Annotated in this window: 41 protein-coding genes and 3 pseudogenes; 21 read left to right on the plus strand and 23 right to left on the minus strand. The window is 71.8% G+C overall.

What is annotated here, in order from left to right:
- Positions 1–111 precede the first annotated feature (111 nt).
- Both ACGF8B_RS14950 and ACGF8B_RS14955 read left to right on the plus strand, forming a co-directional pair.
- Positions 112–627 carry a hypothetical protein gene (locus tag ACGF8B_RS14950; protein WP_392738137.1) on the plus strand — a complete coding sequence of 172 codons (516 nt, stop codon included), beginning with the start codon at positions 112–114 and terminating at the stop codon, positions 625–627.
- Between the two features lie 1896 nt (positions 628–2523).
- Complete coding sequence (locus tag ACGF8B_RS14955; protein WP_392738140.1) at positions 2524–3516, plus strand: helix-turn-helix transcriptional regulator; 993 nt, start codon at positions 2524–2526, stop codon at positions 3514–3516.
- 6 nt (positions 3517–3522) lie between these two features.
- On the opposite strand, the gene ACGF8B_RS14960 is transcribed toward ACGF8B_RS14955, so the two are convergent.
- The gene (locus ACGF8B_RS14960) at positions 3523–4008 is read right to left on the minus strand and encodes a hypothetical protein (protein WP_392738143.1); all 486 of its coding nucleotides are present in this window, start codon (positions 4006–4008) and stop codon (positions 3523–3525) included.
- 187 nt (positions 4009–4195) lie between these two features.
- Here ACGF8B_RS14960 and ACGF8B_RS14965 point away from each other — a divergent pair, with 187 nt between their 5' ends.
- Positions 4196–4633, plus strand: a complete 438-nt coding sequence (locus ACGF8B_RS14965; RefSeq protein ID WP_392738146.1) for a hypothetical protein — start codon at positions 4196–4198, stop codon at positions 4631–4633.
- An 84-nt stretch (positions 4634–4717) separates the two neighbouring features.
- Here the strand turns inward: ACGF8B_RS14965 and ACGF8B_RS14970 are convergent, their stop codons facing one another.
- Positions 4718–4987 carry a hypothetical protein gene (locus ACGF8B_RS14970; RefSeq protein ID WP_392738149.1) on the minus strand — a complete coding sequence of 90 codons (270 nt, stop codon included), beginning with the start codon at positions 4985–4987 and terminating at the stop codon, positions 4718–4720.
- Between the two features lie 119 nt (positions 4988–5106).
- Here ACGF8B_RS14970 and ACGF8B_RS14975 point away from each other — a divergent pair, with 119 nt between their 5' ends.
- The gene (locus ACGF8B_RS14975; protein ID WP_329592879.1) at positions 5107–5466 is read left to right on the plus strand and encodes an arsenate reductase family protein; all 360 of its coding nucleotides are present in this window, start codon (positions 5107–5109) and stop codon (positions 5464–5466) included.
- 93 nt (positions 5467–5559) lie between these two features.
- On the opposite strand, the gene ACGF8B_RS14980 is transcribed toward ACGF8B_RS14975, so the two are convergent.
- Positions 5560–6405, minus strand: coding sequence for an alpha/beta fold hydrolase (locus tag ACGF8B_RS14980; protein ID WP_392738153.1), 846 nt, complete (start codon positions 6403–6405; stop codon positions 5560–5562).
- A 92-nt stretch (positions 6406–6497) separates the two neighbouring features.
- On the opposite strand from ACGF8B_RS14980, the gene ACGF8B_RS14985 reads away from it, so the two are divergent.
- A complete protein-coding gene (locus tag ACGF8B_RS14985) occupies positions 6498–6950 on the plus strand; it encodes a MarR family transcriptional regulator (RefSeq protein ID WP_392738156.1) in 453 nt (150 codons plus the stop codon).
- Between the two features lie 104 nt (positions 6951–7054).
- Here ACGF8B_RS14985 and ACGF8B_RS14990 read toward each other — a convergent pair whose 3' ends face one another.
- The gene (locus tag ACGF8B_RS14990) at positions 7055–7966 is read right to left on the minus strand and encodes a Gfo/Idh/MocA family protein (RefSeq protein ID WP_392738159.1); all 912 of its coding nucleotides are present in this window, start codon (positions 7964–7966) and stop codon (positions 7055–7057) included.
- 218 nt (positions 7967–8184) lie between these two features.
- On the opposite strand from ACGF8B_RS14990, the gene ACGF8B_RS14995 reads away from it, so the two are divergent.
- From ACGF8B_RS14995 to ACGF8B_RS15015, 5 genes are all read left to right on the plus strand, one after another.
- Entirely contained in the window at positions 8185–9669 is a 1485-nt protein-coding gene (locus tag ACGF8B_RS14995; RefSeq protein WP_392738162.1) for a hypothetical protein, read from the plus strand.
- On the plus strand, positions 9666–10808 hold the full coding sequence (locus ACGF8B_RS15000; protein ID WP_392738164.1) for a hypothetical protein: 1143 nt from the start codon (positions 9666–9668) through the stop codon (positions 10806–10808). The genes ACGF8B_RS14995 and ACGF8B_RS15000 overlap by 4 nt, the downstream gene beginning before the upstream one ends.
- 120 nt (positions 10809–10928) lie before the next feature.
- Positions 10929–11963, plus strand: a complete 1035-nt coding sequence (gene glnII / locus ACGF8B_RS15005; protein WP_392738167.1) for a glutamine synthetase — start codon at positions 10929–10931, stop codon at positions 11961–11963.
- A gap of 70 nt (positions 11964–12033) precedes the next feature.
- Entirely contained in the window at positions 12034–12945 is a 912-nt protein-coding gene (locus tag ACGF8B_RS15010; RefSeq protein WP_392738170.1) for a DUF6891 domain-containing protein, read from the plus strand.
- 338 nt (positions 12946–13283) lie between these two features.
- On the plus strand, positions 13284–13904 hold the full coding sequence (locus ACGF8B_RS15015) for a winged helix-turn-helix domain-containing protein (RefSeq protein ID WP_392738173.1): 621 nt from the start codon (positions 13284–13286) through the stop codon (positions 13902–13904).
- A gap of 82 nt (positions 13905–13986) precedes the next feature.
- Here the strand turns inward: ACGF8B_RS15015 and ACGF8B_RS15020 are convergent, their stop codons facing one another.
- A complete protein-coding gene (locus tag ACGF8B_RS15020) occupies positions 13987–16074 on the minus strand; it encodes an MMPL family transporter (protein WP_392738365.1) in 2088 nt (695 codons plus the stop codon).
- Positions 16075–16374: 300 nt separating this feature from the next.
- On the opposite strand from ACGF8B_RS15020, the gene ACGF8B_RS15025 reads away from it, so the two are divergent.
- Together ACGF8B_RS15025 and ACGF8B_RS15030 are read left to right on the plus strand one after the other, a co-directional pair.
- Complete coding sequence (locus ACGF8B_RS15025) at positions 16375–17643, plus strand: sensor histidine kinase (RefSeq protein WP_392738176.1); 1269 nt, start codon at positions 16375–16377, stop codon at positions 17641–17643.
- Positions 17628–18275, plus strand: a complete 648-nt coding sequence (locus ACGF8B_RS15030) for a LuxR C-terminal-related transcriptional regulator (RefSeq protein ID WP_392738179.1) — start codon at positions 17628–17630, stop codon at positions 18273–18275. The genes ACGF8B_RS15025 and ACGF8B_RS15030 overlap by 16 nt, the downstream gene beginning before the upstream one ends.
- Before the next feature lie 49 nt (positions 18276–18324).
- On the opposite strand, the gene ACGF8B_RS15035 is transcribed toward ACGF8B_RS15030, so the two are convergent.
- Positions 18325–19977: an alpha-L-fucosidase gene (locus ACGF8B_RS15035; RefSeq protein WP_392738182.1), complete on the minus strand. Its 1653-nt coding sequence runs from the start codon at positions 19975–19977 to the stop codon at positions 18325–18327.
- A 147-nt stretch (positions 19978–20124) separates the two neighbouring features.
- Positions 20125–20616, minus strand: coding sequence for a MarR family winged helix-turn-helix transcriptional regulator (locus tag ACGF8B_RS15040; protein ID WP_392738184.1), 492 nt, complete (start codon positions 20614–20616; stop codon positions 20125–20127).
- Positions 20617–20698: 82 nt separating this feature from the next.
- Between ACGF8B_RS15040 and ACGF8B_RS15045 the strand changes: the two genes are divergently transcribed.
- From ACGF8B_RS15045 to ACGF8B_RS15070, 6 genes are all read left to right on the plus strand, one after another.
- Complete coding sequence (locus ACGF8B_RS15045) at positions 20699–21244, plus strand: carboxymuconolactone decarboxylase family protein (protein ID WP_392738187.1); 546 nt, start codon at positions 20699–20701, stop codon at positions 21242–21244.
- A 194-nt stretch (positions 21245–21438) separates the two neighbouring features.
- On the plus strand, positions 21439–24570 hold the full coding sequence (locus ACGF8B_RS15050; protein ID WP_392738190.1) for an alpha-N-acetylglucosaminidase: 3132 nt from the start codon (positions 21439–21441) through the stop codon (positions 24568–24570).
- 91 nt (positions 24571–24661) lie between these two features.
- Positions 24662–26590 carry a hypothetical protein gene (locus tag ACGF8B_RS15055; protein WP_392738193.1) on the plus strand — a complete coding sequence of 643 codons (1929 nt, stop codon included), beginning with the start codon at positions 24662–24664 and terminating at the stop codon, positions 26588–26590.
- Between the two features lie 76 nt (positions 26591–26666).
- Positions 26667–27572: a metal-dependent hydrolase gene (locus ACGF8B_RS15060; protein WP_342287357.1), complete on the plus strand. Its 906-nt coding sequence runs from the start codon at positions 26667–26669 to the stop codon at positions 27570–27572.
- 2 nt (positions 27573–27574) lie between these two features.
- Complete coding sequence (locus tag ACGF8B_RS15065) at positions 27575–28657, plus strand: PDR/VanB family oxidoreductase (protein WP_392738196.1); 1083 nt, start codon at positions 27575–27577, stop codon at positions 28655–28657.
- A gap of 72 nt (positions 28658–28729) precedes the next feature.
- Entirely contained in the window at positions 28730–29452 is a 723-nt protein-coding gene (locus tag ACGF8B_RS15070) for a TetR/AcrR family transcriptional regulator (RefSeq protein WP_392738199.1), read from the plus strand.
- A gap of 12 nt (positions 29453–29464) precedes the next feature.
- On the opposite strand, the gene ACGF8B_RS15075 is transcribed toward ACGF8B_RS15070, so the two are convergent.
- The 9 genes and pseudogenes from ACGF8B_RS15075 to ACGF8B_RS15115 form a co-directional block, all read right to left on the minus strand.
- The gene (locus ACGF8B_RS15075; RefSeq protein ID WP_392738368.1) at positions 29465–29815 is read right to left on the minus strand and encodes a 5-carboxymethyl-2-hydroxymuconate Delta-isomerase; all 351 of its coding nucleotides are present in this window, start codon (positions 29813–29815) and stop codon (positions 29465–29467) included.
- Between the two features lie 97 nt (positions 29816–29912).
- Positions 29913–31949 (minus strand): ATP-binding protein, encoded by a 2037-nt coding sequence (locus ACGF8B_RS15080; RefSeq protein ID WP_392738202.1) that lies wholly within the window; start codon positions 31947–31949, stop codon positions 29913–29915.
- 188 nt (positions 31950–32137) lie between these two features.
- Positions 32138–37456, minus strand: a complete 5319-nt coding sequence (gene pulA, locus ACGF8B_RS15085; protein WP_392738205.1) for a pullulanase-type alpha-1,6-glucosidase — start codon at positions 37454–37456, stop codon at positions 32138–32140.
- A 200-nt stretch (positions 37457–37656) separates the two neighbouring features.
- Positions 37657–39048: pseudogene (locus ACGF8B_RS15090) on the minus strand (alpha-amylase family protein); the annotation flags it as partial.
- Positions 39049–39455: 407 nt separating this feature from the next.
- Positions 39456–40520, minus strand: a complete 1065-nt coding sequence (locus ACGF8B_RS15095; protein WP_392738208.1) for a LacI family DNA-binding transcriptional regulator — start codon at positions 40518–40520, stop codon at positions 39456–39458.
- Positions 40505–42232, minus strand: coding sequence for a glycoside hydrolase family 13 protein (locus tag ACGF8B_RS15100; RefSeq protein WP_392738211.1), 1728 nt, complete (start codon positions 42230–42232; stop codon positions 40505–40507). The genes ACGF8B_RS15095 and ACGF8B_RS15100 overlap by 16 nt, the downstream gene beginning before the upstream one ends.
- A 109-nt stretch (positions 42233–42341) precedes the next feature.
- Positions 42342–43223: a sugar ABC transporter permease gene (locus ACGF8B_RS15105; RefSeq protein ID WP_392738213.1), complete on the minus strand. Its 882-nt coding sequence runs from the start codon at positions 43221–43223 to the stop codon at positions 42342–42344.
- Positions 43220–44239, minus strand: coding sequence for a sugar ABC transporter permease (locus ACGF8B_RS15110; RefSeq protein ID WP_342282925.1), 1020 nt, complete (start codon positions 44237–44239; stop codon positions 43220–43222). The genes ACGF8B_RS15105 and ACGF8B_RS15110 overlap by 4 nt, the downstream gene beginning before the upstream one ends.
- Before the next feature lie 19 nt (positions 44240–44258).
- Positions 44259–45533, minus strand: coding sequence for an extracellular solute-binding protein (locus ACGF8B_RS15115; RefSeq protein ID WP_392738216.1), 1275 nt, complete (start codon positions 45531–45533; stop codon positions 44259–44261).
- 358 nt (positions 45534–45891) lie between these two features.
- Between ACGF8B_RS15115 and ACGF8B_RS15120 the strand changes: the two genes are divergently transcribed.
- On the plus strand, positions 45892–46923 hold the full coding sequence (locus ACGF8B_RS15120) for a LacI family DNA-binding transcriptional regulator (protein WP_392738218.1): 1032 nt from the start codon (positions 45892–45894) through the stop codon (positions 46921–46923).
- Positions 46924–47101: 178 nt separating this feature from the next.
- On the plus strand, positions 47102–48019 hold the full coding sequence (locus ACGF8B_RS15125) for a phosphatase PAP2 family protein (RefSeq protein ID WP_392738371.1): 918 nt from the start codon (positions 47102–47104) through the stop codon (positions 48017–48019).
- Positions 48020–48044: 25 nt separating this feature from the next.
- Here the strand turns inward: ACGF8B_RS15125 and ACGF8B_RS15130 are convergent.
- Both ACGF8B_RS15130 and ACGF8B_RS15135 read right to left on the minus strand, forming a co-directional pair.
- Positions 48045–48708 (minus strand): annotated as a pseudogene (locus ACGF8B_RS15130) (amidohydrolase family protein); the annotation flags it as partial.
- A 4-nt stretch (positions 48709–48712) separates the two neighbouring features.
- Positions 48713–51703 carry a bifunctional [glutamine synthetase] adenylyltransferase/[glutamine synthetase]-adenylyl-L-tyrosine phosphorylase gene (locus tag ACGF8B_RS15135; protein WP_392738220.1) on the minus strand — a complete coding sequence of 997 codons (2991 nt, stop codon included), beginning with the start codon at positions 51701–51703 and terminating at the stop codon, positions 48713–48715.
- Positions 51704–51926: 223 nt separating this feature from the next.
- Between ACGF8B_RS15135 and ACGF8B_RS15140 the strand changes: the two genes are divergently transcribed.
- A complete protein-coding gene (locus tag ACGF8B_RS15140; protein ID WP_392738223.1) occupies positions 51927–52445 on the plus strand; it encodes a pyridoxamine 5'-phosphate oxidase family protein in 519 nt (172 codons plus the stop codon).
- Here the strand turns inward: ACGF8B_RS15140 and ACGF8B_RS15145 are convergent.
- The 5 genes and pseudogenes from ACGF8B_RS15145 to ACGF8B_RS15165 form a co-directional block, all read right to left on the minus strand.
- Positions 52438–53280: a putative protein N(5)-glutamine methyltransferase gene (locus tag ACGF8B_RS15145; RefSeq protein WP_392738226.1), complete on the minus strand. Its 843-nt coding sequence runs from the start codon at positions 53278–53280 to the stop codon at positions 52438–52440. The genes ACGF8B_RS15140 and ACGF8B_RS15145 overlap by 8 nt on opposite strands.
- Positions 53281–53451: 171 nt before the next feature.
- Positions 53452–54477: a TolB family protein gene (locus tag ACGF8B_RS15150; RefSeq protein WP_392738229.1), complete on the minus strand. Its 1026-nt coding sequence runs from the start codon at positions 54475–54477 to the stop codon at positions 53452–53454.
- Positions 54474–55772, minus strand: coding sequence for an MFS transporter (locus ACGF8B_RS15155; RefSeq protein ID WP_392738232.1), 1299 nt, complete (start codon positions 55770–55772; stop codon positions 54474–54476). The genes ACGF8B_RS15150 and ACGF8B_RS15155 overlap by 4 nt, the downstream gene beginning before the upstream one ends.
- Positions 55772–57118: a discoidin domain-containing protein gene (locus ACGF8B_RS15160; RefSeq protein ID WP_392738234.1), complete on the minus strand. Its 1347-nt coding sequence runs from the start codon at positions 57116–57118 to the stop codon at positions 55772–55774. Before ACGF8B_RS15160 ends, ACGF8B_RS15155 begins: the two co-directional genes overlap by 1 nt.
- A gap of 300 nt (positions 57119–57418) precedes the next feature.
- A pseudogene (locus tag ACGF8B_RS15165) lies at positions 57419–57505 on the minus strand (glutamine synthetase); the annotation flags it as partial.
- Between the last annotated feature and the right edge of the window lie 166 nt (positions 57506–57671).

Genomic DNA, 57671 nt, shown 5'->3' on the forward strand with positions numbered 1-57671 from the left:
TCTCTACACAAACCTAACCACCACCCCCCCCCCCCCCCCCCCCCCCCCGCCGCCCCCCCCCCCCCCCCCCCCCCCCCCCCCCCCCCCCCCCTCTCCGCTGTGCCTATGGGGTTGGGCCTACAGCTGCTGCTGCTGCTGTTGCTGCTGCTGACCCTGCTGCTGCTGCTGCTGCTGTTGCTGCTGTTGCTGCTGCTGCTGCTGTTGCTGCTGCTGTTGCTGCTGCTGCTGAGGCTGACCCTGCTGCTGTTGCTGTTGCTGTTGCTGTTGCTGTTGCTGCTGTTGCTGCTGTTGCTGCTGCTGCTGTTGCTGCTGTTGCTGTTGCTGCTGCTGTTGCTGCTGCTGTTGCTGCTGTTGCTGTTGCTGCTGCTGTTGTTGCTGCTGCTGTTGCTGACCCTGCTGCTGTTGCTGTTGCTGCTGCTGTTGCTGTTGCTGCTGCTGTTGCTGTTGCTGCTGCTGTTGCTGTTGCTGCTGCTGCTGCTGTACCAGTCGCTGCTGCGGCACCAGGAACGAGGTGGTCCTACACGGGCACGCCCGCAGCCCGGCGTTGAAGCCTGCCGTGAACGACGGGTCGCCATTCGCCTGAGGCGCCTTCGCTGGTGCCGATGCCACCACGGCAGTTGGGGGTGAGGCACTGAATGCTTCCCCGGCGAAACCCGCAGGGAACGCCAGAGCAGCAATGAGCACCGGGCTGAGCCGGACAAAGAATCGCTTTCCACGCATGATTTCGCCCTTCGACTGCCGGAGCCAAAATAGGTCGCTCGTTGGTGAACGGCCGTCTCCAGCAGGATCACACGCGGCGCATCACGCATCAAGGAACCATCTATCCTAGGAGTGACACTCCTCGATGGTGGCCACCTCAACAATCGCACTCCAGAGTCCGCGACAGGTGGGTAATTTCAACGGCGTGCAATGCATGTGGACTTCAGAGAAAATGAATACCTGAAACTTCGACAGAATTCACTTCTAGCCTTTGGGCTGATGAACATGAAGAAGACAAACTTGCGGAACATCAGTGTCACGACGGCGGTCGGCTGCTGCTTGACTGTGGGCCTGTTGGGCACGTCAGCAGGTGAGTCCGTTGCCTCGCCGCAGACTCCTCGGGCCACACCGTCGGAACTCAAGTGCTATACGACCACCGGGAATCCCGACGCGGTCGTGTGCTATCGGGTTTCGAAGCGGATCCTGAACACGGGGGACGGCCGGCTCACGTTCGTGCCCTTCCTCATTCAGGTGCCCACGCCCTCGAACCCCCCGACCCCGTCCGTCGTGAACGTTCTGCCGTCGTGAGCGCTCGCTCTCGCCGTCCATGAACGGTCCGTCCGTTCCAACGCGGTCCGTGATGAGCGCGTAACCCGCATTGTCCAGCGGGTTACGCGCTCAAGGGCGGCATGTTGACCGCCGAACAGACCCGTCAGCCGTCAGCCAGTGGCAGCACCGCCGATGCCTGCGCCACCGGTCACATCACCGGCGCCCGCGCCACCAGTGGCAGCACCGCCGATGCCCGCGCCACCGGTCACATCACCGGCACCCGCACCACCAGTGGCCTCACCACCAGTGCCCGCGCCACCGGTCACATCACCGGCACCCGCACCACCAGTCGCGGCACCACCAGTGCCCGCGCCACCGGTCACATCACCGGCACCCGCACCACCAGTCGCGGCACCACCAGTACCCGCACCACCGGTCACACCACCAGGCGCAGGGGTACCTGGCGTGCCAGGAGTACCAGGCATGCCAGGCGTACCCGGAGTGCCCGGCGTACCCGGAGTACCAGGCGTGCCCGGAGTGCCCGGAGTACCAGGCGTACCAGGCGTACCCGGAGTACCCGGAGTACCCGGAGTACCCGGAGTATTCGTAGCCGTACCGCCTGTGGCAGTACCGCCGGTGGCGTTGATGTTAAGCAGCAGGTTCTGAATCTGCTGCTGCTGTTGCTGCTGCTGCTGTTGGCGCTGTTGCTGCTGCTGCTGTTGCAGCCGCTGGACCTGCCCCTGCTGAACGAATCCAGGCCTGCATTCCGACCTGAATCCGACGCTGTAGCCCGCTATGAACGCCGACTGCTGGCTCAGCGGGAACTGCGACAGATAGTTTCCGACCCTGTTCACGCACAGTCGGCCATCGATCTGTCCTCGCGCCACACCGTTACCGAATCCGGGATCCCCAGGCCCTACCGCGGGTGCTTTCGAGGGCGCCGTCGACGCCGCTGTCGTCGCGGCAGCCGGGGCCGGGGCGCCGAACGCTTCCCCGGCGAAACCCGCTGGGAACGCCAGAGAAGCGATGAGTACTGGGCTGAGTCGGACGAGGTATCGCTTTCCACGCATGGCCTTTTTCTCCCTTCGACCTTCGGACCGAAAGACGTGCGCCAAGCGCTCACCGGTGCACTTTCTCGGCACCGCGCAGGGCCGGACGCCGCTTCCAGGAGCAGCTTCACACGTGACTCAGCACACATCCAGAAACCGACTATCCTAGGAGCAGAAGTCCCCGTAGTAGCCATCCGTAATAGTTGCCCAGCAGAAGGAACGGCGGATGAATTACGACCAACGTCGAGCAGAGCTCGCGGACTTCCTCAGGACACGACGGGTGGCTCTTCAACCGGAAGAAGTCGGCCTCCCGACACGTACGTCACGACGTACCCCCGGCCTCCGGCGGGAAGACGTCGCCGACCTGGCCGGCATCAGCGCCTGCTGGTACACACGGCTGGAACAGGCCCGGGACATCCGGGTGTCCGACCACGTGCTCAATTCCCTCGCCGAGGCCCTCCGCCTCAATGCGGAAGAGCGCGAACATCTCCTGGCGCTGGCGAGCGAGGATACGCGTTGCAGTGCACGCGTCCCCACGGACGGTGTTCCTCCGGCTCTCCAGCGCATTCTGGACAGCCAGCATCCGCATCCGGCATTCGCCCTCGGTCCTCGTTTCAACATTCTCGCCTGGAATCAGGCCCGGACCGATGTCTACGGCGATCTGACCGAGATCCCCACCGAGCACCGCCACATGCTGTGGCTTTTCTTCGGCGGCTACATGCGTGAGCTGATCCAGAACTGGGAGGAGTGTGCCCGATCCGTTCTGGCCGAGTTCCGGGCGGCCACCGGACTGTACGTCCACGAGCCGTGGTTCACCTCGCTGGTCCGCGAACTGAGCAGGAACAGCACGGAGTTTCGCAGCTGGTGGCGTCAGCATGAGGTCGAGGGACGTCACGCGGCCGCCCGGCAGCTGAGACATCCGTCCGTCGGCCGCATGGTGTTGGAGGAGTGCGCGCTCATCGTCGACGACTGCTCGGACCGCCGCATCGTCCTGGAGATGCCGCAGCCCGGCACCGGCACCGAGAACAAGCTGGCGGAGCTTTCCTGCCGGTCCCGGCCCCGCTCCCCTTCTCAGAGCCAGCCCCAGCCCCAGTACCAGTCCCAGTCCCAGTCCCAATCCCAGTGCCAGTCCCAGTGGGCACGGAACGCGCCGATGAGGGCCAAGACGCACGCACCGCAGCGGACGGTCTCATGGGAGCAGCAGAACCACCGCTTCTGACGGCGGTCAGTGGCGCAGTGCCGTGCCCACGTCGGCCTTGACGTCGCCGGACAGCTTGCGGTTGCTGCGGGCGGTGGCGTCCTTGGTCGCCCCGGCGCCGACGCCGTCGACCGTCACCACCGCCGTGTCGAGCAGATTGCCGCTCCCGTCACGGAAGTTGACCTGTACCGCGTACGACTTCTTCGAGTCGGCGCTGTTGGTCACGGTGACCTTCGCGGTGGCGCGGCCGTTGTCGTCGGTGCCGGTGCCGGTCAGCGCCACATCGCCCTTGGCGTTCACACCGTTCTTGAAGTTCTTCATCTTCTCGCCCGCGGCGGCCGTCGCCGAGGCCACCACGTCGGCACCCCTGGATGCCGCCGATGCCGCGGCGGACGCGGCCTTGGAGGCCGTGCTGGAGGCGCTGCCCCCGTCGTCGGAACAGGCCGCGGCGGTCGACATCACGGCCGTCGTCAGCAGTACGGCCCACAGGACTCGCACGGTTTTCCTCGTCATCGTGCCTCCCAGCACTCGTCCCTCGCCAGTCAAAGGGGCCGCGGCCCGGACCGCATGCCGTCTGCGCCGGACGGGTGGGGCCGAACGGCCCGGTGGCCCGGGTCGCCGGAAGGGGCCGGGTCCCGGTCGCGGCCTTTCCGGCCGGACCCGGTCGCGGAGTGGCGGAGGGCGGGCGAGGCTGAGGGGCATGAGCGATCAGGACCCGGGCGGCTTCCCCGAGGTGGTGCGACCGCACCGGCGGCTGTGGCCCTGGGTGCTGCTCCTGGCCGTGCTCGTGCCGGCCGGTGCTGCTGCCGTGGCCGTCGAGGTGGTCGCCGGTGAGCTGTCCGGGGAGGGCGCACGGCCGCTGCGGATCACGTACGAGGTCACCGGCACCGCCGAGGACGTCACCATCACCTATCCGACCTGGCGGAACGGCTACCTGTCGACCGCGCGGCTGTCTCCGCGGACCCTGCCGTGGGCCGGGGAGACGCGAACCAGGGGCTTCATGAACGGCGGCTCGCTCGCCGTCACCGTCGGCGCGTCGGGCGGCGCGGTCGCCTGTGCCGTGACGGTGGACGACGGGACCGTGCGGACGGCCACGGCCTCCGGCGCCTTCGCCACGGCCACCTGTGACGGGTTCTGATCCGGCCCGGGCCGGACCGGCGGGTACGTGGCCGTGCCCCCGGCCCCGGAGGGCTCGGGGGCACAGCCACCGGTGCGTCGGCCGTCAGCGGCCGTAGCGGATCAGGGCTCGGACCATCCGGCAGGTGGTGTCGGACGGCGGGTGGGTCCCGATGCGCTCCGCGGTCGTGCGTATCTTGTCGTTGGTCGCGGTCGACGGGTAGTAGACGCCCGTGTCGAGCAGGGCGATCGCCAGGCGCATGGCCTTCAGGCGGCGGTTGTGGGAGACGTACCACTCGCGGGGCCGGCCCGCGGGGAGCGGCTTCTTCTTCAGGGGCATGTGGAGCGGCTTGGTCGTGACTGCGGCAACGGCCATGGGCAACCTCCTGGCACGATCGTGGAACCCTCACGAACTGCCTCCATTTTACTGCCCGGCACTGACAATCACCCCTGGCCAGAAGGGCTTTCGGGGATCCCTCGCGTACCTTTGACCCCATGGAGATCTGGATCAATCCCGCCTGTTCCAAGTGCCGCAGCGCGGTACAGCTGCTCGACGCGGAGGGTGCCGAGTACACCGTCCGCCGCTACCTGGAGGACGTGCCCTCGCCGGACGAGATCCGGGCCGTGCTCGACCGGCTCGGACTGGAGCCGTGGGACATCACCCGGACCCAGGAGGCCGACGCGAAGGAGCTCGGGCTCAAGGAATGGCCGCGCGAGGCCGGCTCGCGTGAGCGGTGGATCTCGGCCCTCGCCGAACACCCCAGGCTCATCCAGCGGCCGATCATCACCGCGGACGACGGGACCGCCGTCGTGGGGCGCACGGACGAGGCGGTACGCGACGCGCTCGGGCGCTGAGCGGCCAACCCCGGGCGTGCCCGTACAACAGCCCGCGCGAGGCGCGGGCCGCGGCCGGTGCGAGGCACGTACGGCGGCCGGCGCGACGGCCCGTCACCCGATGAAGTCCGCGATCCCGCGGTTCAGTTCGGCGGCCGTCGGCCCGTGCAACGGCAGTGTGTGGTGCGTCGCCGCGGGGATCGTCGCCGTCGTCACCCGCGGGAGCAGCCGGGCCGCAGCGGCGGCGACGCGGGCCGGGTCATGGGCCCGGCCGCGTCCGGCGAGCAGGACCAGGGTCGGTACGTCGAGTCCGCGCAGGGCCTCGGGCGCGGGGCGGGGGCCGGTGACCGGGCGGCCGGACGGGAGGCCGGCGGCCGCGTCGCGCAGCCGCAGCCAGGCCGGGCCGAGCGCGGCGCCTCCCGTCTCCCATTCCAGGAAGGCCCGGGTCCGCTTCGCGTTCGGCCGGAGCAGCATCGGCAGGGCGTGCAGCAGGTAGCCGGGCCGGAGGCCGGCGAAGCACTGGGTCGGGTCCACCAGGACCAGCTTCCGGACTCGGTGGGGCGCGTGCAGGGCGTAGTGCAGAGCGATCCAGGCCCCGTAGGAATGCCCGCCCAGCGCGGTGCGGTCGGCGCCCAGTCCGTCCAGTACCCCGTCGAGCCATGCCGTCAGGTCCGCCACCGTGCGGATCGGGCGCTCCCCCACGACGCTGCGGCCCGGCTCCCCGATCAGGTCGACGGCGTGGACGCGGTGTGCCCGGCCCAGGTGGGCCGCCTGGGCGTACCAGACGGTGGAGGTGGCGCCGCCGCCGGCCAGCAGCACCAGGGGCGGGGCGTCCCCGGGGCCGCAGCTGTTGACGCGAGTGGTGCCGTACGGGGTGGGGATCCTGGAGTACGTCGTTCCGGTCGGCCAGTCGTTCGCCAGGACCTCGTCGTACGCCTCGTCGAACGACGTGGACGTCATGGATGCCTCCTCGGTGGTGACCGCTTCTGCCGGCCCCCGGATATTATCTCGCTCAGCGAGACAATGGGCTTGCCGAAGAGGAAGGGGCGTCGATGGACGCGCAGGAGGGTCCGGGGCTGGAGATCGTTCATCTGCTGCGCAGGGTGACGGTCGAATTCGGGCTGCGCCAGGCCGAGTTCGCGTCCCTTCACGACATGCACAGCACCGATGTGCGCGCTCTGATCTGTCTGCTGGACGCCGAGCGGGCGGGCACGGAAGCCACCGCCGGGTGGCTCGGCGCACAGCTCGGGCTCAACTCCGCGGGCACCACCGCCGTCATCGACCGGCTGGAACGGCTCGGCCATCTCACCCGCACCCGGGACCCGCGCGACCGGCGACGGGTGCTGCTGGCGGTCGACGAGCGGGCGGTGGAGCTGGGGTGGGCGTTCTTCGGGCCCCTGATCGAGTCCACGGTGGCGGCGCTGCGCGACTTCGACGAGAAGGAGACGGCCGCCGTGCGGCGCTTCCTGTACGCCGCGCACGAGGCGGTCACCTCGATCCCCTGAACACCCCGGGGCCGTCCAGCCGCTCCCGGCAGGCCGGGGCCCGCCCGGCGCCGGCTGCCGACCGGGCGGCCCCGGCACCCGGCGCCGCCCCGGCCTTCGTGCCGCTACGCCCCCGCCTGCTTCTCCGCCTCGGCCAGCAGCTCCGTCAGGCGCAGCCCGAACCGTACGTCGCACGGATGCGGATCCCCCGTGCGCGCCGAATGGATCAGGGCGTCGACCGCCGCCCGGAACGCGCCGACCGCGCCGTCCCACCGCGGCATGGTGACCGTCCCCTCCTCGCCCCTGAGCTCGATCTCCGTACCGACCGCGCCCACGGGTGCTCCCAGCGCGAGCGTCACCGTGCTGGACGCGCCGGAGCTGTGGCGCAGGACGAGGTGGGTGGTGTCGGACGGGCCGCGGGCCGCGGTCAGCGCGGTCACATCGCCCAGCACCGGGATCAGGACCGACAGGGCGTGCGGGCCGACGTCCCACAGGCCGCCCTTGTCGCGGCGCCACGGCGAGGCGGCGTACTCACTGGTCGCGCCGGGGGCGAACAGTGCGCCGATCCACTCGGCGCGGGCGGTGAACCAGCCGTCCAGAGCGGCCTGTTCGGCGATCCAGGCGGAAGTCTCGGCCGCGAACCGCAAGGTGCAGAAGACGATTGAGGCGACCCCGGTCTGTTCGACGGCCCGGACGACCTCGCGGGCCCCCGCGACGGTGGTGGCAACCGGTTTGTCCAGCAGCAGATGACGGCCGGTGGCCGCGGCACGGGCGGCGAGCGGGGCCTGGACGTCCGGCGGCAGGGCGAACGCGACGGCGTCACTGGCGGCGAAGAGCTCGTCGATGCCCGCCTCGCCGGTGTACGCCCCGGTGCCGTGCGCGTCGGCCAGCTCCTGCGCGGCCTCGGGACGGCGGCCCCACACACCGCTCAGTACGACGCCGGGATGGGCGGCGAGGGCGGGGGCCTGGGTGTTCCGGGCCCAGGGGCCGGTACCGACCAGGCCGATGCGCAGGGGGGTCGCGGGAAGTGTCGTCATGGGGCCAGTCTGCCGGTTCCGCCCGGGCGATCCGGTATTGAGTTGGCGGAGAGTGACCTCCATGGATACGTTTGCGGGGCCGGCCGCGGGACTCCGGCGCGACTTCCGGGACTTGCCTATGAAGCAAAAATTTCGCTGTTCGCGCCCCCATTCCCCGGCCGGCGCTCCGCCCCCCGCGTGCGGCGGGGCGTGACACCACGGGGGAATCCATGACCGCCATGACCACCAGCACCGGGACCGACGCCGGCCTCGTCGCCGCCGAGGACGTACTCCTCTTCGTCAACGCGGCGATCACCGCGACCGGGCAGCGCGAATTCCGCTCGTCCGCGTACCGGCAGCAGCTCTCGCTGGACTTCCTCCATGAGTACGTACGGGTCAACTACCGCCGGGTGTACGCCGCCTCGCTCGCCCTCGACATCAACGACCACAATGCCGCGCGCATCGTCCGGGGCCTGCTGGAGAACGCGGCCGACGCGAGCGCCGAGGAGAAGCGCACCGAGGGCCGGCTGATCGCCGCCCGGCTGGCGAAGCTGCCGCCGCAGCGCGTGTACCGGCTGTTCCGGGAACTGCGCGCGGCCAAGGTGAACAACCGGCGTACCCGCGCGATCATGCGGGACTGGCTGGCCGCCCGGCCCGATCCGGCGCACGACGCGGTGAAGTACCGCTCCGGCCTGAAGACCGCCGCCCGCCATGCCCACCTCCGGCTCGACGGCTCCGTCGGGCCCGAGGCCTCCGGTGAGCTCGGGGACTTCCTGTTCCGGCCCCGGCGCCGGGCGGGGTACCGGAATCAGCTGCTCGACGCCTGGCGGCGCGCCCACTACGCGCAGGGAGCCGTCGAGGATCTGCCGTTCACGGTCGCCGAGGGCTTCGCCGCCCGGCGCGGGGTGAAGCGCGAGGCGTTCCTGGAGCGGATGGCGCCGCGGATGACCCGACTGGAGCGGCTGCGGACGCTGACGCAGCGCACCGGCGCCGCCGACGCGCCACTGCCCGCCGACGTGGATCTGACCGTGATGCCGCTGACCCGGCTCGCCCTGTACGTCCTGTCGCTGGGCTTCGAGGCACGGAGTACGCACCGCGAGGAGCTGACCCGTGCGCTGCGCACGGCGGCCCGTCGCGCGGCGGGCCCGCACGCCGGGAGCTGGGGCCGGGTCGCCGCCGTGCTCGACGACAGCTACTCCTCGTCCGGGTCGGGAGAGAAGCGGCGCCGCCCGCTCGCCGTGGCGCTGGCCTGCCACTTCCTGCTGGAGACGCTGGCCGCGCCGGGCGCGTACACCCCGCTGTGGACGTCGGACCGTACCGATCCGCTGCTGGTCAGGCCGTGGGGCCCGACCCCGCTCGGTTTCCGTGTGCTGGACGCCCTGGAGCACGGCCCCGAGCGGCTGGTCATCGTCTCGGACGGCTGGGACAACGCACCGCCCGGACTCGCGGGCGAGGTGCTCCGGATCTGGCGGACCCGGCTCGACCCGGACCGGCACACGGCGGTGGTCCATGTGAACCCCGTATACGACGCGGACGCCTTCGATGTGCGGCGGCTCTCGCCGAGCGTGCCCACGACGGGCGTCCGGGACGCGGAGGACCTGCCGGCGCTGGTGGAGCTCGCCGGGTTCGCCGAGGGGCGTACCGGAGCGGCGGCGCTGTATGCCTACCTGGACCGGCAGGTGGCGCGGTTCGTGGGTGACGACGGAGCGGGAGCGGCATCGTGAACAGGCTGGAACTGACCGGGCTCACCACCCGCCCCGCCCAGGTGTGGGGCGGTATCCGGCTGGTGCCGCTGGTGCGCGAGCGGCCCGTCGAGGGGCTCCGGCTGCACGAGGAGCTCTACACGGACCACGGGTACGGCACCGTGGACATCGGTCCGCGCGCCCGCTACGCCTCGGTCATCCCGCACGGCTTCGTCGCCGACTGGTCCGGCGAGGGCGAGCAGTCCGCCGCGTACGGTACGCAGCTCGGCGCCGCGCCGGGCCCGCAGGCGGGGAACCGGCCCGCGCCCCGTACCGCGCGGCTCCAGCGCCACCGCCACCACCGGATGGCGAAGCGCCGGGCGGGCGACCGGCTGCGCTTCCTGCCGCTGCACCTCGCGCTGGAGGGCTACCTCTCGCTGCACTTCGGCGGTCCGGCCGTCGCCTGGGAGGAGTGGTCGCGGCAGGCGCTGCGCGACGGGCTGTCGCCGCGCGCCGAGGACGCGTACATGGGGTGGTCGGTGCGCGGGCTCGGCGCGGCGCTGCGGGTCTTCGAGATCCATCCGGACCAGTGCGGAGTGATGGTGTACGCGGCCGACGCGCTGGCCGCCGCGTTCGTCGTGCCGCACCCGGACGACTACCGGCTGCTGCACCCGTCGCTGGTCGAGGACCTGTACGGCGAGCTGATCCACCAGTACGCGCTGTACGGCGCCCCCGTGCCGGAGTTCGCGGCCCGGATACCCGACGGTCCGCGGCTCGGGACGCTCGCCGGGCTGCGCGCGGCCGCGCGGGCCCAGGAGCGCGAGTGGGCCGAGGCGCACGACACCCTGTTCGCGGGTGAGCTGCTGGACAGTTCGTACGCCTTCGACCGGGTGTACCGGATGGGCCCGTTCACGCTGTGGCGGTTCCTGCCGCCGTTCCTGCCGGGCGGGGCCGGGCAGCACATCGGTGAGACGATCACCGACCACAAGGGACGGGTCGCGTACCTGAAGACGTTCCGGCTGTCCGAGGCCCAGATCAGGCGCGGTCATCTGCTGCACCGGCTCGCCGGCGCGGACTGGCGGCTGTCGCGGGCGGCCGAGGCGCTGGGCACCACCGAGGAGGAAGTGGTGCGGCGGATCCGGGCGGCGGGCTTCGAGTCGCTGCTCAGAGCCCGCTCGTAACGGACGAAACCTCGGTAACACGGGGTTCACATCCGGGCAACGGACGGGAAATGGCGCCTTGCGAAGCTGCGCTGCAGAGACCGGACCGCAGCACCGCAGCACCCGCAAAGGATGGCTTCCGTGACGTTCAAGGCCGAGTACATCTGGATCGACGGCACCGAGCCGACCGCCAAGCTCCGCTCCAAGACGAAGATCATGACCGGGAGTCCCTCGCAGGACGTGACGGAGCTGCCGATCTGGGGCTTCGACGGTTCGAGCACCAGCCAGGCCCAGGGCCACGCCTCCGACCGGGTGCTGAAGCCGGTCTTCTCCTGCCCGGACCCGATCCGCGGCGGCGACGACATCCTGGTGCTGTGCGAGGTCTTCGACATAGACATGACGCCGCACGCGTCCAACACCCGGGCCGCGCTGCGCCCGGTGGCCGAGCGGTTCGCGGGCCAGCAGCCGGTCTTCGGCATCGAGCAGGAGTACACCTTCTTCGACGGTCACCGCCCGCTCGGCTTCCCCGAGGGCGGCTTCCCGGCCGCGCAGGGCGGCTACTACTGCGGGGTCGGCGCCGACGAGATCTTCGGCCGCGAGATCGTCGAGAAGCACCTCGACAACTGTCTGAAGGCGGGGCTCGGCATCTCCGGCATCAACGCCGAGGTCATGCCCGGCCAGTGGGAGTTCCAGGTCGGCCCGCTGTCCCCGCTGGAGGTCTCCGACCAGCTGTGGGTCGCCCGCTGGCTGCTGTACCGCACCGCCGAGGACTTCGGCGTCTCCGCGACCCTGGACCCGAAGCCGGTCAAGGGCGACTGGAACGGCGCGGGCGCGCACACCAACTTCTCCACCGGGGCGATGCGCACCGGATACGACGCGATCATCACGGCGTGCGAGTCGCTGGGCGAGGGCTCGAAGCCGATGGACCACGTCAAGAACTACGGCGCGGGCATCGACGACCGGCTGACCGGCCTGCACGAGACCGCCCCGTGGAACGAGTACAGCTACGGCGTCTCCGACCGCGGCGCCTCGGTCCGCATCCCGTGGCAGGTGGAGCAGGACCGGAAGGGTTACATCGAGGACCGCCGGCCGAACGCCAACGTCGACCCGTACGTCGTCACCCGCCTGATCGTCGACACCTGCTGCACCGCGCTGGAGAAGGCCGGCCAGGTCTGATCCGGGCCCTCTCCCGGCTCCCGGCTCCCGCTCCCGGCCCGTTGTCAGCGGCCCGTGCCAGGCTTGGCACATGCTCGACATCAAGGTGGAGACCGAGAACTCCGAGACGCACACCCGTATTTCCGGCCGGGCGCTGAGCGATCTGGTGCACCGGATCGGCCTGAAGGGCGACCGCTTCCTGGTCGTGCAGCGGGTGCCCGACATCCCCGGGACCTTCGTGCAGGTCTGGTTCGACCACGGTGACGGGTATCAGCTGGAGCGCCGTTCCGGTGGTGCCGCCACGCATTTCCGGACGATGGTCGGCGCGCCGGAGCGGGTCGCCGAGCTGATGACCCGGTGGGCGCGCCAGGAGCCGGAGTGGGACGCGGGCGTGGAGTGGGAGCGCGCCGACGTGCCGGAGGAGGAGCCGGTGCCGGAGCTGCCGGCGGAGATCCGGGAGACGCTGGAGGAGCGGATACGGGTGCTGCTCCGCTGCGGGTACGGGACGGTCCAGGAGCTCTCCCGGGCGGCCGAGGACCACCTGGTGAAGGACGGCGTGTCTCCGGTGACCGGCGCGCAGGCACGGCAGCTGGTGGAGCGGCTGTGGCTGGAGCGGGTCGAGGAGCAGCGGCAGTGGCCGGACGTGACCGACCCGGACCGGCTGACCCGGGCGTTCGCCCGGCTGGACCGGGACGGGATCACGGCGCGGGAGCATTTCACCTGCTGCCGGTCGTGCGGGACGTCCGAGATCCGGGGCGCCGGGCGGGAGGACGCGCGCGGCTTCGTCTTCTTCCACACCCAGGGCACCGAGAGCGCCGCGTCGGGGCACGGCCTCTCGCTGTACTACGGCGGGTTCGGCGGGGAGCCGGACGACACCGCGCTCGTGGGCCGGGAGGTCGTAGAGGCGCTCGGTGATGCGGGGCTGACGGTGGAGTGGGGCGGTTCGCCGGACAAGGCGATCGAGCTGACCGGCCTGGACTGGCGCAGGCGGCTGGTGGGTTGAGGGGGCGGCCCGGTGGGGCCGATGCGGGTGGCGGCCCGTCCGTCGCGGCCGTCCGGGGTGAGGAAGGTTACGCGAAGGGTCCGTATCGACGGGTGAGAGAGGTCTGCTCCGGCGTCCGGTTCTCTGGTTCAATGGGGACATGGCCAGCTTCCAGCACACCTCGACAGGTCGCAGCGACCTCGAACCGTTCTGGCCGTCCCGTCAGCACCATGACTTCGACCGGGTGTGTTGTCGCGCGTCGAACGCGCAGGCCCTCTAAAGCCGCCCACCCCGGCCTTCGGCCCGCGCGCAAGCAAGTCCGTCCACCGACGACTCCTTCGCGCGAAAGAGCTGACCCCATGGCGAACACCCGTACCTTCTCCGCCGCGACCGCCGCCACCGCGGCGCCCACGGCGACCGCTGCGGCCACCACCTCCGCCCGCTCCCTCCCGCCCAACCGCCACCGGCTGCGTGCCGTCGACCGCGACGAGGTCGTCCAGCTCGCCGATGTGGCCGAGTTCCTGCCACCGGGTGCCACCTGGCTGCCCGCCCCCCAGCACACCGTTCCGGCGTTGCCGGGCCGGCCCCCGATGGTCGGCTACCTGGTGCTCGTACCGGCCGACCAGCAGCCCGCCGTCACCGCGGCCACCGCCGCGGCCGCCCAGTTCGTGGTGCCGGCACCGGTGGCGGACCCGGCCGCGGGACCGGTGCTCATCGACCCCGTGCAGCGCACCGCCGCGGTGGACGGGAACACGCTCGACCTCACCTACCTGGAGTTCGAGCTGCTCGCCCATCTGGTCGCGCACCCGCACCGGGTGCACACCCGCGACCAGTTGGTGACCACCGTCTGGGGCTACGGGCACGTGGGCGACGGGCGCACCGTCGACGTCCACATCGCCCGGCTGCGCCGCAAGCTGGGCGCCGAGCACCGCCGTTCGATCCAGACGGTGCGGCGCGTCGGCTACAAGTACACGCCCTGACGGGCCGGAAGTGGTGTGAAGCGGCCCTGGTCCGGCGCGTTCCGGACCGGGGCCGTTCCCTGTGCCGGGCGGGCCGGTCCGGTCAGCCGAGTCGCCCGGATCCCACCGGCTCCCGCTCCGGCCCGTGCTCCAGGCTCGGCAGCCGGTTCAGGGCGCGCGGGGTGCGCCAGTTCCGTTCGCCCAGCAGCGCCATCACCGAGGGCAGCAGCACCATCCGTACGACCGTGGCGTCCAGCAGCACCGCGACGGCGAGGCCGACGCCCATCTGCTGCATGTCCTGCATCGACAGCGTCCCGAAGACCGCGAAGACCGCGACCATGATCACGGCGGCGCCGGTCACCGCGCCCGCCGTCCGCCGGACGCCCTCGTCGATCGCGGCCCGGGTGGTCAGCCCCCGGTCGCGGGCCTCGCGGATCCGGGAGACCACGAACACGTGGTAGTCCATGGAGAGTCCGAACAGGACGACCAGGACGAAGAGCGGCATCCAGGACTCGATCGCGCCGACCCCCTCCGAGCCGATCAGCGAAGCCCCCCAGCCGTGCTGGAAGACGGCGACCATCACCCCGTAGGCGGCGGCCACGGAGAGCAGGTTGAGCACGATCGACGTCACGGCGATGACGTACGAGCGGAAGCAGAACAGCATCAGCAGGAAGGTCACCGCCGTGATGAAGGCGAAGACGGGGACGATGCCTCGCTTGAGCTGTTCGTTGAAGTCGGCGGAGCCGGCGGTCTCCCCGGTCACGTACACCTGGGCACCGGTGGCGTCGAACGCGGCGGGCAGCCGCTCCTCGCGGAGTTCCGAGAGCGAGGCCCGCCCGTGCGGGAGGGGTACCTCGATCTCGGCGACGTTCTGCGCCCTGTGGACGGTCACCTTGTCGAAGCCGTCGAGCGCCCTGCGCAGCGCGGGGGCCTCGATGTCGTCGGCCTTCACCACCACACGGGCCGGATCGGGGCCGCCGGGGAAGCTCTCGCTCATCTGCCGGTAGGCGACCGAGAGCTGCGACTGCGATCCGAACTGCTTCTCCAGGCCGAGCTGTTCGGTCTTCATGCCGATGGCGGGCGCGGCCAGCGCGAGCAGTACCACGACCGAGGCGACCGCGAAGGTCTTCGGCCGGGACAGCACCGGCCTCAGCACCCGGCCGGCGATGCCGCCGCCGGTACGGGCGCGCCGGCCCCCGCGCCGGCCGAGGAAGGGCAGCCGCCCCGCTTCGACCCGGTCGCCCAGCCAGGACAGCAGCGCGGGCAGCACCGTCACCGAGCCCAGCACGGCGACGAGGACCACGATGATGGTGGCGAGCGCGAAGCCCTTGAAGAGCATCAGGCCGGACAGGAACATGCCGGCCATCGCGACCGTCACGGTGAGCCCGGAGACCAGCACCGCCCGGCCGCTGGTCGCCGCCGCGATCCGCAGCGCCGTCTCCGCGTCGTGTCCCGCCGCCCGCTCGTCGCGTTCGCGCCGCAGATAGAACAGGCAGTAGTCGACGCCGACGGCGAAGCCCATCAGGAACATCACCGAGTACGTGGTCTGGAACAGGTGCAGCTGGTGGCTGGCGAGCGACAGCAGCCCGAAGGCGGCCATGCACGCGGTGAGCGCCAGCCCGACCGGGAGGAGCGCCGCGACGACGGCGCCGAAGGCGACCAGCAGAATGCCCAGGGCCAGGGGTACGGCGGTGAATTCGGCCTTCTTGAAGTCCTCGGAGAGCAGGTCGCCGAGCCATTTCCCGGCGCTGGCCTCGCCGAACTGGTGGATGGTGACGTCCGGGTGGCCGGCCCGGACTCCGTCCACCGCGTCGAGCACGGGCTGCACCCGGTCCGGAGCCGTCGCCGCGTCCCCCTTCAGTTCGAAGGTGATCAGCGCGTCCCTGCCGTCCGGGGAGGGGACCGGCGCCGCCAGGTCCGCCACCTCGCCGGTCCTCCCGAGGGCCGCGGAGAGCTCGTCGGCGGCGCCCCGCCAGTCCCCCGCCTTCTGGGCGGACACCATGACCAGTTCGCCGGCGGGCCGCCCGAGTCCGGCGTCGTCGAGGATCTGCTCGGCCCGGGCCGAATCGCCCGCGCCGTTCTCCGCGTCGGACATCTCGACCAGTCCGGACGCTCCGCCGATGCCCGTGGCGAGCACGACGAAGAGCAGCCAGCCGAGAATGGCGGTCTTGCGGTGGTGCGCGCTCCACATACCGATGCGTGCCGCGAGGTTGCGCCTCATGGCGTGTTCGCCCCCAGGAGTCAGATGTAGCCGGAAGTTCGCGGCGCCGGACACGGCACCGCTGGTGGACGCCATGAATCTAGGAACGCGGAGCCGTCCGCCCCAGCCGCCGGGCCCCCCTGCCCGGGAGCCGTAGGGCGAGGTCGGCGGGGTGTTGCTGGGTACACCCCGCCCGGGTGGCGAAACGGCTGACGCCCGGGGCCGCCACCGGGTGAGACTGTCTGCGGAGCGGGTCCGGCAGGAGGACCCCACGAGGGGAGACGGGCCGGGATGAACGCGATGCAGGGACGGACAAGGGCCGCGATACGGGCCGCCGGGCGCGGGCTCGTGCTGTCGGTCGCGAGCCTGGCCACTTCGATCACGCTCTTCGTATGGGCCGTGCTCTCCATCGCCTTCATCCCGCTGGGTGTCGGCCTGTTCACCACCCCCTACGTGCTGGAGCTGGTCCGCAAGCACGCCAACCGGCGCCGGCTGCTCGCGGTCACCTGGTTCGACATCCGGATACCGGTCCCGTACCGCCCCTTCCCGAAGGATCTGCGCACCGGGTTCACCGGGCAGGTGGAGCGGACCACACTGATGTTGAAGGACCCGGCGACCTGGCGCGACATCCGGTGGCTGCTGGTCGACATGACGGCCGGCTATGTGGTGGCGACGCTGGCGGCCGCGCTGCTCATCTACCCGGTGGAGGGTGTCGTGCTGGCGGCCGGGCTGTGGCGGGTCTTCACCGACGACGGTTACTGGTACGGCTTCGTCCGGGTCTCCAGCCAGGAGACGGGCCTGGCCGCCGCCGCGCTCGGTGCGGCGTTGTTCGTGACCGGGGTGCTGGTCAGCGAGCGGCTGCTGCGGCTGCACTTCGTGATCGCCCGCGCGATGCTGGCCCCCACCCAGGACGAGGAGCTGGTCCGGCGCATCGACCGGCTGACCGAGACCCGGCACGAGGCCGTGGACACCGCCGCCTCGGAGCTGCGGCGCATCGAGCGCGATCTGCACGACGGCGCGCAGGCCCGGCTGGTCGCGATGGGCATGAGCCTGGGGACGGTCGAGGCGCTGATCGAGAAGGACCCGGCGCAGGCGAAGAAGCTCCTGGCCATGGCCCGGGAGTCGTCGGCCGAGGCGCTCACCGAGCTGCGCGACCTGGTCCGGGGCATCCATCCGCCGGTCCTCGCCGAGCGCGGACTCGGGGACGCGGTACGGGCGTTGGCGCTGCGGCTGCCGTTCGAGTCGGAGGTCGGGGCGGAGCTGGGCGGCCGGATGGACGCCGCGATCGAGTCGGCCGCGTACTTCGCGGTGAGCGAGACGCTGACCAACGCGGCCAAGCACTCGGGGGCGGACCGTGTCTGGGTGGACATCCACCACGAGGACGCCATGCTGCGGGTGTCCGTCACCGACAACGGCCGGGGCGGTGCGACGGTCGGCGGCGGATCCGGACTGAGCGGAATCGAACGCCGACTCGGTACATTCGACGGCATCATGGCCGTCAGCAGCCCCGCGGGCGGTCCCACCATGGTGACCATGGAGATCCCTTGCGAGTTGTCCTAGCCGAAGATCTCTTCCTGCTGCGCGACGGTCTGGTCCGCCTGCTGGAGGCGTACGACTTCGAGATCGCGGCAGCCGTCGAGAGCGGGCCCGAACTGACCCGCGCCTTCGCCGAGTCGGAGCCGGACGTCGCGATCGTCGACGTCCGGCTGCCGCCGTCCCACACGGACGAGGGCCTGCAGTGCGCGCTGGCGGCCCGGCGGGCGAAGCCGGGTCTGCCGGTGCTCGTGCTCTCCCAGCACGTGGAGCAGTTGTACGCGCGCGAGTTGCTGGCGGACGGCAACGGCGGCATCGGCTATCTGCTCAAGGACCGGGTCTTCGACGCCGAGCAGTTCGTCGACGCGGTGCGCAGGGTGGCGGCGGGCGGCACCGCGATGGACCCACAGGTGATCTCGCAGTTGCTGTCGCGGCGCTCGCAGGACCGGCCGATGGGCATGCTCACCCCGCGCGAGCTGGAGGTCATGGAGCTGATGGCGCAGGGCCGTTCCAACGTGGCGATCGCCTCGCAGCTGGTGGTCACGGAGCGGGCGGTGGCCAAACACACCTCGAACATCTTCGGGAAGCTCTCGTTGCCGCCGTCCGACGACGACAACCGCCGGGTCCTCGCGGTGCTCGCCTATCTCGACCGGGGCTGAGTGACGTACGGCCGCGCGACCCCGGCGTGGGGGCCGCGCGGCCGAGGGGTCACGGTGCGGTGCTCAGGTGCAGGGTCGTCGCCCCCAGGTGCGGGGCGGCCCGCGACTCCAGCACCTTCACGCGTACCGAGGTGGCGGTGACGGGTGAGGCCAGCGGCAGGATGCGGCGGTGGCCGATGGTGGTGCCCTCGGCGATCCGCTGCCAGCTCCCGGCGACGCGGGCCTCGACGGCGAACCTCTCCACGCGCTGCCCGTGCCGGATGTCCTCGCGGACGGCGATCCGGTCGAAGGTGTACGGGGCGGGGCCCTGCTCGCGTACGTCGGTGCCGTAGATCCGGCGTACGTCGGCGCCGAAGGCGGTCAGTGACGCGATGTCGGCGTCGTCGATCCGGCCGTCCTTGCCCGGCGGGACGTTGAGCAGCAGGGAGGCGTTGCGGCCGACGCTCTTCTCGTACAGGTTCATCAACTGGGCGGGCGTCTTCGGCCGCTCGTCCTGGTGGTGGAACCAGCCGGGCCTGATCGAGACGTCCGCCTCGGCCGGGTACCACTGGAGGTGGTTGACGGCCGGGTCGAGGAGCTTGGCGCGGGAGCCGATGTCGGGGTCGGTCGAGTCGTTGGGGAGGCTGCCGAGCCCGGTCCACGGGTCGGTGGTGTGCGGGGTGACGCTCCACTCGGTCTCGCGGGCGGTGCCGTTCTCGTTGCCGACCCAGCGCACGCCCTGCGGGCCCTGGAAGACGACGGTGTTCGGCGAGAGCGCCTTCACCATGTCGAACCACTGCCTGACGTCGTACTTCTGGGTGATGCCGGAGCCGGACCAGGGGTTGGCGCCGTCCAGCCAGAGTTCCTCGATCGGGCCGTACTGGGTGAACAGTTCGTAGAGCTGGTTGAGGTAGTACGTGTCGTAGTCGTCGGCCTTCACCCGGAAGGCGGGCAGCCTGCCGCTCCGGACGGCGGCGGCCCGGTCGTCACCGGGGACGAGGGTGGGGATCGTGCGCTCGGTGACCGGGCTGCCGTTGCCGAAACGGCCTTCGCCGGCCGGGGCGCGGTCGCCGTCCTCCAGGGCCATGCGCTCGGGCAGGCTGAGCGGTTCGCCCTCGGCCTGCTTCGCGCGGATCTCGTCGACCCAGCGGGCGTGCCAGGCGTGCGGGAGTTCGGCGCCGTCGGAGGGCGAGAGGTAGAGCCCGACCTTGAGGCCCGCCTTGCGGGCGGCCTTCACGTAGGCGGCCACGACATCGGGGCTGCCGGGGCTGAGCGCGACCGAGTGGTCGGTGTAGCGGCTCGGGTAGAGCACGAAGCCGTCGTGGTGCTTGGCGGTGAGCATGACCTGTTCGACACCGGCGGCCTTGTAGGCGCGCATCCACTGGTCGGCGTCGATGGCCTTGGGTGCGAAGAGCTTCTCGTCCTCGGTGCCCGAGCCCCACTCGCGGTCGGTGAAGGTGTTCATCCCGAAGTGCGTGAAGGCGGTGACCTCCCGCTGCTGCCAGGCCAGTTGGCCGGGCGTGGGCACGATGTTCGCGGCCTTCTCGATGATCCGGTCGGGGCTGTCGCAGGACTCCACCGTCATCTGCGAGGCGGGTTTCACCGGCGCGCCGCACGGGGTGCCCGGTGGCGCCGGCCGCTGGTGCGCGGTCGCCTGTACGGGGACGAGCGCGGCGGCCGCCACCAGTGCGAGCGCACTGAGCACACGGGTACGTCGTGCCATGGTTCCCTCCCGTTCCCGACCAGCATTGGTCGGATCTCTTGGGTGCCAACGTGGGCATGCTGCCGCACACATGAACCCACGGGAAGGGTGCGTACGAGATACGTCCTATCTCTCGTACGCAAAGTCCAAGCGCGCCCGGTGGCGGGCTCAGTCGTTGAACCAGCCCGGCGCATCGAGCCGGAAGGCACCCTCGGGCGCCATCGTGCGCAGGTCCGCCTCCATCGCGCGCACCCGGTCGGCGCCGAGCACCTCCACCCAGCGGGCACGCAGCCGGTCGAACCCCTCGGCGGACCTGACCAGGACGTCCACGCCCCGCGCGGTCAGCCGGACCAGTTTGCGCCGGCCGTCGCGGGGGTCGTCGGCGCGCTCCACGTAGCCGAGCCCTTCGAGTCGCTCCACGGTCTTACCGGCGGCCTGTTTGGAGACCCCGAGCCGCCGGCCGATCTCGCTGGCGGTCGCCCCGTCGCGGCCGACGGCCTGGAGCGCGTAGCCGTACGCGGGGCGGAATTCGGCGTGCCCCTGTCCGGCCAGGTCACGGTGCAACTCGTCGATGATCGACCGGAATCCGGCGAACAGCAGCACGGGCAGCTCGAAGCCCGCCGCGTCCGCCCCGGACACCTCCCCCCGCCGCTCAGCCATTGCAGAACTCGACAACCTGGTTTACCTTTTCGTCAATCACGTTGTCGATTTTAGCCTGTGCAGCCATCAGGAGGGGTCAGCCATGTCCGTTTCCGTCTTCCCCGACCACACCCTCGAATCCGCCCCCGCCGCCGCCCGCCGCAGCATGGCGGCGGTGGCGGAGAAGCAGGGCCGTCTGCCCGCCGCCGTCGCCCGGCTCGCCACCTCGCCGGAGCTGCTCGACGGCTTCCTGCGGGCGAGCGCCCTCTTCGAGTCCAGCACTCTCGACCCGCTCTCCCGCGAGGTCCTGATCATGACGATGGCGACCGGCAACGACTGCCACATCTGCGTGGCGATGCACACCGCGAAGCTCACCGCACTCGGCGCCGACCCCCGGCTGATCGCGGCCCTGCGCGAACGGCGGGCACTGCCGGACGAACGGCTAGAGGCGGTACGGGAGTTCACCCTGGCCGTGCTCGCGACGGCCGGCGCGGTGGACGACGCGGCCCTCCAGGCGTTCCTGGCGCACGGGTACACCGCCCGCAACGCGCTGGAGGTCGTCCTCGGCATCGGCACGTACACCATGTCGACGCTGGCCAACCGGATGACCGGGGCGCCCGTCGACCCGCAGCCGGCCGCCTTCGCCTGACCGCCCCCGCACGCCCGGCGTGTGCCCGGCGGCCCCGGGGCCCGGCCGGCCACCCCGGCGTGCGGCCGAACAGTTGGTTCGGCGCGGACCCGCCGTACGCCCCGTTGCCCGCCCCCTCACCCGTCATTAACGTGCGCACCGCACATACCTGTTGTCGCATGCACCACCATGAACAACACCGAGGAGTGCGGAACATGACGGAACCCTCCCTGCCCTTCAGCTCCTCCGGGCCGACCAGACGTACGCTGCTGGGCACCGCCGCCGCCATCGGCACCGCCACGGCCATCGGCACCACCGCCGCGGCCGGGGCCGCCGCCCCCGCGCACGCCACCGCCGCACCGTCCGCCCCCGGCCCGGACCTCGCGCCCGCGCACGCGGCGCTCCGGCGTCTGCTGCCGGACCACGCGGACCAGTTCCGCCTGCGCGCCCTCCCCCGGGGCGAGGGCGCGCAGGCCCCCGACCGCTTCCGCGTCACCGGCACCACCGGACGGGTCGAGATCGCCGCCACCACCCCGGCCGCCGCCCTGACCGGGGCGCACTGGTACCTCAAGTACAGCTGCGACGCGGTCGTTTCGTGGGCGGGCAGCCGCACCGGGCTGCCCCGCCGGCTGCCCGCACCCCGCACCCCCGTCGAACGCTCCGCGACGGTCCCCCACCGGTTCGCCCTCAACGACACCCACGACGGCTACACCGCCCCGTACGCCGACTGGCCGCGCTGGGAACGGATGCTCGACGTCCTGGCCCTGCACGGCTGCAACGAGGTCCTGGTCACCGCCGGTCAGGAGGCGGTCTACCACCGGCTGCTCCAGGACTTCGGCTACAGCGACACCGAGGCCCGCGCCTGGCTGCCCGCGCCGTCCCACCAGCCGTGGTGGCTGCTCCAGAACATGAGCGGATACGGCGGCCCGCTCGGCCCCGAGCTGATCGCCCGGCGGGCCGGCCTGGGGCGGCGCATCGCCGACCGGATGCGGGAGCTGGGCATGGCGCCGGTGTTCCCCGGCTACTTCGGCACCGTCCCGGACGGCTTCGTGGACCGCAATCCGGGGGCCCGCACCGTCCCGCAGGGCACCTGGAACGGGCTGCGGCGGCCCGACTGGCTCGACCCCCGCACCCCCGTCTTCGCCGAGGTGGCCGCCGCCTTCTACCGGCACCAGGAGGAACTCTTCGGCCCTGCGGACCACTTCAAGATGGATCTGCTGCACGAGGGCGGCACCGCCGGTGACGTCCCGGTGCCGGACGCCGCCCGCGGCGTCGAGTCGGCGCTGCGCACCGCGCACCCCGGAGCGACCTGGGTGATCCTCGGCTGGCAGGCCAACCCCCGGCCCTCGATGCTGGAGGCGATCGACACCGGCCGGCTGCTGATCGTCGACGGCCTCTCCGATCTGGACACCGTCACCGACCGGGAGAAGGACTGGGGCGGAGCCCCGTACGCCTTCGGCACCATCCCGAACTTCGGCGGCCGTACGACCATCGGGGCCAACACCGACCGCTGGACGGAGAAGTTCACGGCCTGGCGGGACAGGCCGGGCAGCGCCCTGGCCGGCACGGCGTACATGCCGGAGGCGGCCGAGCGCGATCCGGCGGCGTTCGAGCTGTTCAGCGAGCTGGCCTGGCGCAGCGAGAAGGTGGACCGCCAGGCGTGGTTCCGGGCGTACCCGACGTTCCGCTACGGCGGCCGGGACCGCTCGGCGCAGGCGGCGTTCGCCGCGCTGGCCGACACGGCGTACCGGCTGACGAGCACCGACGGGCGCCCCGTCGACTCCCTCTTCTCCCGCAGGCCGAGCATCACCGCCTCGACCGGCTTCGCCTTCGACCCGGCCGGTTTCGACCGGGCGTTCGCGGCGCTCCTCGACGTACGCCCGTCCCTGCGCGACTCGGACACCTACCGCTACGACCTCACCGATCTGGCCCGGCAGGCGCTCGCCTGCCGCTCCCGGATCCTGCTGCCGCAGCTGAGGGCCGCGCAGGCCGACAAGGACGTGGCACGGTTCCGGACGCTGGCCGCGCTCTGGCTGAAGCTGATGCGGCTGGCGGACACCGTGTCGGGCTGCCACCGGGCCTTCCTGCTGGGGCCGTGGCTGGAGGACGCCAAGCGGCTGGCGACGAGTCCGGCCCAGGCGGTGCGGCTGGAGTGGACGGCGCGCACCCTGATCACCACCTGGGCGGACCGGACGGCCGCCGACAATCTCAGCAACTACGCCAACCGCGACTGGCACGGGCTGATGGGTGGGGTCCATCTCCCGCAGTGGCAGGCCTACTTGGACGAGCTGACCGACGCGCTCGCGCAGGGCCGGGCGGCGAAGCCGTTCGACTGGTACCCGGGCGAGGAGGAGTGGACCCGGCGCACCGACGCCCATCCGGTACGGGCGACGGGCGACGCCCACCGCACCGCGCGGCGGGTCTTCGACACCCTGGCCTGCGCCCCGTACCAGGGCTCCGTCACGGTCCTGGCCGATCCGGTGGCGTTCACCCCGGGCAGCACCGGCACGGTGACGGCCGCCTTCCGCAATCTCAACGGCCTGCGGCCCACCGGCCGGATCGACTTCGCGCTCACCGGACTCGACGCCACCGCCACCGGCCGGACGCACCTCGACGAGGTCGCGGCGGGCGGGTCCGGTTCGGTGGGCTGGCGGGTCACCGCCCCGTCCGAGCCGCTGACCGCGCCACTGCGGCCGATGCCGTACGAGCTGAGCACCGCCTACGGCCCGCGCGGCGAGGACCGGGTGAGCGATCTGCGGCGCGGCGCGGTGTACATGGCGGCGCCGCTGGGGCCGGACCGGCGCACGTACACGTCGAACGCGGCGGTCTTCGGGGAGCTGGACGGGCGGTTCGCGATCAACGGGGCGGGCCAGGACCTGTGGAAGGGCACCAGCCAGTTCGGCACCGCGTACCAGGAGGGGGTGTGGTCCGACGGGGCGGAGGTGACCGTGCGGGTCGACGCGCAGGAGAACACCGGGGGCTGGGCGCGCTCGGGGCTCGTGGTGCGCAACAGCCTCGCGGCGCCGGGCTCCGCCGGGTTCCTGAACCTGGCGGTGACACCGTCCAACGGTGTGGTGCTCTCGTACGACACGAACGGCGACGGCACCCTGGACGCCTACCGGCGGATCACCGGGATCAAGGCCCCGGTGCTGCTGCGGCTGACCCGGACCGGCGACGGATGCACGGGTTCCTGCTCCACCGACGACGGGGCGACCTGGCGGACGGTGGCCACCGTCGCGGTGCCGGGGACGGCGGCCGCCCAGGACGTGGGGATCTTCATGAGCGCGACGAACGGCGGGAGCGGGCTGCGCGGCACGGTCGAGTTCAGCGGGTGGCGACTCCGGTGAAACAAGGTCCGGTCGCGGTGCGCCGGGCCGGGCCGGGCCGGGCCGGGCCGGGCCGGGGTGACCATCGCACGATTCGCTCGTTCTGCTGAACGTGCGTCCACTGCCAGAAGTACCTTCCGCAGCCGCCCCGGCCGACGGGGAGCAGGCCGGGGCGGCGCTCGTCGAGCACTATCCCCGGCTGGTCCGGCTCGGCTATCTCGTGCTGCCGCCGTCACTCGGCAGCCACCGCCGGGTGCTGAAGGCGCACGCGCTGGCCCAGCGGTGCCTGCTGTCCGGGCACCGGGCGGGGGCCGGGGGCGGCGTCCCGGTGCCGCGCGGGCCCGGCGGTGCGGCGGCGGTGGACCCGTCGTACGCGCACGCCCGGCGCCGGGTGCTGCGGGCGGCCCTGGCGGCGGGCCGCCCGCGCCCCGGGTCCGGGCGCGCCCGGCTGCCGTCGCCGCTCCCGCTCGTGTGGGGGCTGCGGCTGTTCCCGCACTCCGGCGGCTCGGACGGACTCGCCCTGGAGAACGCCCTGTCGGCGCTCTCCGGTCCCGGCCGCGCCGCCCACGCCCTGCGCGGCCTGGAGGGGCTGGCCGACGCGGAGGTCCGGCGGGTGCTCGCGGACGCCGGGGTGGCGGACCCGTACGCGGCACTCGCGGAGGCGGCGGGCGTTCCGGCGCCGCACGCGCTCCTCGGCTCCCCGGAGTTCGACCCCTGCTCGCTCCAGGCCAGGCCGCCGGATCTGCTGCGCCGCCGCCGGTACGCGAAGGCGGTACTGGCGGCCGTCGCGGCGCTGCTGGTGTGCGGGGCTCTGCTGGGCGAGGGCTGGGGGCGCGGCGCTCCGTCCGGGGCGCAGCACACCCGGGCCGCCGTCGCCGGACAGGCCCTGGATCCGGGCAGGGTGAACCGGGTGTCCGCGACGTTCTGGCAGCGCTCGACGCGTACCGACTTCACCTCCTGGCCCACCCGTGGCGGCCGTGCCGGGGACACCGGGCTGCTGCGCCGGGCGCTCACCGTCTGGGCGCACCCGGACGACACGGTGCGTTCCTCGGCGACCCCGGACACCCCCGTCGGGCCTCCGATGGGGGCGCCGCAACTGCTGTACGCGGGCGAGGTGGACGGGGTGGCGGTGGTGCTGTTCCACGACGGGCTGCGCGTCGTGCGGTACGCGGAGCCGCTGGGGGCCGGCCGGGACGGGGGTGTCGCCCTGGACTTCGCCCGGGTCGACGGCGCGGACCGGGCGTCGGCCGTCGCGCTGATCGTGGCCCGTGCGGGCGACCGGATCCGCTACCTCACCGCGCCCTGGGTGACGGCGGTCTCGGTGCGGGACCTGCTGGCGCCGGGCACCGCACCGCGTCCGCTGCGGCGCGGACCCGACGGGGTGACCGCCGCGCTGACCAGTCCGGCGACGGCCCGCGGCTGCCGCGCCTGGGAGGTGGTCGAGGTCCGCGACGGCCGGTCGGCCCGGCTGATGGCGGACCTCGGCGAACTGGCCCCGGCCCGGCTCACCTCGGGCCCGCCGTCCGCGCCGCACGATGTCACCGGGCGGGCCGAGCGGGACGGCTGGGCGCGGACCGCCTGTCTGCTGTCCGAGGTGCGCTCGTACGGGGTGCGGTCGGTGAACTCCTGGCAGTACGCCGTGCAGTCGCTGCCCGAGGGCAACGGCTCCGCGGGCTGGCTCTGCACCCGGGCGGAGACCTGGCGGGGTACCGGCAGCCGGGTCCTCGCCCAGTTCCAGGCCCCGTCGGCGCCGGCCGCCGCGACGGGCGGGCCGCCCGGGGCGGTCGCGGCCAGGGCCGAGGACTCCCCGGCCTGCGGGGCCCGTGACCCCCGGGTGCTGGCCGGGGTGCTGTGGAAGTCGCGGGGCGGCCACTGGTACGTACTGGCGGCGGGCAGTGCGCAGTTCGCCTCGCTGACCGCGTCGGGCGGGGTCGCGGCGCGCTCCGACGGCCGGCTGCTCGCCGCGCCGGCCCGGGCGGGCGACCGCGCGCGGCTGAACGGGACGCTGGTGGACGGCAGTCGGGCGGGCGCGCTGCGCTGACCGCGCGCTCTCCCGGGCGTCAGGAATTCGCCGCACGCCCCTGTTCCGGCGGCTTACCTCTCAGTACATTGACAATATGTCTAACACGCAGCCGGCGCCGGTCGCCTCGGAGCGGACACCTCTCAAGGCCCGCAAGGTCTCCTTCGCCTGGGAGAAGACTCCCCTGCACTGGGTGCCGGGCGACCCGTTCACCACGCACACCATCAATGTGCTCCACCTCCTGCTGCCGGCCGGGGAACGCTGGTTCATCCACGTGTACCGGCAGGTGCTGCCGTACATCCACGACGAGCAGCTGCGCCAGGACGTCATCGGCTTCATCGGCCAGGAGGCCGTGCACTCCCAGGCGCACGACGACGTCCTGCCCCGCCTGAAGGAGCTCGGTCTCGACCCGACGCCGTACACCGCGCAGGTCGACTGGTTCTTCGAGAAGCTGCTCGGCGACCGGACGCTGCCGCCGGGCCGGGCGCGCAAGTGGTGGCTGATGGAGCGGGTGGCGCTGATCGCGGCGATCGAGCACTACACCGCCTTCCTCGGCGACTGGGTGCTCAACGCCGACGAGCTGGACCGGCGCGGCGCCGATCCGATGATGCTGGACCTGCTGCGCTGGCACGGCGCGGAGGAGGTCGAGCACCGCTCGGTCGCGTTCGAGGTGTTCATGCATGTCGACGGCGGCTACCCGCGCCGGGCCCGCACCTGGGCCACGGCGTTCAGCGCGCTGGTCTTCCTCTGGCAGCGCGGCATCCGCTTCTTCATGGAGAACGACCCGAGCCTGCTGAACGGCAAGGGCTCGTTCAAGGACTTCTACGTCGGCGGGAAGCGCGGCACCCTGCCCGCCACCGGTGATCTGCTGCGTTCGGTCCCCCGCTATCTGAGCCGGGACTACCACCCCTCGCAGGAGGGCAGCACGGCCCAGGCCATCGACTATCTCGCCCACTCGCCCGCGGCCACCGCCGCCGAGGCCCGTACGACGGGAACCAGCTGACCATGCCGCTCCCCCTGCCCCGCCCGCGCACCGTCGTTCTGGTCGCGGGCGCCGCACTGCTGGCCAGGCGCGCCCTGCACCGCCGGATCCAGAACTCCCCGCTGTGGCCGCTGCCGGCCCTGGAGGAACCGGTCTCGGGCCACTCCGGGCGCCGGACCACCGCCACCCGCCGACTGCTGATCACCGAGCGGACCACCCCGGCCGAGGGTGTCGTACAGCTCCGTCTCGAAGGCTCCGCCCTGCCGCCGTGGCAGCCCGGCGCGCACCTCGATCTCCTGCTGCCCTCCGGCCTGGTCCGGCAGTACTCGCTGTGCGGCGACCCGGCCGACCCCGACACGTACACCATCGCGACGCGGCTGGTCGAGGACGGCCGGGGCGGCTCCCGCGAGGTCCACGCGCAGCTCCACGAGGGCGAGGAGGTGGAGATCCGCGACCCGCGCAACCGCTTCCCGCTCGCCGGCGCCCCCGCGTACCTGTTCGTCGCGGGCGGCATCGGCATCACCCCGATCCTGCCGATGCTGAGGTCCGTCGCCGCCTCGGGCGCCGACTGGCGGCTGCTGTACGGCGGACGGACCCGCGCCTCGATGCCGTTCCTGGACGAGATCGAGAAGCTGGGCGCGGAGGGCGGCCGGGTGACGGTGGTCGCCGAGGACGAGGCGGGCCACCCGGACGCCGCGGCGGCCCTGGCGAGGACGGCGGAGGGCACGGCCGTCTACTGCTGCGGCCCCGAGCCCCTGATGGACGCGGTCACCGCCGCCCTCCCGCCCGGCCGCACCCTCCATCTGGAGCGCTTCACGGCGGCGGCCGGCCCGTCGGCCGGCTCCGGCCCGTTCGAGGTCGAGCTGCGCCGCTCCGGCCGCACGGTCCGGGTGGCGGCCGACCGGTCGGTGCTGGCGGCGGTCCGCGAGGAACTGCCGTACGTCTCGTACTCCTGCGAGCAGGGCTTCTGCGGAACGTGCCGACAGCGCGTCCTGGAGGGCGAGATCGACCACCGCGACGAGCTCCTGACGGACTCGGAGCGGGACGACTCGATGCTGATCTGTGTGTCCCGGTGCCGGGGCGAGCGGCTGGTGCTGGATCTGTAGCGACGGCGCGGCGGCGAGATCGGGGCCGCCCGCCGCCCCTGCCCAGCCGTCCCACTCGGTACGCTGTCCAGCATGACGACCGGGGTGCGGCGCAGGATGGGCGTCGAGGAGCGCAGACAGCAATTGATCGGTGTCGCGCTGGAGTTGTTCAGTCACCGCGCCCCGGACGAGGTGTCGATCGACGAGATCGCGGCCGCCGCCGGGATCTCGCGGCCGTTGGTCTACCACTACTTCCCGGGGAAGCAGAGCCTGTACGAGGCCGCGCTGCGACGGGCCGCCGACGAGCTGGCGGCCCGGTTCGTGGAGCCCCGCGAGGGTCCGCTCGGCACCAGGCTGCTGAAGGTGATGGGGCGGTTCTTCGACTTCGTCGAAGAACACGGTCCGGGGTTCTCGGCGCTGATGCGGGGCGGTCCCGCTGCGGGGTCCTCGACGGCGAACGCGATGATAGACGGGGTGCGGCAGGCCGCCTGCGAGCAGATCCTGGCCCACCTGGGGGTGGAGGATCCGCCGGCCCGGCTGGAGCTGGTGGTGCGTTCCTGGGTGTCGCTGGCCGAGTCGACGGCGTTGATCTGGCTGGACGGGCGGCGGATTCCGCGCGAGGAGCTGGAGGTGCAGCTGGTGCACGACTTCGCCGCGCTGGCCGCGGTGAGCGCCGCGTACGACGCGGAGATGGCGGGCATCGTGCTGCGGGTGCTCGGACAGGAGCCGGCGGACGGCCCGTTCGGGGAGCTGCTGAACCGCCTCTCCGCGCTGGCGCCCGCCGTACCCGCCGTACCCGCGCAGCGGCTGCCGTAGCGGCGGCGTGGCTCAGCGCTTGTCGTAGGACGGGTCCAGGTCCCGGGTCTCCGCCGACGCGTGGACGGTGACGCCGGGGCCGGGTACGAGGTGCGCCGCGGCCAACTCCAGTACGCAGGAGGTCAGCCGGGCCTTGGTCTGCGCGCTGCGGCCGGGCAGCATCGCGATCGCTATGTGCAGGACCGCGTCACCGGCGGGCGCGTCACCGGCCACGAAGTCCTCGACGCGCCGGAAGCGGGTCTTGCAGGCGGCGATCTTCGTGGTGACCGTCTCGGCGATCAGCGGGTGCAGGGCGAGCGCGAAGCCGCGGCGGTCGAAGCTGTCGTCGAGCTCGGCGGAGTAGTCGACGGTGATCTGCGGCATCATGCGCTCCTCGTTGCGGGGCCGAGGGGGACGGCCCGTTGTCGGACCTCACCCTTACGCCGATCGACATGTCCGTGCAAGGGGCACCGACCGGGCCCTACATGAGCAGTTCGCCCTGGAGTGCGGCTGCCAGGCCGACCTCCGCGTTGTCCGCCCGGCCCCGTTCGAAGGCCCGCTGGTAGGCGGCGTCGCCGACGGCCTCGCGGGCCTGGCGTTCGCATGCCGCGCGCAGCGGTTCCAGTTCGGGGGTGCCGCGTTGCGGCTGGCCGACCATCCGCCAGTACACCTGCCCGGTGCCGTAGACCCGGGCCGCGCGGGCACCCGCGCCCTGGGCGGCGATCGCCGCGGCCAGGATGTCCAGGCCCAGCGCGATGCCGAAGCGGTCGCGCATGCGGTGCTTGCCCGCCAGCATCGAGCGGGCGTGGGCGGCGGAGGTCTCGGCGTCGCCCTGCAGCAGGGCGATCAGGGCGAGCTGGTAGTCGACGTAGCTGCGGGTCCAGCACTCGTCCTGGGCCTCGCAGACCGCGCGCAGCACCGAGGCCGCCTCCGCCGCCTCGTCCAGCCGTCCGAGGCCGGTCAGGGCGAAGACCGTGATGAGCCGGCAGCGCAGCCGGTAGGCCTTTTCGAGCGGGGTGGCGGTGCCGGTCGAGCGCAGCACCCGGTCGACCTCGCGCAGGCCCGCCTCGGGGCGGCCGGTCATCAGATGGGTGAGGCCGCACAGATAGGCGGCGGCGAGGATGCCCTCGTCGGTGCCGTCGCGCGCGGCCTCCCTGGTGCACTCGCGGCCCACCCGGCGGGCGGCCGGGTAGTCGCCCTGGAGCATGACGGTGATGCCCAGCACCCACAGGGCGCGGGTGCGGTGGGGGCCCTCGGCCGGTCCGGCGGCCAGGGCGCGCCGGGCGTATTCGCGGGTCTGCGGGAGATGGCCGCAGCAGCACCAGAAGAAGCCGATCCGGCCGGCCATCTCCTGGGCGGCCGCGGTGTCGTGGGCCAGCAGGTGGTCCAGGGCGGCGCAGAGGTCGGCGTGCGCCTCGGCGATGCGGTGGTACCAGCTGATCTGGTCGTCGCCGGTCCAGCCGGCGTGGGCGTTGCGGGCCAGCCCGAGGAAGCAGGCGGCGTGCCGGTCGGCGGCGGCGCGCTCCTCGCCGAGTTCGGCGAGCCACATCCGTCCGTACTCGCGGATGGTGTCGAGCATGCGGTGCCGTACGCCGTCCCGGCCGACGACGGACTTGGCGACCAGGCCCTTCAGCGCCCTGCTCACACCGTCCGGGCTGAGCGGTCCCCCGGCACAGACCTCGCGGGCCGCGGCCTCGTCGAAGTCGCCGCGCAGGACCGTCAGCCGGGCCCACAGCAGCCGTTCCAGCGGGGTGCACAGCTCGTGGCTCCAGCCGATGGCGGTGCGCAGGGTGCGGTGGCGCGGCGGCCAGACCGAGGCGTCGGCGGGCACGTCGAAGCAGGTCCTGATCCGGGCGGCGACCTGCTGGACGGTGTCCCGGCCGAGGGCCCCGGCCGCGAGTTCGACGGCGAGCGGAATGCCTTCGACGCGGCGGCAGATCTCGGCGGCGGCCTCGGCGTTCCCCGGCTCGTCCAGGGCCAGCCCGGGGGCTGCCAGGGATGCCCGGTCCCGGAACAGCGTCAGGGCGTCCGCCGCGCCCTCGACGGGCAGCGGGTCCACCTCGACGACCTGTTCGCCCCTGGTGTTCAGCGGCTGACGGCTGGTGGCGAGCACGGTGAGACCGGGCGATGTCGTGAGGATCTCGCCGAGCAGGTGGGCGCAGGCGGGGCGCAGATGCTCACAGCTGTCGAGGATCAGCAGCATCTCCTTGTCGACGAGCCATTCGCACAGGGCGTCGATGGGCATGCGCAGGGTGTGGTCGGAGAGCCCGACGGCGTCGGAGACGGTCGCGATGAGCAGTCCGTCGTCGTGCAGCGGCGACAGGTCGGCCCACCACGCGCCGTCGCGGTGTCCGGCCGCCGCCTGCCGGGCGGCGCGGACCGCGAGCCGGGTCTTGCCGACGCCACCGCTGCCGGTGAGCGTGGTCAGCCGGTGCGTGGCGAGGGTGTGTTCGAGCCGGGCAAGTTCGGCTTTCCGTCCGACAAAGCTCGTTGTCTCCTCGGGGATGTTGCTCGCCATGGTCACCGTCGCTGAAACAGGTGGACCGGCCGGTCCCGGACCCTGGTTCCGGTGCGGCACAGGCATGCGGGATGCCTGTGCCGTCCGGAGAGGGGCCGGGACCGGCCGGGGGTGGGAGGGCGCGCCGGGGGTGCGGTGCTGCGGCATTCCCCGACGGCTGCTGCCTCCCAACGTAGCCCTGTCCGGGCTCAACTCAGGGAGAACACCGCCACCGTACGTCCCGGGACGGTGAATCTTCCCGAACTCCGGTCATATGTGGACTTCTTGACAGTAGAATCCGCGCCCGCAGCCTGGACGGGGTGCAGGGCGTACTTCTTCCCCGCCAGTTCGGCGACCGTCTGGGTCTCCGTGCCGGGGGCCGCGTTGAGGACGACCACCAGCTTCCCGAGCCGCATGGTGATCACCCCCGGGGTCTCGTCCTTCCCGGAGAGCGGGAAGGACAGGGCGGACTGCACCTGCCCGGCGGTGGCGAGGGAGAAGTCCTGCTCGGTGGAGCGGATGGTGAGCAGGTCCCGGTACGCGGCGGACGCGCCGTCGATCTGTGCGCAGCCGGGATTCAGCGCGGCATCGGCCAGCAGCGGCTTCGCGTAGGACCACTTGGGCTCGTTGTCGGCGGCCGGCGGCAGTCCGCGGCCGAAGCCGTTGCCGTCGCGGCAGTCCCAGTGCAGCGCGTTGAACCAGTCGCCGCTGTCGTACGAGTTGCGGTCCAGGGACTTGGAGCGCAGCAGGTCGGTGCCCGCCTGGGAGAGCGAGGGCCCCTGCGAGAGGGTGGCCGTCGCCATCGCCAGGACCTGCATGCGGGCCCGGTCGGCCGCCGGGGTGCCCGCCGGGAGCTTGAAGGCGAGCGCGTCGTACAGCGATTCGTTGTCGTGGGCGTCCGCGTAGGCGAGGGCGTCGCCGGGGACCGCGGCGTATCCGGCGGGGGCGCCGTTGTAGTCGACGCCGGAGCCCTTGACGGTGCGGCCCGAGGAGTCGGTGAAGGTGTAGTCGGCGAGGTTGCCGGTGAGGCCGACCTTGATCAGGTCCTGGTAGTGGAGCAGCCGGGCCTTCTGCTCGGCCTTCGTGCCGTTGGCGGCCGAGGCGTTGGGGTCGGTGTAGAGGCCGGTGGCGAAGCCCTGTACGCCCGGGTCCTCGTCGAACGGGGAGCCGCCCCGTACGGCGTCGCGGGACCGGTCGGAGAAGGTGGCGATGCCGGTGCCGGCCATGTTCTTCTGGGTGGCCTGGACGAAGCGGGCGTCGTCGGCGATCTCGCCGAAGTTCCAGCCCTCCCCGTACAGGATGATCTTCTTCCCGTCGACTCCGTCCTTCGCCACGGTCAGCGCGTCGAGTGCCTTGCGGACGGCGAGGATGTTCGCCCTGGGGTGGTGGCCCATCAGGTCGAAGCGGAAGCCGTCGACCTTGTACTCCTTGGCCCAGGTGACCACCGAGTCCACGACCAGCTTGCCCATCATGGTGTTCTCGGGGGCGGTGTTGGCGCAGCAGGTGGAGGTGGCGACGGTGCCGTCGTCCAGCAGCCGCTGGTAGTAGCCGGGCACGATCCGGTCGAGCACGGACTTGTCGTCCTGGCCGGAGGCGACGGTGTGGTTGTAGACGACGTCCATGACGGTCCGCAGCCCCGTGCCGTTGAGGCCCTGCACCATCCGCCGGAATTCGACGGTGCGCTTCGTGCCGTCGGGGTCGGAGGCGTAGGAGCCCTCGGGGACGGTGTAGTGCAGCGGGTCGTAACCCCAGTTGAAGGCGTCCTTCGCGGCGGCCTTCGCCACGCAGGCCTGCTGCTCGTGGGAGTCGGGGGCGTACACGGACAGGTCGCAGGCCGGCTTCTGCTGTGCGGACTTCTTCTCGGGGATGGTGCCGATGTCGAAGGCGGGCAGCAGATGGACATAGCTCGTGCCGGAGTCCGCCAGCCGCTTGAGGTGCTTCATCCCGTCGGAGCCGGTGTCGGTGAAGGCGAGGTACTCGCCGGGGTGCTTCGAGGTGCGGTCCGCGATCGAGAAGTCGCGGATGTGCAGCTCCTGGATCTGGGCGTCGCGCAGCGGTACGGCGGCGGGCTTCCGCAGCCCGGACCAGCCCTTCGGCGCGAGGGCCGGGTCGTCCAGGTCGACGACGAGGCTGCGGGCGGAGTCGGTGGTCAGGGCGGTGGAGTAGGGGTCGGTGACCTTGTTGGTGACCATCCTGCCGACGGAGGGCGCCCAGACGTCGACCGCGTAACGGTAGGGCTTGCCCTTCCAGTTCTTCGGGCCCGTGACGGACCAGACGCCGGTGCGGTCGTCGCGGCGCATCGGGAGGCTGCGGCCTTCGAGCTCCAGGGCGACGGTACGGGCGGTGGGCGCCCAGACCGAGAGGGTGGGGCGGCCGTCGCGGCCGAAGACCGGGCCGAGCGGGGCGCCGGCCGCGTGCTTGCCGTACAGGTCGTCGAGCACGCCCGCGCTCTGTACGCCGGTGGCCGCGAGCAGGGCGCCGTTGGCGGCGCGCTGGGTGGCGATCAGCTGACCGCGCAGCGCCTCACGGACCCGGTCCCGGTCACGGGCGTCGACGGTGAACGCCGGGTAGTCCTTGAGGTGCGGGTACTTCGCCTTCTGCGCGTCGGTCAGCGCGGACGGGGTGAGCCGCAGCCACTGCCCCTCCTCGGAGAGCGCTCCGTCGACTACGGAGAGGGAGCCGTCCTTCGCGTAGACGAGCTGCTGGCTGGTGGCGCCGGTGGTCTTCACCTTCCACACGACGGTGTCGGCGTCGATCCACTGCGCCTCGGCCCTGGTGAGGTCGGGGGTGGGCACACCGCCGGTCTGGGGCAGCAGGTAGCCGGGGGTCGCGCCGAGCATCCAGACCTCGTGCCCGTAGGTGGCGAGGTCGAGCGACTGGTCGCTGGGGAGGTCCTTCTCGTCGCCCTTGTGCAGGATGTAGGAGAGCGAGGTGGCGCCGTCGGTGAGCGGCACCTCGAAGGTGACTCCGGAGGCGTCCTTCTTCACCGGCTGGAGGGGTTTCGCCCAGTCGGTGGGGTCCTTGGCGCCGGTCCAGGTGTGCAGCCCCCAGCCGTCGTAGTCGCCGTCGGGCCGGTAGTAGTGCAGGACGGCCCTGGTGGTGTCCTGCGGCGGGTAGGCGCCGTCGGGGGCCTTGTCGGCCTGGCCGTCCCGGCCCTGCTCGATCCAGACCTGTCCGGTATTGGCGAGTTCGACGGTGCGCTGCGGCCCGTCGGCGGCGCCGTCCTTCTCGACGGTGTACGGGACGGTGGAGGCGCCTTCGTCGGGCTTCAGCCAGGCGAAGGCCCCGTAGGCGTCGCGCCCGGTGAACCGCGCGGTCCGGTCACCGGACCTGAGCGTCCAGCCGGTGTAGTCGCCGTCCGCGCGCTTGTAGTGGACGACGGCGTGGTCGCGCTCGACGGCCACCGGCTTCTCGGGGGCGGGGGCCTGTCCGGCGGTGGTCTCGGCGCGGGCGCTCGCGGTGCGTCCGGTGCGGTCGACGACGACCGCCTTGTAGCGCAGCGGGGTGCCTGCCGCGACCTTGCCGTCCAGGTGCTGGGTGACCTTGTACGGGGCGTGGTCGGCGGAACCGAGCGTGGTCCACTTCCCGTTGCCGGTCTGCGCGGCGAAGACGACCCGGTTCAGCCCGCCGCCGTCGACGTCGGCGGAGATCTCGACGGTGCCGGTGGCCCCGGCGGCGGGCGCCTTCAGGGTGATCGAGGGCCTGGCGGCGGGGTCGTCCAGCGGCTTCTCGGCGCGCAGTACGACGCTGGAGAGGGCGGGGACCGTGACGGTGACCTTCTTGTCGGATCCGCTGCGGATGGTCGAGGAACCGCCGTACAGGGTGCGGAAGTTCATCCTGGCCGACGCGGTGGGCAGCTCGACGGTCTTCGGGGTGGTGCCGTTGTTGGCGGCCACCAGGTACTCGTTGGGCTTCTCGGGGTCCGTGCGGGAGAACGCGTAGACGGATCCTTCGGCGTAGCGCTCGGTCTGTACGCCGTCGCGCAGGGCCGGGTTCTTCCGGGTGAGTCCGGAGAGCGCGGCGATGTTCCGGTACAGGGGGTGCTTCGGGTCGTACGCGTCGGTGGCGTGGGTGCGGTCGGTGCCCAGTTCGTCGTCGTCGAGGTAGTCGGCGGTCTTCGAGGCGAACATGGTCTGGCGGGCGTCCTTGTCACCGCCCGCCCCGGTGAAGCCCTGCTCGTCGCCGTAGTAGACGACGGGGTTGCCCCGTCCCAGGAACATCAGCTCGTTGGCGAGCTCCGCGCGCCGGACGAGTTCCGCGTCGTCGGCCTTCGGGTTGTCCTGTTTCAGGAATGTTCCGATGCGGCCCATGTCGTGGTTGCCGAGGAAGGTCACCTGCTCGTAGGCGTTGGCCCTCCCGGTGGTGTAGCGGTAGTCGTCGCCGAAGACGGCGGAGAGTTTCGAGGCCGGGGCGCCCTGGGAGGCGTACTGGCGTGCCGCTTCCTGGAAGGGGAAGTCGAGCGTCGCGTCGAGCCGGCCCCGGGTGACGTAGGGCGAGGTGACGGCGGTGTCGGCGGAGTAGACCTCGCCGAACATGAAGAAGTCCTTGCGGCCGTGCTGGGCCGCGTAGGTGTCCAGGGCGGTCGCCCACTGGGTCCAGAAGTCCAGGTCGACGTGTTTGACGGTGTCGATCCGGAAGCCGTCTATGCCGAAGTCGCGGACCCACTTCTCGTAGATCTTCGCCATGCCGGTCACGACCTCGGGCCGTTCGGTCCACAGATCGTCCAGCCCGGAGAAGTCGCCGTACTCGGCGGACTCGCCGGCGAAGGTCGAGTCGCCCCGGTTGTGGTACATCGCCGGGTCGTTGAGCCAGGCCGGGACCTTGTCGTTCGCGGTGTTCCGCGGGGTGTACGGGAACGAGTCGGCGTCCACCTTCGCCAGGCCCTTGCTGTCGTCGAACGGGCGGCCGTCCTCGTCCAGGTACGGGTAGGCGCCCTTCGGCCGGTAGCCGTAGGTCTTCTCGGCGTAGTCGACGGTGTCGGCGGTGTGGTTGGTGATGACGTCGAAGAAGACCTTCATGCCCTTGGCATGGGCCTTGTCGATCAGCTTCGTCAGGTCGGCGTTGGTCCCGAAGTGCGGGTCGACCCGGGTGAAGTCGGTGATCCAGTAGCCGTGGTAGCCGGCCGAGGCGTCCTTGCCGGTGCCCTGGACGGGGCGGTTCTTGAAGATCGGGGCGAGCCAGATGGCTGTGGTGCCGAGGCCCTTGATGTAGTCGAGCCGCTCGGTCAGGCCCTTGAGGTCGCCGCCCTGGTAGAAGCCCTTGTCCGTGGGGTCGTACCCGGTCTCCAGGCGCGAACCGGTGAGCCCGCCGCGGTTGTTGGACTTGTCGCCGTCCGCGAACCGGTCCGGCATGACGAAGTAGAACTGCTCACGGGTCAGGTCGTGCCGTGCGGGCGCCCGGACGAGCTTCGCGTCCGAGGGCGGGCCCGGAGGTCTCGGCGCGGCCGACGCGGTGGCCGCCGGGACGACGGGGAGGAGTGCCGCGCAGAGTGCAGCGACGGCTCCCCGCCTGAGGGTGGAACGGGACACGGGCTGGTTCTCCTTGTGTACGGGTGGGGGCTCGGGGTGGGGGTCTTCGTCGGGTGGCGGGGTGGGGCGGGGGCCCATCAGGGCGTCTCCCCGGACGGCGCGGACTCGTCCGGCACCGCGAGCGAGCCGTTCTGTTGCTGCGCCGTCCTGCGGGGATCGCCCTGGTACGCCCCCGCCCCCGGTCGCCCCGGTCAGCCCGTGGTGCCGACGCCCGTGCAGGTACGGGCGTTCACCTGGAGGGCCAGTGCCGTGTTCGCGCCCAGGGTCGCGGTGAACTGGCCCGAGCCGTTCACCGTGACCCCGTTGCCGGACTGGATGTCGCAGTAGTCACCGGCGGGCAGCGAGGTCTGGAACGTACGGGTCAGCGAGGAGCCCTCGTGGTTGATCGCGACGTACGCCCTGGAACCGCGGCCGAAGGCGATCCGGTCACCGCCGTCGTCCCACCAGTCGCTGACGGACTCGCCGCGCGCGGTGTTGCGGAAGCCGACCATGGAGGAGATCTCGCGCCAGGCGTGCTGGCACTTCCAGCCGTCGCTGTAACAGGCGTTCACCGTGCCGCCGTTGGGCGGGCCCGCGTCCTTGTCGGACCACTCGTAGCCGGAGTGCACATCGGGCGAGCCGTACGGCCAGGCGAGCATGAAGACATTGGCGAGGGTGTAGTTCGCGCCGTCCTTGTAGTTCAGCGTGTCGCCGCCGCGCTCGGTGTCGTGGTTGTCGACGAAGACCGCCGCCTTCGACGAGGGCATGAAGCCCCAGCCCTCGCCGTAGTTCTTCAGATAGGCGAGGTTCTCGTTGTTGAAGACCTGCTTGAGGCTTCGGGCGTACCGGAATTCCTGGACGTCCCCGGTGCCGGTGTACTCGTCGGGCGAGACGGCCTCGCCCGCGCCGTATATCGCCTCCTGCTTCCAGTACACGTCCGGGTCGCTCAGCCGTGACTTGATGTTCGCCAGGTCCGCGGCGGGCATGTGCTTGGCCGCGTCGATCCGGAAGCCGTCCACACCCAGGGAGCGCAGGTCGTCGAGGTAGGCGGCGATCCGGCCGCGTACGTAGTCCTCGCCGGTGTCCAGGTCTGCGAGGCCGACGAGTTCGCAGTTCTGGACGTTGGCGCGGTCCTGGTAGTTGCTGATCTGCGCGGTGCAGTCGTCCATGTCGGCCGCGGAGTACACGCCGGGGTAGTCGTACTTGGAGTACGAGGAGCCACCGGTGCCGGTGCCCGATCCGGCCGACATGTGGTTGATGACGGAGTCCGCGACGACCTTGACGCCGGCCGCGTGGCAGGTGCCGATCATGGCGGCGAAGGCGGCGCGGTCGCCGAGCCGTCCGGCGATCTTGTAGCTGACCGGCTGGTACGAGGTCCACCACTGACCGCCCTGGATGTGTTCCTGGGGCGGCGAGACCTGTACGTAGCCGTATCCGGCCGGGCCGAGCGTGTCCGTGCACGCCTTGGCCACCGAGTCGAACTTCCACTCGAAGAGAACCGCGGTGACGTCCTTGTCGCCGGGGGCGGCGGCACTGGCGGTCGCGGTCGGGGACATGAGGACGGCGGCGCCTGCTGCCAGGGCGAGCGCCGCGGACAGTGGTCTGCGTGCCATGTTTCCTCCTGCTGTGGGGGGAAATGCGGGTGACGGTGCAGCCTCACGTGGCAACGCGCCCTGCCCTCAAGGCTCCTGAAGGTTCTTGCTGCAAGAATGCAAACCTTGCCGCAGCCGAGACCGTACGAGCCCTTCAGGTTCCGGTCAACCCTTTGGACATCACCCGCTCACATCCACGAAACCCGGGAGTTTTCTCCCTGCAAGCACTTACGCAAAACATTGCAGCGCTGTTAAGTTTCTCCCGACTCCGGTCCGGTCGGCCGGGGGTTCCGGCGATCCCGGACCCCACGCGCCCGGCCGGCCGGGCCGGTCACGGACAAGAGGGGCACCCGGGGTCGCTCACTCCCCGCAGGCCCATCCAGGGCCGGCTCCCGGTGCCTCTCCTGTACCGCCCGGCCCCATGGGCCTCAGCAGCCCCGGAGTGCGGCGGTGGATCCCCGTACCACCAGCTCGGGCTGGAACACGTACTCCGTGCGCTGCACCGGGCTGCCGCCGATCTCCTCCAGCAGGGCGCCCACCGCCGCCGCGGCCATCGCCTGGACCGGCTGGCGCACCGTCGTCAGCGGCGGATCGGTGAACGCGATGAGCTGCGAGTCGTCGAAGCCCACCACCGACACGTCGCGCGGCACCCCGAGCCCGCGCTCCCGGGCCGCACGCACCACGCCCAGCGCCATCAGGTCGCTGCCGCAGACGATGCCCGTGCACCCCTGGTCGAGCAGCGCGCCGGCCGCGACCTGGCCACCCTCGACGCTGAACAGCGTGGGACAGACGAGGAGTTCGGCCTCGGCCCGGTCCAGGCCCAGCAGGTTCACGACGGCGTCGACGAACCCCTCGCGCTTGCGGCGGGCCGGCACATAGCGCTGCGGCCCGATCGCCAGACCGACCCTGCTGTGGCCGAGTTCGGCGAGGTGCCCGACGGCCATCCGCACGGCGGCGGCGTCGTCGGGCGAGACGAACGGCGCGCTGATCCGCTCGTTGTAGCCGTTGATCAGGACGAACGGCACGCCGCGCTCGGTGAGCGCGGCGTACCTGGCCGGGTCGGCCGACATGTCGGCGTGCAGCCCGGAGATGAAGACGATCCCGCCGACGCCGCGCTCCACGAGCTGCTCGACGAGTTCGTCCTCGGTGGCGCCGCCGGGCATCTGGGTGCAGAGCACCGGGGTGTAGCCGTGCCCGGCCAGCACCTGCTCGACGGACTGCGCGAACGCCGGGAAGATCGGGTTGGTGAGTTCGGGCGTCACCAGTCCGATCAGCCCGGCGCTGCGCTGCCGCAGCCGTACGGGACGTTCGTAGCCCAGGATGTCCAGCGCCGCGAGCACCCGCTGACGGGTGGGGTCCGAGACGCCCGGTTTCCCGTTGAGCACCCGGCTGACGGTCGCCTCGCTGACCGCTGCCTGGCCGGCGATGTCCGAGAGTCTCGGCGCACCGGACCCAGGGCCTCTCGGCAGGGGAACCGTCACACCGTCCACCACACCGTGGTGTCCGCGGGCAGCTCGATCTCGGCGCCGTCGGTGACGACCGGACCGCTGGACAGCAGGACGGTGCCGCGCACGGGAATGCGGACCGGGCGGCCCGTCGTGTTGACGGTGCAGACGAAGCCGGGGCGGGCGAAGATCAGCAGCCCCTCGGGGGCCTGGAGCCACTCCACCGAGCTTCCGGCACCGAGACCCGGGTGCGCCCGGCGGGCGGCGATCGCGGCCCGGTACAGCTCCAGGGTGGAGCCCGCCACACCGGTCTGCGCCTCCACGGACAGCTCGCCCCAGCCCGCGGGCTGCGGCAGCCAGCTGCCGCCGTCGCCGAAGCCGTACGAGCTGCCCTCGCGGGTCCACGGGATCGGCACCCGGCAGCCGTCGCGGAAGCCGTCCTGGCCCTCTGCGCGGAAGAACGACGGGTCCTGGCGCACCTCGTCGGGCAGGTCGGTGACGTCGGGCAGGCCGAGCTCCTCGCCCTGGTAGACGTAGGCGGAGCCGGGCAGTGCCAGCATCAGCAGGGTGGCGGCGCGGCCCCGGCGCAGGCCCAGCTCGCGGTCCCCGGCGGTGCGGATCTGGGTGCCGAGGCCGGGCGGGTTGGCGAACCGGGTGGTGTGCCGCGTCACGTCGTGGTTGGAGAGCACCCAGGTGGTGGGGGCGCCGACCGGGCGCATCGCGTCGAGCGAGGCGTCGATGACCTCGCGGAGCTCGGCGGCGTCCCAGGAGGTGGACAGGTACTGGAAGTTGAACGCCTGGTGCATCTCGTCGGGGCGCACGTAGTTGGCGGTGCGCTCGACGGTGGGGGTCCAGGCCTCGGCGACGGCGATGCGCCCGCCCGTCGCCCGCCGCCGTGCTTCAGACGAAGGCCCTTCGGGCCCCATGGTGTCGGGGTACTCGTCGAGGATGGTGCGCCAGGAGCGGTAGATCTCGTGCACCCCGTCCTGGTCGAAGAACGGCATGATGTCGTTGCCGAGCAGCTTGAGCTGGTCGTGGCTGCCGAGGTCGGGCAGACCCTCGGCCTTGACGAGACCGTGGGCGACGTCGACCCGGAAGCCGTCGACGCCCATGTCGAGCCAGTAGCGCAGGATGGAGCGGAACTCGTCGGCGACGGCCGGGTGTTCCCAGTTGAAGTCGGGCTGCTCGGGCGCGAAGAGGTGGAGGTACCAGTCGCCGGGGGTGCCGTCCGGGTCGGTGGTGCGGGTCCAGGCGGGGCCGCCGAAGACGGACTCCCAGTCGTTGGGCGGCAGTTCGCCGTCCTCACCCTTGCCGGGGCGGAAGTGGTAGCGCTCGCGCAGCGCTGAGCCGGGGCCCTCGGCGAGGGCGCGCCTGAACCACTCGTGCCGGTCCGAGGAGTGGTTGGGCACCAGGTCCACGATGATCCGCAGGCCCAGGTCGTGGGCGTCCCGGATCAGCCCGTCGGCGTCCAGCAGGGTGCCGAACATCGGGTCGATGGCACGGTAGTCGGCGACGTCGTAGCCCGCGTCGGCCTGCGGGGAGGCGTAGAAGGGGCTGAGCCAGACCGCGTCGACGCCGAGGCTCCTGAGGTACGGGAGTCTGTCGCGTACGCCTGCGATGTCGCCCATGCCGTCGCCGTTGCCGTCGGCGAAGCTCCGCGGATAGACCTGGTAGATCACCGCGTCCCGCCACCAGCCGGTCTGGTGGGCCGGAGCGGCGCCGGACGTGCCGGTGGAGGGGGCAGCGAGGTGCTGGGTCATGTCATCCCTGGGGTGTCTGGGTGGGGAGCGGTGCCGGAGCCGGGTCGGGATTCCGGCGGCCGCCGTGACTGGTGCGTGCGGGTCGTGCTGCGGTCATGGCCTCCGCGCCTCAGCCCTTGACGGCTCCGGCGGACATGCCGGTCACGAGGTGCTTCTGCGCGAACAGGAAGACCAGGGCCGCGGGTATCGCGATGAGCACGGACGCGGCGGTCATCGGACCCCACTGGGCTCCGTACTGGTTGACGAAGAGCTGGAGTCCGCCGGCGAGGGTGAGGTTGTCCTCCCCGACCATGAAGGCGGAGGCGTACGCCACCTCGCCCCACGCGGTGATGAAGGAGTAGAACGCGGTGACGGCGAGGCCGGGCTTGGCGAGCGGCAGGATCAGCCGCCAGAACGTGCCGAACGGGGTGAGGCCGTCGACCTGCCCGGACTCGTCGATCTCGCGCGGGATGGTGTCGAAGAAGCCCTTCATCATCCAGGCGCAGAACGGCACCGAGATGGTGAGGTAGGTGATGACGAGACCGGCGGGCTGGTTCAGCAGCCCCATGCTCGCCATGATGTTGTAGATCGGCACGATGAGGACGGCGACCGGGAACATCTGGGTGACCAGCAGCGTCCACATCAGCCCGCGCTTGCCGGGGAAGCGGAAGCGGCTGACGGCGTAGCCGGTGGAGGCGGAGACGATGACGCCGAGGAGCGTGGTGAGTCCCGCGATGAGCAGGGAGTTGCCGAACCAGGTGAGGAACTTCGTGTTCTGGATCAGGTTCGTGTAGTTCTCGAACGTGGTCTCTTTGAAGAAGTCCGTGGTGGTCGCGAACGCGGCGGGCTTCAGCGAGGTGAGCAGGACCCACAGCACGGGGAAGACGGCGATCACGGACGCGACGACGAGCGTCAGGTGCAGGCCTGCGGAGGCCAGCGGCGAACGCTCCCCGCGCGGCCGGACCTTGGGCGCGGAGCGGCGCGCGGCGGGGGTGGGTGCGGTGGTGGTCACCAGTCGTCTCCCTGGGTGCGCAGGACTCGCCGGTAGACGGCGGCGAAGATCAGCAGGAGTACGAGGATCAGTACGCCCCAGGTGGAGGACTGCGCGAAGTCGCGCGGGCTGATCTCGAAGGAGAACTTGTACGCCTGGGTGACCAGGATCTGGGTGGCCTCGCCGGGTCCGCCGCGGGTCAGCAGGTAGATCACCGGGAACATGTTGAAGGTCCAGATGGTGGAGAGCAGGATCACCGTGGTGGAGACCGGCCGCAGTCCGGGCAGCGTGATGTGGCGGAACCGCTGCCAGGCGGTGGCGCCGTCCATCTCGGCGGCCTCGTAGTGCTCGCTGGGGATCGACTGCAGTCCGCCGAGCAGGGCGACCATCATGAACGGCACGCCGAGCCAGACGTTGACGGCGATGACGGAGAACTTCGCCCAGGTGGGGTCGTTCAGCCACGGGACGGCGTCGATGCCGCCGCCGGAGAGGATCTTGTTGAGCAGCCCACGGTCCTCGTTGTAGAGGAAGCGCCAGGCGAAGACGGAGACGAAGCCGGGGATGGCCCAGGGCAGGATGAGCGCCATCCGGTACGCGGAACGGCCGGCGATCCGGCGGTTCAGGATGTTGGCGAGGGCCATGCCGAGGCAGAAGGTGATGGCCACGCAGGAGACCGTCCACACCAGGGTCCAGCCGAGCGTGCCGAGGAACTGTTCGCCGGTGAGCGCCTCGGTGTAGTTGTCCAGACCCACGAACTTGTACGTGGCGGGCAGGTGGTTGACCCCGATGGACCGCGCGACGTTGCGCTCGTTGGCGTCGGTCATCGACAGGTAGATGCCGCGGACCAGCGGGTATCCGATGATCACGCCGATCACGACGACGACCGGGGCGACCATGGTCCAGGCGTACCAGTGGGTCGACAGGGCCCGCCGGAGCCTGCCCGGCGGCGGGGGTGTGCCAGTGCCGCGGCTCCGGCCGCGGGCGACGACGTCGTCGCCCGCGGCCTTCGCCACCGACTGGCCGGTGTGGACAGCCATCAGCCGGCCTGCCTTCCTGTTACTTCCAGCCCTTGAGGAGCTTGCGGTAGGAGTCGCCGGTCGTCCTGGTGGCCTTCTCCGGGGTGGTCTGGCCGGTGAGGACCTTGGTGTACTCGGTCACCAGCGGGGCGAAGAGGCTGCCGGTCTCGGGGATCCAGGGGCGCTCGACGGCGGTCTCGACGACGGGCTTGAAGAAGCCGACGATCTCGTTGTCGACGACGTCCTGACGGGCGTAGGCGGAGGTGCGGGTCGGCAGGAGGCTCAGCTCCTTGGTGACCTTGGCCTGGGTCTCGGCCGACGTCATGTAGTCGACGAAGGCGTAGGAGGCGTCGAGGTTCTTGGAGCCCGCGTAGACGGCCAGGTTGTGGCCGCCCTGCGGGGCGCCCTGCGCGGCGGAGCCGGCCGGGACCGGGGCGATGCCCAGGTTGGCCTTGTCCTTGAACTCCTTGCCGGCGTAGGTGTCGGCGACGGCCCAGGGGCCGTTGATCATCATGGCGACCTTGCCGTCCTTGAAGGACGCCTGCATGTTCTCCCAGCCGTCCGTGGCGTCGGTCTTGGCCGCCCCGGAGTCGACGAGGTCCTTGACGACCTTCATCGCCTTGACGCCCGCGGGGTTGTCGATGGTGACGGACTTGGTGGAGGCGTCGACCATGTCGCCGCCCTCGCCGTACAGGAAGGAGAGGAACCAGTACGCGTCGTCGCCGCGCAGGTACATACCGGTCTTGCCGGTCTTGTCCTTGATCTTCTTGGAGACGGTCTTCAGCTCGTCGACGGTCTTGGGGACCTCGACGCCGGCCTCCTTGAAGATCTTCTTGTTGTAGAAGATGCCCATGGAGTCGATGACCTGCGGCACCGCGTACGTCTTGTCCTTGTACTTGGTGGACGCGGCGGCCTGCTTGAGGAAGTCGTCCGAGTCCTTCAGCGCGGTGGTGCCGTCGAGCGGGGCGAGGTAGCCGAGGTCCGCGAACTCGGGGGTCCAGGCAACCTCGGAGCGGATGACGTCGGGGGCGTCAGAGCCGGACTGCGCCGCGTTCTTGAACTTGTTCTGCGCGTCACCGAAGGGCACGTTGACGTACTTGACGTCGACCTTCGGGTGCTTCTTCTCGAAGTCCTCGGCGATCTTCTTGAAGACCTTGTCCTCACTGCCCGCGGTGGAGGTGTCCCACCACGTCACCGTGCCGGAGAGCTCACCCGAGCTCTTGCCCGTGCCGTCGGACTCGTTGTCGCTGCCGCAGGCGGTCGCCGCGAGGGCCAGGGCCGCGACCAGGGCGGTGGCCGTTATGCCACGTCGCATCTGAACTCCTTCAACTGCCGTACCGCTCCGTCGCGGCGCCGGGTCGACGAGAACGTAACAAGGATGAAAGAACGCCGAAAGAGTTTGCGGAAGATTTCTGCAAGAGCCGACGATCGTTACATTCGCGTGTCCTCACGGTTGCCGTCAAGACCCTTGACGCCGGGCATCGCGACCCGACAGCGGCAGGCCACAGCCCGCAGGTCGTGCGGTGCGACGATCCGACCGGACCCGACAGACCTGGCCCGCAAGACCTTGCAAGAAGTTGCCGGTAAACCCTCGCGAACCGGCGCACGGAGGCAGTCGTCCGATTCATGCCCATGGTGGGCAATCCGACATACGCCCGGTACAGTCCACTTCCATGACCGCACGGCTTGCCGATATCGCAACTCAGGCGGGGGTCAGCGAAGCGACGGTCAGCCGTGTACTGAACGGCAAGCCCGGTGTTGCTGCGGCCACCCGCGAATCCGTTCTCGCCGCGCTCGACGTCCTCGGCTACGAACGGCCCGTACGGCTGCGCAGGCGCAGCGCGGGACTGGTCGGCCTGATCACGCCCGAGTTGGAGAACCCCATCTTCCCCGCCCTGGCCCAGGTCATCGGCCAGGCGCTGACGCGGCAGGGCTACACCCCGGTGCTCGCCACCCAGAGCCCCGGCGGCTCCACCGAGGACGAGTTGACCGAGATGCTGGTCGACCGCGGCGTCTCGGGCATCATCTTCGTCTCCGGACTGCATGCCGACACCTCGGCCGACATGCAGCGCTATGAGCAACTGCGCGCCAAGGGCGTCCCCTTCGTCCTGGTCAACGGCTTCTCGCCGAAGGTGCAGGCGCCGTTCATCTCGCCGGACGACCGGGCCGCGATGCGGCTCGCGGTGACGCATCTGGTGTCGCTGGGGCACCAGCGGATCGGTCTGGCGGTCGGCCCGAAGCGGTTCGTGCCGGTGCTGCGCAAGATCGAGGGCTTCCACGCCACCATGCGGGACCAGTTGGGGCTCGCGCCGGAGGCGGTGGAGGAGCTGATCCAGCATTCGCTGTTCACTCTTGAGGGTGGACAGGCCGCGGCCTCGGCGCTGATGGAGCGGGGCTGCACGGCGGTGGTGTGCGCGAGCGACATGATGGCGCTCGGCGCGATCCGGGCCGCCCGGCGGCTGTCGATGCGGGTGCCGCGCGATCTGTCGGTGGTCGGCTACGACGACTCGCCGCTCATAGCGTTCACCGATCCGCCGCTGACCACGATCCGTCAGCCGGTGACGGCGATGGGCCAGGCCGCGGTGCGTACGCTCCTGGAGGAGATCGGCGGCACGCCCGCTCCGCACAGCGAGTTCGTCTTCATGCCCGAACTGGTCGTTCGCGGTTCAACGGCAGCCGGGCCCGCTCCGGCCGCCACCGCCTGACCACTCAAGGATCCCACGCCCGCCCCCTGTACGCAGTTCCGGCACCCACGGATGTGCGGCCCGGCCCCGGCCGGTGGATGATCGGGCGGAAAGGCGTTTTCTGGCAGACTCTGTGCCTATGGGTGAATTGAGCGTGACATCGAAGGAAGGCCGGTCTGAGGCCACCCCGTCACCCATCGTGGACGAGGCGGCCCCTGCGGCGAACGCGAAGCAAGGCACCGGACGTCGTGACGGCGGCCCGGCGGGACCACGTTTCCCGCTCACCGCACTGCGTTCGCTGCGCTCCCCGCGCCGACCGCGCCTCTGGTTCGAGATCCTGCTCGTCGCGGCCAGTTACTGGGTGTACTCGCTGGTCCGCAACGCCGTTCCGGAACAGCGGACCGAGGCGCTGCGCAACGCGGACCGCATCTGGTCGGCCGAGAAGTACCTGGGAATCGCCGTGGAACAGACCGTCAACCACGCGGTGAATTCCGTGACATGGCTGATCGTCTCGATGAACTACTACTACGCGACACTGCACTTCGTCGTCACCGTCTGTGTGCTGGTGTGGCTGTTCCGCCGTCACCCCGGCCGTTACGCGGCGGCCCGGCTGGCCCTGTTCGCGACCACGGGGGTGGCGCTGCTCGGCTACTACCTGTACCCGCTGGCGCCGCCCCGGCTGATGAACGGCGGCCACTTCATCGACACCGTGCTGGTCCACCACACCTGGGGTTCGATGGCCTCGGGCAACTTCAAGAACATGTCGAACCAGTACGCGGCCATGCCGTCGATACACATCGGCTGGTCGCTCTGGTGCGGCCTGACCGTCTTCGCGCTGACCTCCGCGCCCTGGGCACGTGTCCTGGCCCTGCTCTACCCGACGGTCACCCTGGCCGTCATCGTGTCGACCGCCAACCACTTCTGGCTGGACGCGCTGGGCGGGATGGCGTGCCTCGCCTTCGGGCACGCCGTCTCGTACGCCTGGTACGGCTCGCTGCCGCACCACCTGCCCAGGCGGGTGCCGCCGCCGCGCGGCAGGGCCCGGCTGGCGGGGCTGTCCGCGGGCGCGCCGGTGACCCGGCGCCCGGCGGCGGGCGCGGCGGCGGGCCGTCGCTGAGGCCCCGGCCCGCCACGCCACCGCCTCAGCCCCGGTGCGTCACACGCCCACCGCACACCGTGAGCCGCACCGGCGCCTCGCCCAGCCCGTCCGCCGGCGCGTCCACCGGATCCACGCCGAACGCCGTCGGATCGGCCCGGTACCCCACCGCGATCCGGCCCGCGACCCGCTGCTCCCCGGCGGCGACCGCCGCGTGCGAGGTGCGGCCCTCCAGCGCCATCAGCCCGGTCAGCGCCTGCTCGGCGGTGACCGGCTCGGTGTCGTACGCCCCGGGCAGCCGCCGCAGCCGGGCCGTGGCCGGCACCTGCCGTACGTCGTAGTGGGCGATCGGCCAGTCCGAGCCCAGCGCCAGGTACGCCCCGGCGTCGCGCAGGACCCGGCAGCGCCAGGCCCGGCCGGCCCGCTCGCCGCCCAGCCGCTTCGACCACGCGTCGCTGTGGTCGGCCCGGGTGTACGCGGTGCGGGTGGGCCGCATCGAGGCGATCACCCCCAGCTCGGCGAACCGGGCGGCCAGACCGTTCGGCACGGTCTCGATGTGCTCGACGCGGTGGCGGAGCCGGCCGCTCTCCCCCAGGGCCTCGACCGTGTCCAGCACATGCCGGACGGCGGCGTCCCCGATGGCATGGGTGGCGGTGCGCACCCCGGCGCGGTGCCAGCTGGTGGACGGCGGCGGTGTACGCCTCGGGGTCCGCCTCACGCCCCGTAGAAGCGCTCCTCCATCACCGCCCGCGCCCGCCGGGTGATCCGCCGGTAGTCGTCCAGCATGTCGCCGACGTGACCGGGTTCGTACCCCAGGTACCGCCCCACCGCGGTGAGTTCACGCGGCCCCGACGGGAAGGTGTCGCCCGGCCGGCCGCGTACCAGCATCACCGCGTTGCGCACCCGGGTCGCCAGCACCCATGCCTCGTCCAGCGTCTGCGCGTCCTCGCCGGAGATCAGCTCCGCCGCGCAGGCCGCCGCCAGCGCCTCGCGGGTGCGGGTGGTGCGCAGTCCCGGTTCCGCCCAGCCGTGCTGCATCTGCATCAGCTGGACGGTCCACTCGACGTCGCTCAGCCCACCGCGCCCCAGCTTGGTGTGGAGCGCGGGATCCGCGCCGCGCGGCAGCCGCTCGGACTCCATCCGGGCCTTCAGCCGCCGGATCTCACGGACCGCGTCCTCCCCCAGGCCCTCCATGGGATAGCGCAGCGGATCGACCAGCTCGATGAACGCGCGGCCCAGTTCCGCGTCGCCCGCGACCGGTTCGGCGCGCAGCAGCGCCTGGCTCTCCCAGACCAGCGACCAGCGCCGGTAGTACGCCTCGTACGACGCCAGCGAACGCACCAGCGGTCCGCTCTTGCCCTCCGGTCGCAGATCCGCGTCGATGATCAACGGCGGGTCCGCGGTGGGCAGTTGGAGCAGCCGGCGCATCTCGGCGACCATCGCGGTCGCGGCCCGGCCGGCCTCCTGCTCGTCGACGCCCTCGCGCGGCGAGTGGACGAACAGCACATCGGCGTCGGAGCCGTAGCCCAGCTCGTGGCCGCCGAAGCGGCCCATGCCGATGACCGCGAAACGGGTGGGGAGGGTGTCCCCCCACTGTTCGCGCACGGCTGCGCGCAGGGCGCCCGCGATCGTGACGGCGTTCAGATCGGTGACCGCTCCGCCGACCCGGTCGACCAGCGCGCCCGGGTCCTCCTCGGCGGGCCTGTCCTCCGTGCCGTACGAGCCGATGAGGTCGGCGGCCGTGGTCCGGAACAGCTCGCGCCGCCGCACCCCGCGCACCACCGCGACCGCGGTCTCGGCGTTGTCCGCCCGCCCCACCGCGGCGAGCACCTCCTGCTCCAGGTTCTCCCGGGTGCGCGGCCGCAGCCCCTGCGGGTCGCCGAGCAGCGCCACCGCCTCCGGGGCCCGCAGCAGCAGGTCGGGGGCGAGCCGGCCGGCCGACAGCACCCGGGCGAGGTTCTCCGCCGCCGCGCCCTCGTCCCGCAGCAGCCGCAGGTACCAGGGGGTCTTGCCGAGGGCGTCGGACACCTTGCGGAAGCCGAGCAGCCCGGCGTCCGGGTCGGCGGAGTCCGCGAACCAGCCCAGCAGCACCGGCAGCAGGGTGCGCTGGATGGCGGCCTTGCGCGACACCCCGGACGACAGCGCCTCCAGGTGCCGCAGCGCGGCGGCCGGATCGGCGTAGCCGAGCGCTTCGAGCCGGTGCGCGGCCGCCTTCGCGCTGAGCCGGGTCTCCCCCGGCGCGAGCTGGGCGACGGCGTCGAGCAGCGGCCGGTAGAACAGCTTCTCGTGCAACCGCCGCACCACGGAGGCGTGTCGCTTCCACGCCTGGTTGAGTTCGGTGATCGGGTCGGTGCGCATCCCGAGGGAGCGGCCGATCCGCCGCAGGTCCGGTGCGTCCTCGGGGACGAGGTGGGTGCGGCGCAGCCGGTAGAGCTGGATGCGGTGCTCCATGGCGCGCAGGAAGCGGTAGGCGTCGTCCAGTTGCGCGGCGTCCACCCGGCCCACGTAGCCGCCCTCGGCGAGCGCGCGCAGCGCCTCCAGCGTGGTGCCGCTGCGCAGGGTGGTGTCGCTGCGGCCGTGCACCAACTGCAGGAGCTGTACGGCGAATTCGACGTCCCGCAGTCCGCCGGGGCCGAGTTTGATCTCGCGGTCGACGCGGTCGGCGGGGATGTTGTCGACGACGCGGCGGCGCATCTTCTGCACGTCGGGGACGAAGTTCTCGCGGTCCGCGGCCTGCCACACCAGCGGCGAGACGGCCTCGACGTACTCCGCGCCGAGTTCGGGGTCGCCGGCCACCGGCCGGGCCTTGAGCAGTGCCTGGAACTCCCAGGTCTTGGCCCAGCGCTGGTAGTACGCGAGGTGGGAGGAGAGGGTCCGCACCAGGGGGCCGTTGCGGCCCTCGGGGCGGAGGTTGGCGTCGACGGGCCAGATGGTGCCCTCGACGGTCGTGTCGGAACAGATCCGCATCATGTGCGCGGCCAGCCTGGTGGCGGCCTGCACGGCGTCGCTCTCCTCGTGGCCGTCGACCGGTTCCATGACGAAGATGACGTCGACGTCGGAGACGTAGTTCAGCTCGTGCCCGCCGCACTTGCCCATCGCGATCACGGCCAGCCGGCAGCGGGCGGCGTCGGCGGGCGCCGCCGTACGGGCGATGGCGAGCGCCGCCCGCAGGGTCGCGGTGGCCAGGTCGGCCAGTTCGGCGGCGGCCTCGGCGACGTCCGTCGTCCCGCACACGTCACGGGCCGCTATCGACAGCAGGCACCGGCGGTAGGCGACGCGCAGCGAGTCCGGGTCGTCGGCCCCGGCGAGCCCCTGCTCGAACTCGGCCACTCCGGGGTGGAGGTCGGTGGCCTCGTAGGTGACCAGGGCCTGCCAGTCGCGGGGGTGGCGGGCGAGGTGGTCGCCGAGCGCCTCGGACGCGCCGAGCACCCCGAGCAGCCGGTCCCGCAGCGGTTTGGCGGTGATGAGCGTGTCCAGCAGGATCTGCCGTTCGTCCGCCTCCTCGGCCTCCACCAGCCGGACCAGCCCGTTCAGGGCCAGATCCGGGTCGGCGGTGGCGCCGAGCGCTTCGAGGAGTACCGGGTCGGAGCGTACGGACGAGAGATCGGGCAGGTCCAGCAGCCGCTCGGCGGCGGAGGGATCGGTGAAGCCGTGCCGCAGCAGTCGGGTGAACGTGCTGCTCCTGCGCCCCGGCACCGTCGTCATTCCGTGCTCTCCCGCTCGCCGCTCACACACCATTCAGCGCTCCGAGCTTACGGCCTTCCCCGGCGGCGGGGAGTGGGCCGGCGAGGCCCCGCGGCCCCGCTCCGAGGAATCCGGAGGGCGTGTCCCGGTGATTTCGGAGCGCGTGTACCGATGATTTCGGAGCGCGTGCGCAGTCCTCACTTCACGGGCACGATCATTTCCACGACCGGACCGGGAGGCCCACATGCCAGGATTCGAACCCTTCGCCGAGCTGGATCCCGACTACAGCGAGGCGGGCGCGACGGCCTGCCCGTGGCCGGTGGCGAGGGAGCTGCTGACCGGGGCGGAGGTGTACTGGCTGTCCACGGTGCGCCCCGGCGGACGCCCGCACGTCACTCCGCTGATCGGGGTGTGGGCGGACGGCGCGCTGCACTTCGCCACCGGCGCCGAGGAACGCAAGGCCCTGAATCTGGCCGCCGGCCCCGAAGTGGTGCTGACGACCGGAACCGGGGACAACAGCATGTCGAAGGGGCTCGATGTGGTGATCGAGGGCCGGGCCGAGCGGGTGACGGACGAGGCACCGCTGAACCGGCTGGCCGCGGCCTGGGAGGCGAAGTACGGCCCGCAGTGGCACTTCGACGTCCGGGACGGCACCTTCGTGAACGCGGGCCACGCGGCCCTGGTGTTCCAGGTGCGCCCCCGCAAGGCCTTCGGTTTCGGCAGGGGCGCCCACTTCAGCCAGACCCGGTGGCGGTTCAGCTGATCGGCGGCGCCCCGGCGGACGGACCTCGGCCGCCCGGACGGGGCGCCCGGCCGGGCCTGGTGGCGATGACGACGGTCGCGTACAGCTCGTCGGAGGTGACCACACGCGGGATCAGGCCGCTGCGTGCGACGGTCTCCTCGGCCCGTGCCGCCTGCCGTTCGCTCGTCTCGACCAGCAGATGCCCGCCCGGTGCCAGCCACCGGGGGGCCTCGGCGGTGACCCGGCGCAGGACGTCGAGGCCGTCCGCGCCGCCGTCCAGCGCCACCCGCGGTTCGTGGATCCGGGCCTCCGGGGGGAGCAGTTCGACGTCGGACGTGGGTACGTACGGCACATTGGCGAGCAGGATCTCCACCCGGCCGCGCAGCGAGCCGGGCAGCGGCTCGAAGAGGTCGCCCTCGTACACCCGGCCCGCGTCACCGATGTTGCGGCGGGCGCACCGCACGGCCGCCGGTTCGACGTCCGCGGCGTGGAGTTCGGCCCGGCCCAGCGTCGCGGCGAGCGCGGCGCCGAGGGCTCCGGAGCCGCAGCACAGGTCGACGACGACCGCTCCGGGACCGGCGAGGGCGGCGGCCTGCCGGACCAGGAACTCGGTGCGGCGGCGGGGTACGAAGACACCGGGGCCGACGGCGATCCGCAGGCCGTCGAACTCGGCCCAGCCGAGGACGTGTTCCAGGGGCAGCCCGGCGACCCGCCGTTCGACCATGGCGGCGGTCTCGGCGGGGCCGGCGGCGGTGGCGAGGATCAGTTCCGCCTCGTCCTCGGCGAATACGCAGCCGGCGGCGCGGAGCGCGGGGACGATGGTGGCGAGGGTGAGCGGTGAAGCGGTGACCGACATGTGCGGAGCCTTTCGGGAAAGCCGATGGGCGCTCCGCGGTCGACTATGTCGGGTCGACCACGCGTTCGCGAGAGCTGAGCACCCAGCCTGATACAGCGGTAATGGGTCTCACCTCCTCGGTCGGCCCCCGTGTGGGGATGCGTCACACTACACCTGCCGGGGGAACATCGTTCAGCCCGCCACCGCGACCGGTGACGACCCTCCCCTCACGGCCACGCGCGGTGTCCCCGTGCCGTCCGCCGGAACGGTCCAGATGTCGCTTCCCCTGCCGTCCCCGCCGGGCAGTGCGTAGGCGAGCGTGTTGTCGTCCAGCCAGGCCGCCTGGTCGTCGACGCTGTGTTGCTCGGCGAGCGGCGTCTCCCGCATGGTCCGCAGGTCCAGGACGTACAGCCGCCAGGGCGCGGCCGCGTCGTCGGAGACCTTCTTCTTGAAGGCGAGCCGGGTGTTGTCGGGCGACAGGGAGGGGCATTCGACGTTCTGCCGCAGCGCCTTCGCCGTCCAGTCCCGCATGTTCCCCTCGACGAGGTGGGTGCGGCCCTTGGTGGAGACGGTCGCGTAGAAGCGGTTGTCGTCGCGGGCGAAGGTCACGCCCCAGTAGTTGACGTCGGGGGCGTGGTAGCGGGCGCCGTCGATGGTGAGCTGGATGTTCTCCATGGACTTGATGAGGTAGCCGGTGCGCAGGTCGAGGATGGCGGTGCGGGTGGAGAAGGACGTGGTCGCGTACGAGTCGCCGGTCGCGAACACCGTCCAGGACACCATCCGCCCGGAGGCCGAGACCCGGGCGCGGGTGGGCACGCCCGGCACGGTGATCCGGCGCTTCTCGCGCAGCCGCCGGTCGAGGACGATCGCGTACGTCCTGGGCAGCACCCCGGGTTTGGCGCGCAGGCAGAGCGCGCCTTCGCCGGAGGCGTAGAACCGGTCGCAGGCGGGGCCGCCGCGGGTGCGGGTGCCGCCGGTCCGGGCGGCGGTGAGCGGCTGGTGGGCGACGCGCCCGCCGGCCGTGTCCCGGAAGTACAGCGCGGGCCCGCCGAGGGCGAACGAGGCGTCGGCCTCGGTCCGTCGGTCCTTCGTCCGCTGCTCGGCGTGCATCACGTACCCGACGGAGCCGCCCGCGAGGAGCAGCACCGCGGCCACCACGACGGCGATCCTGGCCCGGGGGCCCAGCGGGGTCGCGGGTTTCGGGAACCTGGCACTCATGCGGTCCGCCTTTCGGGGGTCTGGGCCTGCGGCCGGCCGGGGGCCGGGGTGCCGGAGGGGTCGCGCGGCAGCAGCGCCCAGCCGCCCGCGAGGGCGGCGAGCAGGGCCGAGAGCGCCGCCCACAGCGCGGGGCCCGGCCCCCACAGGGTCCAGGCGGCACCGAAGCCCGCCGCGGCGAGCAGCCGGGCCAGTGCCTGTCCGGTCTGGAGCACGGCGAGTCCGCCCGCCCGGCCGTCGGTGGGCAGCACGGGTCCGGCGAGGGCCATCAGCACCCCGTCGGTGGTGGCGTAGAAGACCCCGAGCAGTACGAGGACGGGTACGAGGAGGAGCAGGGCCGGGCCGCCGAGCGGGGCGAGGAGCGTGGCGTACACGCCGAGCAGGGCGAGGTGCCCGTACAGGAAGGGCAGCCGTCGGCCGACCCGGTCCGCGATCCGGCCGGCCGGGATCGCCAGCAGCAGATAGCAGGCCGCCGCGCCGAGCGGCAGCAACGGGAACCAGCTGACGGGGAGGTCGAGCCGGTCCTGGAGCAGGAGGTAGACGAAGGCGTCGCCGATGGTGGCGGCACCGAGCAGGGAGGCGGCGGCCAGGATCCGCCGGAAGGCGGGATCGCGGAGCGCCTCGAACGGCTTGCGCCTGCGGGGTGCCGGGCGCACGGGCGGGGCAGGTTGCTGCCCGGGGACGTACAGGACGAGGAGCAGTACCCCGAGCAGGCCGACGCAGAAGCTGACGACGAACACCGCGTCGTAGGCGTCGGCGGTCGCCCAGAGCAGGGCGAACGCGGCGAGCGGGCCGAGCAGGGCGCCCGTGGTGTCCATCGCCCGGTGCACGCCGAAGGACCGGCCGAGCGTCTCGGGCGGGCTGCTCAGGGTGATCAGCGCGTCGCGGGGTGCGGTGCGGATGCCCTTGCCGACCCGGTCGGTGGCGAGGGCGGCCGCGATCCCCGCGGTGGCGCCGCCCGCGAGGAGCAGGCCGAGCCGGGAGAGTGCGGAGAGGGCGTAGCCGAGCCCGGCGACCCGTTTGTGTCCGCGGCCGCGGTCGGCGGCGTACCCGCCGACCAGTCGCACGACGGCGGCCACGCCGTTGAACAGGCCGTCCAGGAAGCCGAATTGGAGGGGTGAGAGACCCAGTCCGAGGACCAGGTAGAGCGGCAGCACCGCGGTGACCATCTCGGAGGAGATGTCGGTGACGAGGCTGACCGTGCCGAGTGCGAGGACGGTGCCGGGGACACGCCGGCCCGCCCCGCCGGAGCGGGGTCGGACCGGTGTGTCGCGGCGGCCTGTGGTCGCCAGGTACATCAGTGGCAGGTGTACTTCGGGCTGGTGTCCTTGGTCTTGTTGTCGGTGCCGACGTAGTTCCAGCTGTAGCCGGAGTCGGTGAAGTCCATCTTCAGGACGCCGTATTCACCGCTGATCCGCTTCTGGCTGTTGGGCTGGACCTCCTCGATGGGGTAGGGCTCGGCACCGCCCATCCCGCCGACGATCTCGGTGATCCCGTCGGCGACGGCCTTCCCGTCGGGGTTCTGCGGGGCGAACCGCTCGTAGTGGTGGTCGTGCCCGTTGAGCACCAGGTCGGCCTTGGCCCCGTAGAGGATCTTCCAGACCGGCCTGCTGACCGGGTCGTTGCCGTGTCCGCCCGAGGAGTACAGCGGGTGGTGCCAGTAGGCGGCGATGCACGCCTTGCTGTTCTTGGCGAGGTCCGCCTTGAGCCAGTCGATCTGGGCGCTCTTGTCGAAGGAGTTGGAGTCGAGGGCGATGAAGTGCCAGTTGCCCTCGTCGTAGCTGTAGTAGGTCTTGCCCTGGGGGTAGGCGATGTCCCCGAAGTAGGCCTTGTAGCCGGCCAGTGCGCCGGCCGGGTCGTACGTCTCGTGGTTGCCCGGCACCGGACGCGTCTTGGCCTTGAAGGCGCCCCAGGTCTTGTCGTAGTAGTTGCGGAAGTCGGAGATCCGGGCGTCGTCGTACTGGCTGTCGCCCATCGTCAGATAGAACTTCGGGTCGATCTTCTTGGCCAGTGCGGCGGTCTTGGGGTGGGCGCAGTCGCTGTCGGACGCGGTGCACTGGGCGGCGATGTCACCGGCGGCGACCACGGTGAAGGCGCCGGTCTGCGGCGGCTGGCCGCCGAGCGTGCCGTACACCTCGAACTCGTACAGCGAGTAGCCGTAGGCGGTGGCGCGTGCGGTGCCGTACACCCGCAGGTAGCGGCCCTTCCCGGTGAGGGCGGGCCAGTCGTCGGTGCCGCCGTCGCCGGCCGTCTCGTCGGCGAGCCGGGTCCAGGTGGTGCCGTCGGCGGAGATCTCGATCCGGTACGCCTTGGCGTACGCGTCCTCCCAGCTCAGCTTCACCCGCGTGACGTCGGCGGTGGCGCCGAGGTCGACGCTCAGCCACTGGGGGTCCTTGCCCTCGACGCTGGCCCAGCGGGTGGCGGGGTCGCCGTCGAAGGCGTTCTGCGGTCCGAGGTCGGAGCTTTCGTCGGAGGAGGAGGTGGCGGCCTTGCCGCCCGAGATGAGGGGGTCGGCGGCGGCGCCGGCCCGGTCGGGATAGGCGAGCAACAGGCCGCCCACGAGGGCGAGTACGGCGGCGATGACCATGCCCACCGTACGGCGCCGCGTGGGCGTGAGAAGCAGAGCTGAGCCGTTCGGGTGCATCCCTGGACTCCTGGCCTTGTGGGGGTGGCGAGAGCTGGGCATCGGTGCGTGGCCCCGTGTCCGGCCCGGGGTGCGGGCAGGGGTGGGGTCGTGGTGGCCGGGCCAGAGCTCTCACTGAGCGCGTCATGCCTGGGTAGCGGGGCACCGCGCCGGGCCACCGCCGGGAATGCTAGCGAACAGGAAACTTTCCTACCAGTCCCCCAACTGGCTTCGTTCCGCGCCGGGTTCGGCGCCCCGGCCCCTCGAAGCACGCCGGGCCGGAGGCGCACCGCCTCCGGCCCGGATGTCACTGCGTCGCGGTCACAGCACCGGCAGCAGCGCCTTCAGCTCGAAGGCGGTGACCTCGGAGCGGTACTCCTCCCACTCCTGCTTCTTGTTGCGCAGGAAGTTGCGGGGTGGTCGGCTCACCTCCACGGAGGTGCACGACAGACCGTGTAGCTTGCGCACGAGCGGCGGTTGTTGGTCGTTGTTGGTTACTGCTGGCCGCCCTTCGACGGCCCACAGACGGCCCAAGGGCCCGGTTCGCCGACAGCTCGTTTGCCGTTCAGACCAT

It is taken from the genome of Streptomyces sp. NPDC047917 (assembly GCF_043204345.1).
GTDB lineage: Bacteria > Actinomycetota > Actinomycetes > Streptomycetales > Streptomycetaceae > Streptomyces > Streptomyces sanglieri.

Bases quoted from the DNA above. Each gene is read 5' to 3' on its own strand.
- ACGF8B_RS14955 (WP_392738140.1), top strand. From the start codon at position 2,524: ATGAATTACGACCAACGTCGAGCAGAGCTCGCGGACTTCCTCAGGACA.
- ACGF8B_RS14960 (WP_392738143.1), bottom strand. From the start codon at position 4,008: ATGACGAGGAAAACCGTGCGAGTCCTGTGGGCCGTACTGCTGACGACG.
- ACGF8B_RS14965 (WP_392738146.1), top strand. From the start codon at position 4,196: ATGAGCGATCAGGACCCGGGCGGCTTCCCCGAGGTGGTGCGACCGCAC.
- ACGF8B_RS14970 (WP_392738149.1), bottom strand. From the start codon at position 4,987: ATGGCCGTTGCCGCAGTCACGACCAAGCCGCTCCACATGCCCCTGAAG.
- ACGF8B_RS14975 (WP_329592879.1), top strand. From the start codon at position 5,107: ATGGAGATCTGGATCAATCCCGCCTGTTCCAAGTGCCGCAGCGCGGTA.
- ACGF8B_RS14980 (WP_392738153.1), bottom strand. From the start codon at position 6,405: ATGACGTCCACGTCGTTCGACGAGGCGTACGACGAGGTCCTGGCGAAC.
- ACGF8B_RS14985 (WP_392738156.1), top strand. From the start codon at position 6,498: ATGGACGCGCAGGAGGGTCCGGGGCTGGAGATCGTTCATCTGCTGCGC.
- ACGF8B_RS14990 (WP_392738159.1), bottom strand. From the start codon at position 7,966: ATGACGACACTTCCCGCGACCCCCCTGCGCATCGGCCTGGTCGGTACC.
- ACGF8B_RS14995 (WP_392738162.1), top strand. From the start codon at position 8,185: ATGACCACCAGCACCGGGACCGACGCCGGCCTCGTCGCCGCCGAGGAC.
- ACGF8B_RS15010 (WP_392738170.1), top strand. From the start codon at position 12,034: ATGCTCGACATCAAGGTGGAGACCGAGAACTCCGAGACGCACACCCGT.
- ACGF8B_RS15015 (WP_392738173.1), top strand. From the start codon at position 13,284: ATGGCGAACACCCGTACCTTCTCCGCCGCGACCGCCGCCACCGCGGCG.
- ACGF8B_RS15020 (WP_392738365.1), bottom strand. From the start codon at position 16,074: ATGTGGAGCGCGCACCACCGCAAGACCGCCATTCTCGGCTGGCTGCTC.
- ACGF8B_RS15025 (WP_392738176.1), top strand. From the start codon at position 16,375: ATGAACGCGATGCAGGGACGGACAAGGGCCGCGATACGGGCCGCCGGG.
- ACGF8B_RS15035 (WP_392738182.1), bottom strand. From the start codon at position 19,977: ATGGCACGACGTACCCGTGTGCTCAGTGCGCTCGCACTGGTGGCGGCC.
- ACGF8B_RS15040 (WP_392738184.1), bottom strand. From the start codon at position 20,616: ATGGCTGAGCGGCGGGGGGAGGTGTCCGGGGCGGACGCGGCGGGCTTC.
- ACGF8B_RS15045 (WP_392738187.1), top strand. From the start codon at position 20,699: ATGTCCGTTTCCGTCTTCCCCGACCACACCCTCGAATCCGCCCCCGCC.
- ACGF8B_RS15050 (WP_392738190.1), top strand. From the start codon at position 21,439: ATGACGGAACCCTCCCTGCCCTTCAGCTCCTCCGGGCCGACCAGACGT.
- ACGF8B_RS15060 (WP_342287357.1), top strand. From the start codon at position 26,667: ATGTCTAACACGCAGCCGGCGCCGGTCGCCTCGGAGCGGACACCTCTC.
- ACGF8B_RS15065 (WP_392738196.1), top strand. From the start codon at position 27,575: ATGCCGCTCCCCCTGCCCCGCCCGCGCACCGTCGTTCTGGTCGCGGGC.
- ACGF8B_RS15070 (WP_392738199.1), top strand. From the start codon at position 28,730: ATGACGACCGGGGTGCGGCGCAGGATGGGCGTCGAGGAGCGCAGACAG.
- ACGF8B_RS15075 (WP_392738368.1), bottom strand. From the start codon at position 29,815: ATGCCGCAGATCACCGTCGACTACTCCGCCGAGCTCGACGACAGCTTC.
- ACGF8B_RS15080 (WP_392738202.1), bottom strand. From the start codon at position 31,949: ATGGCGAGCAACATCCCCGAGGAGACAACGAGCTTTGTCGGACGGAAA.
- ACGF8B_RS15100 (WP_392738211.1), bottom strand. From the start codon at position 42,232: ATGACCCAGCACCTCGCTGCCCCCTCCACCGGCACGTCCGGCGCCGCT.
- ACGF8B_RS15110 (WP_342282925.1), bottom strand. From the start codon at position 44,239: ATGGCTGTCCACACCGGCCAGTCGGTGGCGAAGGCCGCGGGCGACGAC.
- ACGF8B_RS15115 (WP_392738216.1), bottom strand. From the start codon at position 45,533: ATGCGACGTGGCATAACGGCCACCGCCCTGGTCGCGGCCCTGGCCCTC.
- ACGF8B_RS15120 (WP_392738218.1), top strand. From the start codon at position 45,892: ATGACCGCACGGCTTGCCGATATCGCAACTCAGGCGGGGGTCAGCGAA.
- ACGF8B_RS15135 (WP_392738220.1), bottom strand. From the start codon at position 51,703: ATGACGACGGTGCCGGGGCGCAGGAGCAGCACGTTCACCCGACTGCTG.
- ACGF8B_RS15140 (WP_392738223.1), top strand. From the start codon at position 51,927: ATGCCAGGATTCGAACCCTTCGCCGAGCTGGATCCCGACTACAGCGAG.
- ACGF8B_RS15145 (WP_392738226.1), bottom strand. From the start codon at position 53,280: ATGTCGGTCACCGCTTCACCGCTCACCCTCGCCACCATCGTCCCCGCG.
- ACGF8B_RS15150 (WP_392738229.1), bottom strand. From the start codon at position 54,477: ATGAGTGCCAGGTTCCCGAAACCCGCGACCCCGCTGGGCCCCCGGGCC.
- ACGF8B_RS15155 (WP_392738232.1), bottom strand. From the start codon at position 55,772: ATGTACCTGGCGACCACAGGCCGCCGCGACACACCGGTCCGACCCCGC.
- ACGF8B_RS15160 (WP_392738234.1), bottom strand. From the start codon at position 57,118: ATGCACCCGAACGGCTCAGCTCTGCTTCTCACGCCCACGCGGCGCCGT.